General features: G+C 70.9%; 54 protein-coding genes (1 of these 54 cut by a window edge). 29 read left to right on the top strand and 25 right to left on the bottom strand.

Annotated elements, in window-relative coordinates:
- On the top strand, positions 1-207 hold the end of the coding sequence (locus tag ABZS61_RS30570; protein WP_356428307.1) for a hypothetical protein. 471 nt of this gene lie to the left of the window's left edge; only the last 207 of its 678 coding nucleotides appear in the window; its start codon lies off the left edge, out of view; its stop codon occupies positions 205-207.
- A 64-nt stretch (positions 208-271) separates the two neighbouring features.
- Here the strand turns inward: ABZS61_RS30570 and ABZS61_RS30565 are convergent, their stop codons facing one another.
- Positions 272-1750, bottom strand: coding sequence for a helix-turn-helix transcriptional regulator (locus ABZS61_RS30565; protein ID WP_356428304.1), 1479 nt, complete (start codon positions 1748-1750; stop codon positions 272-274).
- Positions 1751-2096: 346 nt separating this feature from the next.
- Here ABZS61_RS30565 and ABZS61_RS30560 point away from each other — a divergent pair, with 346 nt between their 5' ends.
- Entirely contained in the window at positions 2097-2759 is a 663-nt protein-coding gene (locus ABZS61_RS30560) for a hypothetical protein (protein ID WP_356428301.1), read from the top strand.
- An 821-nt stretch (positions 2760-3580) separates the two neighbouring features.
- Positions 3581-4570 (top strand): MarR family transcriptional regulator, encoded by a 990-nt coding sequence (locus tag ABZS61_RS30555; RefSeq protein WP_356428299.1) that lies wholly within the window; start codon positions 3581-3583, stop codon positions 4568-4570.
- A gap of 39 nt (positions 4571-4609) precedes the next feature.
- On the opposite strand, the gene ABZS61_RS30550 is transcribed toward ABZS61_RS30555, so the two are convergent.
- On the bottom strand, positions 4610-6121 hold the full coding sequence (locus tag ABZS61_RS30550; protein ID WP_356428296.1) for a N,N-dimethylformamidase beta subunit family domain-containing protein: 1512 nt from the start codon (positions 6119-6121) through the stop codon (positions 4610-4612).
- Between the two features lie 628 nt (positions 6122-6749).
- On the opposite strand from ABZS61_RS30550, the gene ABZS61_RS30545 reads away from it, so the two are divergent.
- From ABZS61_RS30545 to ABZS61_RS30505, 9 genes are all read left to right on the top strand, one after another.
- Positions 6750-7997 carry an amidohydrolase gene (locus tag ABZS61_RS30545; protein ID WP_356428450.1) on the top strand — a complete coding sequence of 416 codons (1248 nt, stop codon included), beginning with the start codon at positions 6750-6752 and terminating at the stop codon, positions 7995-7997.
- A gap of 138 nt (positions 7998-8135) precedes the next feature.
- Positions 8136-9194: a BMP family ABC transporter substrate-binding protein gene (locus tag ABZS61_RS30540; protein ID WP_356428293.1), complete on the top strand. Its 1059-nt coding sequence runs from the start codon at positions 8136-8138 to the stop codon at positions 9192-9194.
- 186 nt (positions 9195-9380) lie between these two features.
- Positions 9381-10967, top strand: a complete 1587-nt coding sequence (locus tag ABZS61_RS30535; RefSeq protein ID WP_356428447.1) for an ABC transporter ATP-binding protein — start codon at positions 9381-9383, stop codon at positions 10965-10967.
- A complete protein-coding gene (locus tag ABZS61_RS30530) occupies positions 10964-12082 on the top strand; it encodes an ABC transporter permease (protein ID WP_356428290.1) in 1119 nt (372 codons plus the stop codon). Before ABZS61_RS30535 ends, ABZS61_RS30530 begins: the two co-directional genes overlap by 4 nt.
- Positions 12079-13341: an ABC transporter permease gene (locus tag ABZS61_RS30525; RefSeq protein ID WP_356428287.1), complete on the top strand. Its 1263-nt coding sequence runs from the start codon at positions 12079-12081 to the stop codon at positions 13339-13341. Before ABZS61_RS30530 ends, ABZS61_RS30525 begins: the two co-directional genes overlap by 4 nt.
- Positions 13338-13754 carry a cytidine deaminase gene (locus ABZS61_RS30520; RefSeq protein WP_356428284.1) on the top strand — a complete coding sequence of 139 codons (417 nt, stop codon included), beginning with the start codon at positions 13338-13340 and terminating at the stop codon, positions 13752-13754. The genes ABZS61_RS30525 and ABZS61_RS30520 overlap by 4 nt, the downstream gene beginning before the upstream one ends.
- 141 nt (positions 13755-13895) lie before the next feature.
- Positions 13896-15173, top strand: a complete 1278-nt coding sequence (locus ABZS61_RS30515) for a thymidine phosphorylase (protein WP_356428280.1) — start codon at positions 13896-13898, stop codon at positions 15171-15173.
- Positions 15174-15271: 98 nt separating this feature from the next.
- The gene (locus ABZS61_RS30510) at positions 15272-15862 is read left to right on the top strand and encodes a Uma2 family endonuclease (protein WP_356428277.1); all 591 of its coding nucleotides are present in this window, start codon (positions 15272-15274) and stop codon (positions 15860-15862) included.
- 22 nt (positions 15863-15884) lie between these two features.
- Positions 15885-16262, top strand: a complete 378-nt coding sequence (locus ABZS61_RS30505; RefSeq protein ID WP_356428274.1) for an STAS domain-containing protein — start codon at positions 15885-15887, stop codon at positions 16260-16262.
- Positions 16263-16286: 24 nt separating this feature from the next.
- Here the strand turns inward: ABZS61_RS30505 and ABZS61_RS30500 are convergent, their stop codons facing one another.
- The 4 genes from ABZS61_RS30500 to ABZS61_RS30485 all read right to left on the bottom strand — a co-directional run bounded on the left by ABZS61_RS30500 (position 16287) and on the right by ABZS61_RS30485 (position 19782).
- Positions 16287-16577, bottom strand: a complete 291-nt coding sequence (locus tag ABZS61_RS30500) for a hypothetical protein (protein ID WP_356428271.1) — start codon at positions 16575-16577, stop codon at positions 16287-16289.
- On the bottom strand, positions 16574-17569 hold the full coding sequence (locus ABZS61_RS30495) for a sigma-70 family RNA polymerase sigma factor (RefSeq protein ID WP_356428268.1): 996 nt from the start codon (positions 17567-17569) through the stop codon (positions 16574-16576). Before ABZS61_RS30495 ends, ABZS61_RS30500 begins: the two co-directional genes overlap by 4 nt.
- A gap of 96 nt (positions 17570-17665) precedes the next feature.
- Positions 17666-18385 (bottom strand): L,D-transpeptidase, encoded by a 720-nt coding sequence (locus tag ABZS61_RS30490; protein ID WP_356428266.1) that lies wholly within the window; start codon positions 18383-18385, stop codon positions 17666-17668.
- An 86-nt stretch (positions 18386-18471) separates the two neighbouring features.
- Entirely contained in the window at positions 18472-19782 is a 1311-nt protein-coding gene (locus ABZS61_RS30485) for an MFS transporter (protein ID WP_356428263.1), read from the bottom strand.
- A gap of 62 nt (positions 19783-19844) precedes the next feature.
- On the opposite strand from ABZS61_RS30485, the gene ABZS61_RS30480 reads away from it, so the two are divergent.
- Positions 19845-20798: a LysR family transcriptional regulator gene (locus ABZS61_RS30480; protein ID WP_356428260.1), complete on the top strand. Its 954-nt coding sequence runs from the start codon at positions 19845-19847 to the stop codon at positions 20796-20798.
- 27 nt (positions 20799-20825) lie between these two features.
- On the opposite strand, the gene ABZS61_RS30475 is transcribed toward ABZS61_RS30480, so the two are convergent.
- Positions 20826-21584 carry an alpha/beta hydrolase gene (locus ABZS61_RS30475; protein WP_356428257.1) on the bottom strand — a complete coding sequence of 253 codons (759 nt, stop codon included), beginning with the start codon at positions 21582-21584 and terminating at the stop codon, positions 20826-20828.
- A gap of 114 nt (positions 21585-21698) precedes the next feature.
- Here ABZS61_RS30475 and ABZS61_RS30470 point away from each other — a divergent pair, with 114 nt between their 5' ends.
- A complete protein-coding gene (locus tag ABZS61_RS30470; RefSeq protein ID WP_356428254.1) occupies positions 21699-22853 on the top strand; it encodes an adenosine deaminase in 1155 nt (384 codons plus the stop codon).
- 134 nt (positions 22854-22987) lie between these two features.
- Positions 22988-23296, top strand: coding sequence for a hypothetical protein (locus ABZS61_RS30465; protein WP_356428251.1), 309 nt, complete (start codon positions 22988-22990; stop codon positions 23294-23296).
- A gap of 90 nt (positions 23297-23386) precedes the next feature.
- Here ABZS61_RS30465 and ABZS61_RS30460 read toward each other — a convergent pair whose 3' ends face one another.
- The 5 genes from ABZS61_RS30460 to afsQ1 form a co-directional block, all read right to left on the bottom strand.
- Entirely contained in the window at positions 23387-23590 is a 204-nt protein-coding gene (locus ABZS61_RS30460) for a PspC domain-containing protein (RefSeq protein WP_356428248.1), read from the bottom strand.
- Between the two features lie 91 nt (positions 23591-23681).
- Positions 23682-24254, bottom strand: coding sequence for a VanZ family protein (locus ABZS61_RS30455; RefSeq protein WP_356428444.1), 573 nt, complete (start codon positions 24252-24254; stop codon positions 23682-23684).
- 95 nt (positions 24255-24349) lie between these two features.
- Positions 24350-25003 (bottom strand): hypothetical protein, encoded by a 654-nt coding sequence (locus ABZS61_RS30450; protein WP_356428245.1) that lies wholly within the window; start codon positions 25001-25003, stop codon positions 24350-24352.
- Complete coding sequence (locus ABZS61_RS30445; protein WP_356428242.1) at positions 25000-26532, bottom strand: HAMP domain-containing sensor histidine kinase; 1533 nt, start codon at positions 26530-26532, stop codon at positions 25000-25002. Before ABZS61_RS30445 ends, ABZS61_RS30450 begins: the two co-directional genes overlap by 4 nt.
- Positions 26529-27206, bottom strand: coding sequence for a two-component system response regulator AfsQ1 (gene afsQ1, locus ABZS61_RS30440; protein ID WP_198959609.1), 678 nt, complete (start codon positions 27204-27206; stop codon positions 26529-26531). Before afsQ1 ends, ABZS61_RS30445 begins: the two co-directional genes overlap by 4 nt.
- 203 nt (positions 27207-27409) lie before the next feature.
- Between afsQ1 and ABZS61_RS30435 the strand changes: the two genes are divergently transcribed.
- The 4 genes from ABZS61_RS30435 (at position 27410) to ABZS61_RS30420 (ending at position 32406) form a co-directional block, all read left to right on the top strand.
- On the top strand, positions 27410-28186 hold the full coding sequence (locus ABZS61_RS30435) for a SigE family RNA polymerase sigma factor (RefSeq protein WP_356428239.1): 777 nt from the start codon (positions 27410-27412) through the stop codon (positions 28184-28186).
- 415 nt (positions 28187-28601) lie between these two features.
- On the top strand, positions 28602-29003 hold the full coding sequence (locus ABZS61_RS30430) for a hypothetical protein (protein WP_356428441.1): 402 nt from the start codon (positions 28602-28604) through the stop codon (positions 29001-29003).
- A 69-nt stretch (positions 29004-29072) separates the two neighbouring features.
- On the top strand, positions 29073-31337 hold the full coding sequence (locus ABZS61_RS30425; RefSeq protein WP_356428236.1) for a hypothetical protein: 2265 nt from the start codon (positions 29073-29075) through the stop codon (positions 31335-31337).
- 4 nt (positions 31338-31341) lie between these two features.
- Entirely contained in the window at positions 31342-32406 is a 1065-nt protein-coding gene (locus ABZS61_RS30420; RefSeq protein WP_356428234.1) for a hypothetical protein, read from the top strand.
- A 21-nt stretch (positions 32407-32427) separates the two neighbouring features.
- On the opposite strand, the gene ABZS61_RS30415 is transcribed toward ABZS61_RS30420, so the two are convergent.
- Positions 32428-33138 carry a uridine kinase gene (locus ABZS61_RS30415; protein ID WP_356428231.1) on the bottom strand — a complete coding sequence of 237 codons (711 nt, stop codon included), beginning with the start codon at positions 33136-33138 and terminating at the stop codon, positions 32428-32430.
- A gap of 63 nt (positions 33139-33201) precedes the next feature.
- On the opposite strand from ABZS61_RS30415, the gene ABZS61_RS30410 reads away from it, so the two are divergent.
- Positions 33202-33618 carry a hypothetical protein gene (locus ABZS61_RS30410; protein WP_356428228.1) on the top strand — a complete coding sequence of 139 codons (417 nt, stop codon included), beginning with the start codon at positions 33202-33204 and terminating at the stop codon, positions 33616-33618.
- 102 nt (positions 33619-33720) lie between these two features.
- Here ABZS61_RS30410 and ABZS61_RS30405 read toward each other — a convergent pair whose 3' ends face one another.
- Genes ABZS61_RS30405 through deoC form a run of 3 tightly spaced genes read right to left on the bottom strand, consistent with a single transcriptional unit; the run spans position 33721 to position 37005 of the window.
- Positions 33721-34623: an aldehyde dehydrogenase family protein gene (locus ABZS61_RS30405; protein WP_351179781.1), complete on the bottom strand. Its 903-nt coding sequence runs from the start codon at positions 34621-34623 to the stop codon at positions 33721-33723.
- Positions 34616-36052, bottom strand: coding sequence for an aldehyde dehydrogenase family protein (locus ABZS61_RS30400; protein ID WP_356428225.1), 1437 nt, complete (start codon positions 36050-36052; stop codon positions 34616-34618). The genes ABZS61_RS30405 and ABZS61_RS30400 overlap by 8 nt, the downstream gene beginning before the upstream one ends.
- A gap of 5 nt (positions 36053-36057) precedes the next feature.
- Positions 36058-37005, bottom strand: a complete 948-nt coding sequence (gene deoC / locus ABZS61_RS30395) for a deoxyribose-phosphate aldolase (protein WP_351179787.1) — start codon at positions 37003-37005, stop codon at positions 36058-36060.
- A gap of 136 nt (positions 37006-37141) precedes the next feature.
- Between deoC and ABZS61_RS30390 the strand changes: the two genes are divergently transcribed.
- A complete protein-coding gene (locus ABZS61_RS30390; RefSeq protein ID WP_356428221.1) occupies positions 37142-37780 on the top strand; it encodes a PH domain-containing protein in 639 nt (212 codons plus the stop codon).
- A gap of 252 nt (positions 37781-38032) precedes the next feature.
- On the opposite strand, the gene ABZS61_RS30385 is transcribed toward ABZS61_RS30390, so the two are convergent.
- The 3 genes from ABZS61_RS30385 to ABZS61_RS30375 all read right to left on the bottom strand — a co-directional run bounded on the left by ABZS61_RS30385 (position 38033) and on the right by ABZS61_RS30375 (position 41194).
- Entirely contained in the window at positions 38033-39673 is a 1641-nt protein-coding gene (locus ABZS61_RS30385) for a phospho-sugar mutase (RefSeq protein WP_356428218.1), read from the bottom strand.
- A gap of 109 nt (positions 39674-39782) precedes the next feature.
- Positions 39783-40607, bottom strand: coding sequence for a purine-nucleoside phosphorylase (locus ABZS61_RS30380; protein ID WP_356428215.1), 825 nt, complete (start codon positions 40605-40607; stop codon positions 39783-39785).
- Positions 40608-40756: 149 nt separating this feature from the next.
- Positions 40757-41194, bottom strand: coding sequence for a gamma-glutamylcyclotransferase (locus ABZS61_RS30375; RefSeq protein ID WP_307125293.1), 438 nt, complete (start codon positions 41192-41194; stop codon positions 40757-40759).
- A gap of 262 nt (positions 41195-41456) precedes the next feature.
- Between ABZS61_RS30375 and ABZS61_RS30370 the strand changes: the two genes are divergently transcribed.
- Together ABZS61_RS30370 and ABZS61_RS30365 are read left to right on the top strand one after the other, a co-directional pair.
- Positions 41457-42896: an NAD(P)H-quinone dehydrogenase gene (locus tag ABZS61_RS30370; protein ID WP_356428211.1), complete on the top strand. Its 1440-nt coding sequence runs from the start codon at positions 41457-41459 to the stop codon at positions 42894-42896.
- A 209-nt stretch (positions 42897-43105) separates the two neighbouring features.
- Complete coding sequence (locus tag ABZS61_RS30365; protein WP_356428209.1) at positions 43106-44077, top strand: DeoR/GlpR family DNA-binding transcription regulator; 972 nt, start codon at positions 43106-43108, stop codon at positions 44075-44077.
- Between the two features lie 45 nt (positions 44078-44122).
- On the opposite strand, the gene ABZS61_RS30360 is transcribed toward ABZS61_RS30365, so the two are convergent.
- Positions 44123-44734 carry a TetR/AcrR family transcriptional regulator gene (locus tag ABZS61_RS30360; RefSeq protein WP_356428438.1) on the bottom strand — a complete coding sequence of 204 codons (612 nt, stop codon included), beginning with the start codon at positions 44732-44734 and terminating at the stop codon, positions 44123-44125.
- A 108-nt stretch (positions 44735-44842) separates the two neighbouring features.
- Entirely contained in the window at positions 44843-46597 is a 1755-nt protein-coding gene (locus ABZS61_RS30355) for a biotin carboxylase N-terminal domain-containing protein (protein WP_356428206.1), read from the bottom strand.
- 367 nt (positions 46598-46964) lie between these two features.
- Here ABZS61_RS30355 and ABZS61_RS30350 point away from each other — a divergent pair, with 367 nt between their 5' ends.
- A complete protein-coding gene (locus tag ABZS61_RS30350) occupies positions 46965-47429 on the top strand; it encodes a hypothetical protein (protein ID WP_356428203.1) in 465 nt (154 codons plus the stop codon).
- Between the two features lie 12 nt (positions 47430-47441).
- Here ABZS61_RS30350 and ABZS61_RS30345 read toward each other — a convergent pair whose 3' ends face one another.
- The 4 genes from ABZS61_RS30345 to ABZS61_RS30330 form a co-directional block, all read right to left on the bottom strand.
- Positions 47442-48053 (bottom strand): nucleoside triphosphate pyrophosphatase, encoded by a 612-nt coding sequence (locus ABZS61_RS30345; protein ID WP_356428200.1) that lies wholly within the window; start codon positions 48051-48053, stop codon positions 47442-47444.
- A gap of 95 nt (positions 48054-48148) precedes the next feature.
- Positions 48149-48277 (bottom strand): hypothetical protein, encoded by a 129-nt coding sequence (locus tag ABZS61_RS30340; protein WP_099174806.1) that lies wholly within the window; start codon positions 48275-48277, stop codon positions 48149-48151.
- Between the two features lie 83 nt (positions 48278-48360).
- Complete coding sequence (locus ABZS61_RS30335; RefSeq protein WP_356428197.1) at positions 48361-48567, bottom strand: acyl-CoA carboxylase epsilon subunit; 207 nt, start codon at positions 48565-48567, stop codon at positions 48361-48363.
- Positions 48568-48582: 15 nt separating this feature from the next.
- Positions 48583-50163: an acyl-CoA carboxylase subunit beta gene (locus ABZS61_RS30330; protein ID WP_356428195.1), complete on the bottom strand. Its 1581-nt coding sequence runs from the start codon at positions 50161-50163 to the stop codon at positions 48583-48585.
- Between the two features lie 175 nt (positions 50164-50338).
- On the opposite strand from ABZS61_RS30330, the gene ABZS61_RS30325 reads away from it, so the two are divergent.
- The 5 genes from ABZS61_RS30325 (at position 50339) to hutH (ending at position 56800) form a co-directional block, all read left to right on the top strand.
- Positions 50339-51247, top strand: a complete 909-nt coding sequence (locus ABZS61_RS30325; protein ID WP_356428192.1) for a biotin--[acetyl-CoA-carboxylase] ligase — start codon at positions 50339-50341, stop codon at positions 51245-51247.
- A 181-nt stretch (positions 51248-51428) separates the two neighbouring features.
- Positions 51429-52628 (top strand): adenylate/guanylate cyclase domain-containing protein, encoded by a 1200-nt coding sequence (locus ABZS61_RS30320; protein ID WP_356428189.1) that lies wholly within the window; start codon positions 51429-51431, stop codon positions 52626-52628.
- A 489-nt stretch (positions 52629-53117) separates the two neighbouring features.
- Positions 53118-53930 (top strand): enoyl-CoA hydratase-related protein, encoded by an 813-nt coding sequence (locus tag ABZS61_RS30315; RefSeq protein ID WP_356428186.1) that lies wholly within the window; start codon positions 53118-53120, stop codon positions 53928-53930.
- 82 nt (positions 53931-54012) lie between these two features.
- Positions 54013-55191: a GGDEF domain-containing protein gene (locus ABZS61_RS30310; RefSeq protein ID WP_356428183.1), complete on the top strand. Its 1179-nt coding sequence runs from the start codon at positions 54013-54015 to the stop codon at positions 55189-55191.
- 64 nt (positions 55192-55255) lie between these two features.
- Entirely contained in the window at positions 55256-56800 is a 1545-nt protein-coding gene (hutH, locus tag ABZS61_RS30305; RefSeq protein WP_356428435.1) for a histidine ammonia-lyase, read from the top strand.
- The last annotated feature ends 72 nt before the right edge of the window (positions 56801-56872 follow it).

The following is a 56872-nucleotide window of genomic DNA, read 5'->3' as shown; positions in this document are numbered from 1 at the left end:
GGCGGTGGCGGCGGCGAGTTCCCCCGCAGCCCCCGCCGCATCAAGTGGCGCTCGTCAGGACAGGTCCCGCTGGAGTTCAGGTCGTCCGGCAACACGGTGAAGCTGTACGCACCGGACCTGGACTGGCGGCTCGGAGCCGCCCTCAACGCCCTGATCCCCTCCTTCGACGGCTGGATCGGCAATGCCTGGGACGCGCGGAAGGACTGACGGACCGGGTGGCGCGCCCGACGCGGCGGCTCGTGCGCGCGCCCGGGAAGCACGCTGCGGGAGTTCAGTCCACGCGGGGCGCCCAGGCGCGTGCAGAGGTGTCGTACGCGTAGGACGTCAGCCCTCCGATGGCGCTGGTGCGGAACGGACGGCCGCGGTCGTCGATCCGGGCGGTGCCCGTGCGGCCCTGGGACGACCAGTCCAACTCCAGGTACCAACTGCAGTCGCAGGTACCGGTCCTGGCGGTGACCAGCAGCACCTCGGGGTCCTCGGCTGACACCCGGTAGGGCATGCTCACCGCCGGGATCGGCGTGCCGGCGTCGTTGCCGGCGGTCGCGCGGGCTACGGGCCGGTTCCTGTCCAGATCCACGGCGAAGGACCGCGGGGTGAGGGAGCCGCCGCAGCCCTGGGCCATGGAGTACGCGTTGCCCGGAGCGGGATCGGCGCGGCCGGTCACACGTACCCGCAGCGCTTCGAGGACCACGGCGGTGTCGGACGTCCCCTGCACGGACAGTTTCACGATCGTCTCCCCGCCGTGCACCGCCCGCTGGGTCGCCGCCCAGGTGCCGGCGTCCTGCTGGACCGGAGGCGGCGGCACCCGCTCCGGCGGCGCGGCGATGACGTAGTCGTGACCGCAGCCGAACGCCCATGCCTGGGAGTCGACGGACCAGGCGAGGGGAGGACCCGCGGGTCCGGAGCCTGCCGGGGCACTCGCGGAGCCGGCCGGGCCCGAGGGCTCGCGCCGGGGTCCCGGAGAGCTCGTGGTGCCGTCCTTCGGGCCACCGGACGGCGACACGGAGCGGGTGTCGGAGGGCCTGGGGGCGCCGGCGGACGCGCTCGCGTCCGCCGGGGCGACCGATGCGGACCGTGCACCGTCGTCGGTGTCCCGGCCGTCCGGCAGCAGGGACAGGCTCCCCACTCCGGCGAGCACGGCACACACGACGGCCGCGGCGCGCCTGCGCCGGTACCAGGGCCGGGGGCGGCGAGGCGCGGGCGACGGACCGCTCACCAGTCCCTCCGCGTGGGCCGGACCGTTCACCAGGCCCTCTGCGTGGGACGGACCGTTCACCAGGCCCTCTGCGTGGGCCGGACCGTTCACCAGTCCCTCCGCGTGGGCCGGACCGCTCACCAGTCCCTCCGCGTGGGCCGGACCGCTCACCAGTCCCTCCGCGTCGGCCGGACCACCGGCAGCCCCGCTCGTGAGGGTGCCGCCGTCATCGCTGCCGATGTCGCCGGGCTGCGTGCCGGCCTGGGCATCCGAGCCCTCCGCCCCCTCCGCCCCCTCCACGGGCCGGGCCGGGTGGGGGCGTTGCCGGGCAGCCACGGCCAGGAGCCAGCGGCGGTGCAGTTCCAGACGCTCCGCACCCGACGCGCCGCACAGAGCCGCGAAGCGCTCCACGGGCGCGAAGTCGAGAGGGACCGCCTCACCGGTGCAGTAGCGGTGCAGCGTGGACGTGTTCATGTGGAGACGGCGGCCGAGCGAACCGTAGCTGCGGTCCGTGTGTTCCTTCAGTTCCCGTAGCAGCGCCGCGAACTGTGCCACGGGGTCCTGTGTCGGCACCGTCACCTCCGCACTCGTCAGGCTCGATCCGGTCCGGGTCGGGTGTCCCGGGGTGGGGCCGTGTCCCAGGCGCCCATATACCTGCACGTCAGGGGGGCTGGGATGGTTCCACCCCGGCCGATCCGGCGGTGGGTCTTGCGCCGGCCCACCGGGACCGCCGATGCTCGTCGTGCCGCCCCGGTTCCCACCGGACGCACCGTCACCGTCACGGCGACCGGCGCGGCGACCCGGTCGTACGAAGGCCGGCGTGATGACGTCGGGTCGTCACACGCCGCATCCCATGTAGGCCACCAGGCACTCCATCACGTATTCCACACGGGGGACACCCATGCCCATGCACACCCGCGCCGCTGTGCTCGCCGCCGCGCTCTCCGTCGTCGCTCTCGCCGCCTGCGCGGCACCGACCCAGGCCCAGGAGGGCGCCGCGCAGGGGAAGGTCGTCGCAGCGAAGAATGTCGGCGTGTCGGCGAAGGCCGCCCCGCCCGCGTTCCTCAAGGCGTCCCAACTGCCGCCGCACCCCTCGTCCGAGTGGGTCGCGGGACCTGTCACCGACGGCTTCCCGGTCGAGCTCGCCTACTGCCTGGGTGAGGGCGTACCGGCCTACGACTACCGGCACCGGGTCTTCCAGACCGATCTGGACACCGGCGCCGCACAGGTCACCGTCGTCACGGGATCCGACGCCAAGGGCAAGGCGCTCGCCGCACTGCTGAACAAGGAGATCCGCTCCTGCGCCGACCGGATCGAGCAGAACGACCCGGAGACCGAGGCCGAGGGCCGGGACTACGGCTCGCTGCCGGTCGAGGAGGGCGCGCGGGTGCACGGTCTGCACACCACGACGTCCTACGGCGCCACGGACATCCATCTGCTGTCCGTGGGACGGGACGGCCGGACGGTGACCGTCGTGAGCTGGGGGCAGATGGGGTCCTTCGCCGACGCTCCGGTGGCCGCCTTCAAGAACACGACGACCACGGCGGTCAAGAAGCTGTACTGACGCCCCGACAGACGGCAACGGCAACCGACGGACCGCACGGCCACCACGAAAGCCGGGGCGTCCTCCCGCCCAGGGGGAACCGGGAGGACGCCCCGCCGGCCGAAGGCCCGGCGCTACTAGCGGCGCCTGCGCCCTCCACGGATCAGGTGCACGCCGACAGCAGCCAGTACAGCCGCAATCAGAGCTGTCCCGATCGATCCGTCGGCCCGCGCCGTGCCGAACCCGTGGACCACCGTGAGGAAGGCAGCAAACAGAAGGCCCCCTGCGAGGAGCCCTTCCCTTGCGCGGACCGTCATCGTTACCCACCCCTTGCTGTGCGAACTCCATGGATCTGCCGGTTGAGTTTATGTCTGAGGCCGCCGACGCCGGAGAGCTCCGCTATCTCGCCGCCCGTCCGGCAGAGGCGTTGAGGGACACCGTGCGGGTTGCGGCCGGCTGTGGTGGGCGGTTGCGGGGAGACCAGTGAAGGTTCCGGGCTCGAAGCTCAGGTCTCGAGGCTCGGGGTCCGAGTGCCGGGACCGGGCGGTTCACTCTTTCGGGGGTACGTGGACGAGTGCGGGCCCGAGTCTTGAGCTTCGGGATCCGGGTGTCGGGATGCGAGCTTCGGGGGCCGAGCGCTGTCTGTAATCCGGTAGGTAAAAGAAGGGTTGGGACAACCTCCCCACCCTCCCTGACCCGTCACGGCCAGCAAGTATGACTAATCGTGACCAGCTTGCGGCGGAGTGTCGCGACTGCTTACGGTGCCCACAACTGAACGACCCCGACCCGGTGTTGATAGCACCGTGCCGGGGTCTCACCCCAAGATCGAAAAGAGCGATCTCGTGGCTACCGAGCACCCTAGCTCCGCCCTGCGCGCGCCCGCATCCTCCCGCCCGTACGCGAGGGCCAATCCCGGCTACGGCAAGCGTTCCGCACCGGATCAACATCCCTCCCGTGCCGATGACTTCGGGCTGCTGCCCGAGCGGGAGCGCCACATCGCCGGGTACGTGGACAGGCTCCCCGACGGCGCCGCCATGGACATCAAGTCGCTGGCCAAGAACCTGCCCCCGTACGGGCAGATGGCCGTCGGCAGCGCGCTGAGGGCCTTGGGTGTCGCCGGTCACCTGCGCCATGTCCGGTGCCTGGCCGCCGTCGGCGACGGGCAGGTCCGCTGGGTCACCCGCACGTACTGGTCCCGGACCGCCCGCGACAACGAGTGGTGGATCGCCCACCTCCAGGCCGAGGGCAACCCGGAAGCACCGACGCCCCTCGCGGACCCGGCCCCCGTGCACAGCCCGGCCCCAGCTCCTGCGCACAGCGCGGCCGTACCGCAGCAACGGACCCCGGCACAGGTGTCGGAGCCGGTGCAGGGAGTGGCGTCGACGCCGCAGAGCCACTCGCCCGCCTACCTCGCCCTGGCCCGGCTCGGCCGCATCGACCCCCGGCTCGCCCTCTCCACCGCCGACTGCACGGTCCTTGAGGAGCAGGCTGCCGCGTGGCTCGCGCGGGGGGTGGACGCCGACTACCTCGTGCGGACCCTCGCGGCCGGTCTCCCCGCCGCCGTCGACTCACCGGTCGGATTCGTCAGGCGCCGACTGCGCGACAAGATCCCGCCCCAGCTGCCCACGGCACCCGTGCCGGACACGCCCGTACGCAGACTGATGGTCGAGTGCACCCGGTGCGGAGCCCCCGGCCGCCCTGAGGCGCTTCCCGACGGCCTCTGCCGCCCGTGCCGCACCACCCCGGACGCGGACCCGGCCACCGAGCCGACCGCCGAACGTGATGTCACCGCCTACGTCGGAACCCTCCGCGAACTCCTCCGGCTGCCCTGACCGCCGGACGCGTGATGGAGTGCGTCGGCAGTGCGGTGGCTAACGCTTGCCGCGGGGTTCCAGCATGCGGTTGATGAGGTTGCCGGTGGCGCGCTGGACCTGCGGGTTGCGGTGCTCGGAGTCGGCGAGTGCGAGCGGCCAGTGGAAGGTGCCGGCGACGAAGACGAGGGTGCCCTGGTGGTTCTCGCAGAGGCTGGTGTTCTGGACGGCGCGGCCACCGTCGCGGCGGTCGATGTACGGAGACGCGGAGAGCAGGGTCTGCTCGGTGTCCTTGGGCCGGGGCATGGACGGGCTGAAACCGTCCGCCTCCACGGCGACGAGGTCGGGAATCCGGTCACCGTCGCGGAGTCCTGTGCCCGACCAGAACCAGTGCTCGCTCTCGCGGACGACCAGGGGTGCGGGCTCCGCGAGGATTCCGTTGTACTGCACACCTAGCAGGCCCTGCTCGGCTCTGCGGTGCTTCTTGCCCAGTGCCCGCCACCGCACAGTCGGACCCGCTGCGCCGGGCTCGGGATCCGGGGCCTCCTTGTAGCACGTCACCACACGGTTGGGCCGTCCCTCGCCACCGGACTCGAGACGTATGTGGAAGTAGATGTTGTTGGAAGCGAGGAACGCGAGGTGGGTGCCGGCGTCCACCGCGGTCTCGGCGCGGTCGCGCATCTCCTCGGACCAGTACTCGTCGTGCCCCGAGAAGACGATCGCGGTGTACCGGGACGGGTCGATGCGCCCCTCGTGGAGGTCGACGCTGGTCGCGTACGTGATGTCGTAACCGGAGCTCTCCGCCCACCGGGCGGCGCTGGTGTCCATGTCGAACCAGCGTGGCAGGCCGCTCTGCATGTAGGGCCGGTCGAAGGAGACCTTGTAGGCCCGCTCCGGGTTCCCTCCGGACTGCCCGTCGGCGGTGTAGCCCTTGTACAGGTTCTTGCCGTTGCGTCCGTCGAGCGGCCACATGTTGTAGGCCTGGTAGGTGGTGAAAGGGACGACCATCAGGACGTCGGAGCGGCGTGCGGTGTCGCGCACGACGAACGGCGTGTAGCCGCGGTACCCGTCCTGAGAGGTGAAGACGGCCAGAAATACTCCGGAGAGCCAGGCCGGGGGTATCTCCAGGGTCCAGGACACCGGCCATTCGCAGGATATGAGGCCGGTATCCGAATCCGGACCCGGCGTGATCCCCGGCTGCACGCGCACGGGCTCGCTGGTCAGCAGGTGCCGGGCGCCCACGGCTCCGTAGTGCCCGATGCGGTAGACCGTTACCGTGCATTCCTGCGCGATGTGGGATGAGATGTGGAAGTCGATGGACTCGCCATGGCTCACAGAGGTCGCCGACGCGTAGCCCTGTATCTGGGCGAGATCGTCGGACACGCCTTTCGTGCCGTCGCGGCCCACAAGCCACTGGTCCGAGCCCTGCGCGACGTTCTCCCGCACGATCGGGTTGTTGCCGGTGCGTGCCGCGGGGCGCGTGGGGAGCGCCTCGGCTTCTCCGCGCAGTTGATAGCCGGCGAAGCCGACTGCGCCGAGACTGATTGCGCCCAGCGCGGTACGACGAGACACCTTCGACACAGGAATGCTCCGAGGCCCGGACGCCAGGCCTTATGCCTATCGCGTCGATTCGAGGTGTGACCGGTGGGCTCAGAGTTTCCTGTGTGCTTCCTGTCAGCAGTCGGTCATCTTATGGACGCCCTGGTCGGAATGAGGAGATCCTGTGCTGTGCTCTCGTTCACACATTCGAGTCTCGTTCGTATGTCGCCGGTCAGCGGCGAGCCGCTCGGGCCGCGGGCCATCACGCGAGGTCGGCGGCCTCGGGCGCGTGCCCAGCCGCGGGTCACGGCGCGCCGCTGGGCAGGGAAGCGTCCAGACTGTCGTTACGTCGTCGAGGTGAGACCGCCGACGCGGCTCGCGCGCGGCACGGCCGCCCATCAGGCCCGCTCTCTATTCCACCGCCGCGGGCGGTCGGGGGCCGGGCCGCAGGCGGGCATGGCCGGGCGGGCCGGTGCCTCCATCCCGCGTGTGCTCGCGCTCGGGCGCTACTCGCACCGCGGTGGAGAACGGCGGAGTGTACCCACCGTCAATACCCGTCACACGCCGCAACGCCAACTTTTGTTCCTCTAAGCGGCTGAACTTTTCTTGATCTGTGGCCAGTTGAGGGGTCCGGGGGCCTACCCTTCACTGGGTGAACCAGTTGAAGTCCCGCGCGTCCCACGACGAAGCCGAGCTGCCCGGAGGAGCCGCCCTGCCCGGCGCGCTGCCCGGCGCCCTGTCCGATGAGCTGCGTGCCGAGCTGATCGCCTTCCGGCGTGACCTTCACATGCACCCCGAGCTCGGCAACCAGGAGTTCCGTACCACCGCGGCCATCAAGGCCCGGCTGGAAAGAGCGGGACTGAAGCCCAGGGTGCTCTCGACCGGGACCGGGCTCATCTGCGACGTGGGGCGGCGGGACGGCGACACGCGGAGCATGCTCGCGTTGCGGGCGGACATCGACGCGCTGCCGATCCCGGACACCAAGGCGGGCGTCTCCTACCGGTCCACCGTGCCCGACCGGGCGCATGCCTGCGGGCACGACGTCCACACCACCACTGTCCTCGGCGCCGGACTCGTGCTCGCCGAGCTCGACAGGCAGGGCCTGCTGCCGAACCCCGTGCGGCTGATCTTCCAGCCGGCCGAGGAGGTCCTGCCCGGCGGTGCGGCCGACGCGATCGAGGACGGGGCGCTGGAAGGCGTCCGGCGGATCATCGGCGTGCACTGCGACCCCAAGGTGGACGTGGGGAAGATCGGGCTCCGGATCGGCGCGATCACCTCCGCCTGCGACCGGCTGGAGGTCATCCTCGACGGGCCCGGCGGGCACACCGCCCGACCGCATCTGACCACCGACCTGGTCACCGCCGCGGCCAGGATCGCCATCGACGTGCCCGCGCTGCTCGCCCGACGGGTCGACGCGCGCTCGGGGCTCGCCCTCACGTGGGGGCGGCTGGAGACCGGGCACGCGCCCAATGTCATTCCGCAACACGCCGAACTGTCCGGAACGGTTCGCTGCCTCGATCTGGAGGCCTGGCGCGAGGCGCCGGATCTGGTGCACGCGGCGGTCGACGAGGTGGCCGGAATGCACCGGGCCAAGACCGTGATCAACTACATCCGCGGTGTGCCGCCCGTCGTGAACGACGCGGAATCCATCGGTCTGCTGGACGCCGCGATGACCGCCCGCCGCGGATCGTATGCGATCGAGGACACCGAACAGAGCCTGGGCGGGGAGGACTTCTCCTGGTACCTGGAGCACGTCTCGGGCGCCATGGCCAGGCTCGGAGTGCGTACGCCCGGCGACACCCTCGGTCTGGACCTGCACCGGGGGAACTTCGACGTGGACGAGGAGGCGATCACGGTTGGAGTGGAGCTGTTCACCGCCTCGGCGCTGCTCGACGGCAACCACTCGTAACCGGACAGGACACCTTCTGTTCGCGACGATCCGATAACGGCTTCCGTACAGGTCCTTATCTGACATCTACGCGCGTTACGATCGCCGCGAAACCAGCGCCGGAAGAGGCGCTTCGGTCAGGTTTGAAGGAGCCTTCCCTTGCGCCGGATCACCAGGATTGCCACCGTGGGCGTTATGTCCGCGGCGCTCGCACTCAGCGTCACCGCGTGTGGCGACTCGTCGTCGTCGTCCTCCTCGGACACCGCGTCGTCGTCCACGGACAACAAGACCGCCATCGCGTACGACATCGGTGGCCGCGGCGACCAGTCGTTCAACGACGCCGCTTACGCGGGTCTGGCCAAGGCCGAGAAGGAACTCGGCGTCAAGGGCACCGAGGCCGAGCCCTCCGAGGGCGAGTCGGACGCGGACAAGGTTCAGCGCCTCACCTCGCTGGCCCGCGCCGGCAACAACCCCGTCATCGGTGTCGGCTTCGCCTACGCGCCCGCCATCAAGAAGGTCGCGCCGAAGTTCCCGAAGATCACCTTCGGCATCATCGACGACGCGTCGGTCACCGGCGACAACATCGCCAACATCGTCTTCAACGAGGAGCAGGGCTCCTACCTCGCGGGTGTCGCCGCCGCCAAGGTCACCAAGACCAAGAAGGTCGGCTTCATCGGTGGTGTCGAGACCCCGCTGATCAAGAAGTTCGAGGCGGGCTACGCCCAGGGTGTCGCGGACACCGACCCCTCGGTGAAGGTCATCCCGCAGTACCTGACGCAGCCGCCGAACTTCGACGGCTTCTCCAAGCCCGACCTCGGCAAGGCCGCTGCCCAGGGCCAGCTCGACCAGGGTGCCGACGTGATCTACTCGGCGGCCGGCCTGGCCGGTTCCGGTGCGATCGAGGCCGTCTCCAAGGCGGGCAAGTGGAACATCGGCGTCGACTCCGACCAGTACAGCCAGGAAGGCCTCGCCGCCTACAAGAAGTCCATCCTGACCTCGGTCACCAAGGACGTCGAACTTGCCGTCTTCAACCTGATCAAGTCGGTCCAGGACGGCAAGCCGCAGACCGGTGAGATCCGCTACGGCCTGGACAAGGACGGCGTCGGCCTGGCCATGTCCAACCCTGCCTTCACCGAGATGACCGAGGTCATCGCCGCGGTGGACAAGGCGAAGCAGGAGATCATCGACGGCAAGATCACCGTCAAGACCACTCCGTAACGACCCCGGTCGTTCGTCTGGTTTCCCGAGGGCCCGGAGCGTGCGCATCACTGCCGCTCCGGGCCTCCGGAGTAACTCCCCGAAGAAGATCCGCCCGTCTGATTTACGATTCGGCAGCGCTACGCGTGTAGACAGCCCTCAGGCGCGATAACTTCACCCCGCCCCTTTGCCCCTCCGCCCCCGCTCCTGTCCGGCCAAGGAGAGTGCGTCATCAACGCGTCCAGCAGCCCCCCTGCCGTAGAACTGCACGGCATCACCAAGCGTTTCCCCGGCGTCGTCGCCAACCACGACATCGGCATCACCGTCCGCAAGGGCACCGTCCACGCCCTGGTCGGCGAGAACGGCGCCGGCAAGTCGACGCTGATGAAGATCCTCTACGGCATGCAGAAGCCGGACGAGGGCACCATCGCCGTGGACGGCGAGCAGGTCTCGTTCGGCAACCCCGGCGACGCCATCGCGCGCGGCATCGGCATGGTGCACCAGCACTTCATGCTCGCCGACAACTTCACCGTCCTGGAGAACGTCGTCCTCGGCGGCGAGAGCCTGTACGGCATCGGCTCCGCCGCACGGAAGAAGATCAAGGAGATCTCCGACGCGTACGGCCTGGGGGTCAGGCCCGACGCCCTCGTCGAGGACCTCGGGGTCGCCGACCGCCAGCGCGTGGAGATCCTCAAGGTCCTCTACCGCGGCGCCCGCATCCTCATCCTCGACGAGCCGACCGCGGTGCTCGTGCCGCAGGAGGTCGACGCGCTCTTCGCGAACCTCCGCGAGCTCAAGGCCGAGGGACTCACCGTCATCTTCATCTCGCACAAGCTCGGCGAGGTCCTCTCGGTCGCCGACGAGATCACGGTGATCCGGCGCGGTACGACGGTGGGCACCGCGGATCCCGCACACACGACCACCAAGCAGCTCGCCGAGCTGATGGTCGGCAGCGAGCTCCCCTCGCCCGAGACCCGTGAGTCCACGGTGACGGATGTGCCGATGCTTCGCGTCGAGGGGCTCTCCCTCAGCGTGACGGATCCGGACGGGGTCGTCCGTGACGTCCTGTCCGATGTCGGCTTCACCATCCACAAGGGTGAGGTCCTCGGCATCGCGGGCGTCGAGGGCAACGGGCAGACCGAACTGATCGACGCACTCATCGGCATGCGGGCGGCCGACAGCGGTGTGATCACCCTGGGCGACGACGACATCTCCCGCGTGCCCACGCGCAAGCGGCGCGAGGCGGGCATCGGCTACATCCCCGAGGACCGGCACCGGCACGGGGTCCTGCTGGACGCACCGCTCTGGGAGAACCGCATCCTCGGCCACGTCACCGAGAAGCCCAACAGCCGCGGGTTCCTGCTGGACCCCAAGGCGGCCCGCCAGGACACCGAGCGGATCGTGCGCGAGTACGACGTCCGCACCCCGGGCATCGAGGTCACGGCCGGCTCCCTCTCCGGCGGCAACCAGCAGAAGCTGATCGTCGGCCGCGAGATGAGCCACGAACCGAAGCTCCTCATCGCCGCCCACCCCACCCGTGGCGTGGACGTCGGCGCGCAGGCCCAGATCTGGGACCAGATCCGCGAGGCCCGCCGCGAAGGACTCGCCGTACTGCTCATCTCGGCGGACCTGGACGAGCTCATCGGGCTCTCCGACACCCTGCGTGTCATGTACCGCGGACGGCTCGTCGCGGACGCGGACCCCGCCACCATCACCCCTGAGGAACTGGGCTCGGCCATGACCGGCGCCGCCGCCGGTCACCTCGACGCAGCACCGGAGGACGAGGCCCGATGAAGAAATTCGACAAGGACCGGCTGATCCTGGGCTTCGCAGGGCCGGTACTCGCCCTGGTCGTGGCCTTCGCGCTCGCCACCGTGGTCCTGCTCATCTCGAACCGTGATCCGTTCGAGCTGTACCGGCTGCTGTTCGAGCAGGCGTCGTACTCCGACGTACAGGTACTGATCATCAACCAGGCCGGTACGTACTACCTCGCCGCTCTCGCGGTCGCGGTCGGCTTCCGGATGAACCTCTTCAACATCGGCGTCGACGGCCAGTACCGTCTCGCGGCGATGATGGCGGCCCTGGTCGGCGCGAGCGTCAGCCTTCCCGGACCGCTCCACATCGCCCTGATCGTCGTCGTCGCGATGCTGGTGGGCGCGTTCTGGGCGGGCATCGCGGGCATCCTCAAGACCACGCGGGGGGTGAGCGAGGTCGTTTCCACGATCATGCTCAACTCCATCGCGACCTCGCTGATCGCCTGGCTGATCCTGCCGAAGAACTTCGGTGACCAGGCAGCCGGTTCCAACAACCTGACCACCGGAGAGATCCCGGAGTCCGGCTGGTTCCCGGGGCTGTCCCTGGGCGCCGAGGCCGGAGAGATCTACGGATTCACCTTCGTCGCCGCCGGCTGCGGTCTCGTCTACTGGTTCGTCCTGAACCGCACCCGGTTCGGCTTCGACCTGCGGGCCACGGGCGCCAGCGAGAGTGCCGCCCAGGCGTCCGGCGTGGACGCCAAGAGGATGATCCTGACCTCGATGCTGATCTCCGGCGCGGTCGCCGGTCTGGCCGGAATGGCGACGCTGCTGGGTGACACCCACACGTACAGCCTCGACTTCCCGGTCGGCATCGGCTTCACCGGCATCACCATCGCGCTGCTCGGCCGCAACCACCCGGTGGGCATCGCCCTCAGCGCCCTGCTGATCGCGTTCCTGGACAAGGCGTCCTCGTCGCTCGACCAGTTCGGGTTCGAGAAGGAGATCGCCACGATCATGCAGGGCCTGATCGTGATCTCCGTCGTCATCAGCTACGAACTGGTCCGGCGTTACGGGACCCGCCGTCAGCAGCAGAAGGTCGGCGAGGAACTCGCCGCCGGCAACGCCCTCACGACCGAGAAGGAGGCGGCCCTGTGAGCACCCAGGTACCTGCCGCACGCGTCGCCCCCAAGAAGGGTGGCGGACGCCGCAAGCTCTCCCTGCCCGTCGTCCTCCTGATCATCGCCGGTGCTCTCGCCCTCGTCTCGCTGGTCCGACTGATCAGCGGCGCGGAGGACGTGACCTCCGTCGGTCAGGTCGCGGGCGCCCTCGAACTGGCCGTACCCATCGGCCTCGCCGGTCTCGGCGGTCTGTGGGCCGAGCGGGCCGGCGTCGTCAACATCGGGCTCGAGGGCATGATGATCCTCGGCACCTGGTTCGGTGCCTGGGCGGGATTCCAGTGGGGCCCGTGGGTGGGCGTGCTGTTCGGCATCATCGGCGGCGCGCTCGGCGGTCTGCTGCACGCGGTCATGACCGTCACCTTCGGTGTGAACCACATCGTCTCCGGTGTGGCGATCAACATCCTCGCCGTCGGAGTCACCCGCTACCTCTCGAACTTCACCTTCGCCCAGGAGCCGGGCGGCTCCTCCAAGCAGTCCCCCCGGCTCGAGGAGATCGACAAGATCACCGTTCCGGGGCTGTCGGACTGGATGCAGGACCTGCAGCAACAGCACTGGTTCTTCGTCTCCGACCTCGCCGGCATCATCGGCGGGCTCGTCACCGGACTGTCCCTGCTGACCGTCGTCGCCCTGCTGCTGATCCCCGCCACGTGGTGGATCCTGTGGCGCACCGCGTTCGGTCTGCGGCTCCGCTCCTGCGGCGAGAGCCCGGTGGCCGCCGAGACCCTCGGCGTGAACGTCTACAAGTACAAGTACATCGCCGTCGTCATCTCCGGCGGACTGGCCGGACTGGGTGGTGCCTTCCTGGCCATTGTCGCCACGAGCATCTACCAGGAGGGCCAGACCGGCGGCCGCGGTTACATCGGTCTCGCCGCGATGATCTTCGGTAACTGGATGCCGGGCGGAATGGCCCTCGGTGCCGGGCTCTTCGGCTTCACCGACAGCCTCAAGCTGCGCGGTGGCGCCGAGAACGTGCACGCGATGCTGCTGCTCCTGGCGATCCTGCTGGTGATCGCCGCGGTCTGGCAGCTGTACCGGAAGAAGTACGTGGGCGCGGTGATCGCGGCGGCCTGCTCCGCGCTGCTGTTCACCTGGTACGCGCTGACGGACCAGGTTCCGAGCCAGTTCGTGGACGCCGCTCCGTACGTCACCACGCTGCTCGTGCTCGCGCTGTCGGCGCAGCGGCTGCGGCCGCCGAAGGCGGACGGTGTGCCGTACCGCAAGGGCGAGGGCAAGTGACACCGCCGTCCGCGGACGGCGGTGCGGCGCCGGTCGACTGGGAGGCTCTGCGTACGGCCGCCCGGGACGCGATGTCCCGGGCGTACGCCCCGTACTCGGGCTTCCCGGTCGGCGTCGCGGCCCTGGTCGACGACGGCCGCACGATCGTCGGCTGCAACGTCGAGAACGCGTCGTACGGCATCGGCCTGTGCGCCGAGTGCGGCCTGGTCTCCCAGCTGGCGGCCACGGGCGGCGGCAGGCTGACCCACTTCACCTGCGTGGACGGCAGGGGCGCGGTGCTCGTGCCGTGCGGGCGGTGCCGTCAGTTGCTGTACGAGTTCGGAGGGCCGGAGCTCGTCCTGGAGACCCCGGACGGCTTGCGGACGCTCGACGAGATGCTGCCGCAGGCGTTCGGGCCGCAGCACCTGAGGTAGTGCGGGGGCGGGGCCACCGGGGTCGTCCGGCGGCCCCGCCCCCGATCGCCGGGCTGGCTCGGCGTGGTGAACGAGAATCTCTATGCGCGTAGAGTCATTCGGGACTCTTGCGTACGTACCGGCCGGAAGGACTCCAAGGACATGGACGCCATCTCCGTCATCCGCACGAAGCGGGACCGCGGCGAGCTGAGCCCCGAGCAGATCGACTGGGTCATCGACGCGTACACCCGCGGTGAGGTCGCCGACGAGCAGATGTCCGCGTTGGCCATGGCGATCCTGCTGAACGGTATGAACCGCACCGAGATCGCCCGCTGGACCGCCGCGATGATCGCCTCCGGCGAGCGGATGAACTTCGACGCGCTCTCCCGCCCCACCACCGACAAGCACTCCACCGGCGGCGTCGGCGACAAGATCACGCTGCCGCTCGCCCCGCTGGTCGCCGCCTGCGGCGCCGCGGTGCCGCAGCTCAGCGGCCGGGGCCTCGGCCACACCGGCGGGACCCTCGACAAGCTGGAGTCCATCCCCGGCTGGCGGGCACACCTCACCAACGCCGAGATGCTGAACGTCCTGGACACCACCGGCGCGGTGATCTGCGCCGCGGGCGACCAACTCGCCCCCGCCGACAAGAAGCTGTACGCGCTCCGCGATGTCACCGGCACCGTCGAGGCCATCCCGCTCATCGCCAGCTCGATCATGTCCAAGAAGATCGCCGAGGGCACGGGTGCGCTCGTCCTGGACGTCAAGGTCGGTTCCGGCGCCTTCATGAAGACGATCGAGGACGCCCGCGAACTGGCCTCCACCATGGTCGCGCTGGGCACCGACAGCGGCGTACGGACGGTCGCGTTGCTCACCGACATGTCCACCCCGCTCGGCCTGACCGCGGGCAACGCCCTGGAGGTACGCGAGTCCGTCGAGGTCCTCGCAGGCGGCGGCCCCAAGGACGTCATCGACCTGACCCTCGCACTGGCCCGCGAGATGCTCGACGCGGCCGGACTCAAGGACGCCGACCCGGAGAAGGCACTCGCCGACGGCTCCGCGATGGACGTGTGGCGCCGCATGATCTCCGCCCAGGGCGGCGACCCGGACGCCGAGCTTCCCGTCGCCCGCGAGCAGCACGTGGTGACGGCCCCGTCCTCGGGCGTACTGACCCGCCTGGACGCCTACGACATCGGGGTCGCCGCCTGGCGCCTCGGCGCGGGCCGCGCCCGCAAGGAGGACCCGGTGCAGGAGGGTGCGGGCATCGAGCTGCACGCCAAGCCCGGTGACACGGTGACCGAGGGCCAGCCGCTGCTGACGCTGCACACGGAGACTCCCGAGAGGTTCGAGTACGCGCTGAAGGCCCTGCCCGACGCGTACGACATCGCTCCGGCCGGCACCCCGTTCGCCGCCACGCCGGTCGTGCGGGAACGTATCGCCTGACCTGCGCTTTCCTCTTACGGGTGAACGGGACCGGTGGACCACCGCCGGTCCCGTTCGGCATGCTGGACCCGGTGACGCACCGATAAGAGGAGACCGCCATGAGCGCACTCACCGTCGATCCCGGGCCGGGCCACGGCCAGGACTGGGACGACCTCGTCCGGATCTGGGAGGAGACGGACGCACCCGAGGGCTGCAAGGTGGAGATCATCGAGGGGATCGTCACCGTGTCGCCACCGCCGTCCAAGGACCACAACACCACTGCGGAGCTGCTGCAGCGCAGGCTGTACACCGTCATCCCGGAGGACTGGGGGATCTACCAGACCCTCGGGGTCTCCGTGCCCGGGCGGGCCGGGCTGTACATTCCCGATCTCGTCGTCCTGCCGAGGGCGGTGGCATCCGGGCCCGGCAACCGCGTGCCGGCGGAAGAGGTCCGGCTCGTCGTCGAGATCACCTTACCGGCCAACGCCAACCACGACCGCATCGGCAAGGCGCACGGGTACGCCAAGGCCGGCATCGAGCTGTTCCTGCTCCTCGACCCGTGGCACACGGGCCGCCCGACCGCCACCTTGTACGGGGAGCCGAGCGACGGCACCTACCGGGTCCTGGAAGCGGTCGAGTACGGCGAGACGCTGTCGCTGCCCAAGCCGTTCGGACTGGACCTGGACACGGGAACGTTCCCGGTGAGCTGATACACACGGCCCGGCCGGAGCGATGAGTTTCGGGCGTCACGCCGGTCTCTGTGGTGTGGATGCCATGACCCCGAACGTTCTCGTCCTCACCGGCCGCATCACCAGGGCCGATGTGCCGGGACTCTGCGCCGAGCTGGAGGCGCTGTTGCGCGGCCGCGAGGACGCGGGTCCGCCCGCCGCGGTGGACTGCGATGTGGGCGGGGTCCTGCGCCCGGACCTCGCCCTGGTCGAGGCGCTGGCCCGGCTGGGGCTCGTCGCGCGCCGGGCCGGAGGCGTCGAGCTGCGGCTGCGCAACGTCCCGCGCGAACTCCGGGCGCTGCTCGACCTCGTGGGGCTCACCGATGTGGTGGGGCTGGGTGACGCGGGCCCGTCGCGGGGCCAGGAGCGGGACCCGGTCTGAACCGGCCCGCTCTGTGTCCCTCGGTCAGCGGACGGCCACGGCGTAGTCGCAGAGCTGCTGGACCACCCGCCCGTCCTCCTGCTCGACGCTCCGCAGCCACTCGGTGGGGTCCGGCGACGGTGTGGCGCCGGGCCTCGCTCCTGACGTCGAGCACGGGCCTTCGGGCTGCGGTCCCGGCTCGGCGCCGGCCGAGCTCGGGGCGGGGGAGGGGCCCGGCCCGGCGGTGGCCGTGGGCTCGCCCAGCCACATCGTCGCCGCCCAGCCGCCCGCCGCGAGGAGGGCCCAGCCGATCACCAGCGGTCCGCGCAACCTCACGAGGCGTCTGCCTCCAGGTGGTCGGGGAGACCGAACAGCGGGAACCAGCGCGGTGTGTCCAGGAAGCAGTGCATCCCGGTGATGGCACCCTCCGAGATGTCGATGACCTGCACCGCCCACGGTACGAAGCCCGGGCCGTCGGGATTCGGCTTGTAGTGCGCGAAGGCCGGGGACCCGTTGGCCTCGGTCGCCACCAGCCGGGAGCCCGCGCAGCTCGCGCCGATGCTGAGCATGAAGCCCGTGATGTCGTCGTGCCCCTGCAGCCAGAGGTCGAACGGCGGCATGGTCATCACGGCGTCCTCGTGGAGCAGCGCGGTCAGCGCCGCCATGTCGTACCCCTCGAAGGCCGCCACGTACCGGTCGAGGAGTTTGCGCTGCTCGTCGTCCAGCGGGTTCGCGGTGTCCGGGGCCGAGCGGTCCGTGTCCGCCAGCGTCGCCCGTGCCCTCTGCAGGGCGCTGTTGACCGAGGCGACCGAGGTGTCGAGGAGCTCGGCGACCTCGCTCGCCTTCCACGCGAGGACCTCGCGCAGGATCAGCACGGCGCGCTGCTTGGGCGGCAGGTGCTGCAGCGCGGCGACGAAGGCGAGGCGCACCGATTCACGGGCCACGGCGGCCTCGGCCGGGTCGGCCACCGACGGCAGGATGCGGCCGTCCGGCATCGGCTCGAGCCAGGTGTTCTCCGGGAGCGGATTGAGCGCCGCCTGTGCCAGCGGCGTCGGGCCGGTCAGATCGACCGGCCGCGCCCGCTTGTTGCCCGCGTTCAGCATGTCCAGGCAGACGTTCGTCGCGATCCGGTACAGCCACGAGCGCAGCGAGGAACGTCCTTCGAACTTGTCGAAGTTGCGCCAGGCACGCACGAGCGTGTCCTGGACCGCGTCCTCCGCCTCGAAGGCCGAACCGAGCATCCGGTAGCAGTAGCCCGTCAGCTCGGTCCGGTGTTCCTCCAGACGGCTGTCGACACTCGCTCCGGCCGTGGCTGTCAGATCACTCATTGCTTCACCCCAGTTGCGCTGTGACACCGCTCACTCAGCACTGTGGAAGCTACCGCAGGCCACTGACAATCGGGCGGGAAGCGCAGAAACCGCTGCTCAGGTGCCGGGCTTGCGTCCGTACACGAAGACGTCGTCGCCGTTCTTCAGCAGGTTCCAGTATGACTTCGCGTCCGCCGGGCGCATGTTGACGCAGCCCGCCGAGCCGGGGTTGTTGTACATGGACTTGGTGACCGAGTGGAACGCCTGGCCGCCGTCGAAGAACTGCGCGTACGGCATCCGGACGTCGTAGAGCGTCGACCAGTGGTTGATGCTGCGCCAGTAGATCTTCCGTGCGCCGGTCCGCGTCTCCGCGCCGTTGCGGCCCGTCCGCACCGGTACCGGACCGAACTTCAGCTTGCTGCCGTCCTGGATCCAGGTCAGCTGCCGGGTCAGGTCCACGCACGCGATGCGCCCCTTGTTGGTGGGGCAGTTCTTCGCGGCGTTGGGGTTCTTCCCGGCCGCCTTCTGGGCGGCGATCGTCTTCATCGTGCGCCAGGTGACCGGCCCGGCGTATCCGATGGCCGGGGTGATGCCCTTCGCCACCTGGTACGCACGGATCGCGTTGCAGTCGGCCGTCGACTGCCGGCCGTCGGCGGGCAGCCGGAGGTTCCTCTCCACCTGTATCTGGTACGGCCCCTTGGCCGCCGTGCAGGAGGCCGCCTGGGCGGAGGTCCCGGTGCCCAGGACGATGGCCGGTGCGGCCACCAGACCGGCGACGGACAGCGCGACCCCGCGCCGTGTCACCGCGCCGGTGCGTATCTTCCCCGAGATTGTCATGTACGCCTGCTCCCCTTCGCGCGACCGCGCTGTGTCTGTCCCTGTTGGACGCGCGTGGGGGAACGGTGGTTGTGCGTGCGCAGGTCTCAGTTCTGCATTGCTGCCGACGGCACGGCCGGGCGGCGCTCCGCCCGTGCGGCCCGTGTCCCGTAGAGCGTGATCGAGACCACGCCGAGGACCGCGAGGAGACCCAGGACGACCGTGCCCGCCCAGCCCCCGGTGTGGAAGGCGATGGCGCCGAGCGTGCCGCCCGCGCTGGAGCCCAGGTAGTAGGCGGACTGGTACAGCGCCGAGGCCTGGGCGCGGCCCGTCGTCGCCGTACGGCTCACCGAGGACGAGGCGACCGCGTGCCCGGCGAAGAAGCCGGCCGTGATCAGGATCAGGCCCAGCAGGACGGCGGCGAGCACGTCGGCCAGGGAGAGCAGCAGGCCCGCGGCCGTCGTGGAGACGGCGAGGTAGAGGGCCCCGCGGCGGCCCAGCCGGGCGACCAGGCGGCCGGCCGCGGCGGACGAGAGCGTGCCGACGAGGTAGATCAGGAAGATCGAACCGATGATGCCCTGCGGGAGGTTGAACGGTGCCCCGACGAGCCGGTAGCCGATCACGGTGTAGACCGCGCCGAACACCGTCATGAACAGGGCGCCGATCGCGTACAGCCGGCGCAGGAGCGGGTCGGAGAGGTGTCCGCCGACCGTCTTGGCCAGGGCCCTCGGGTTCAGCGAACCGGGGGTGAAGTGACGGGCCTTCGGGATCATGAAGTGGAAGACGACCGCGCAGGTGAGGGCGAGCAGCCCGATCGCGCCGAGCGCGGCGCGCCAGCCCCACAGCTGGGCGACCCATCCGGCGAGGATCCGGCCGCTCATGCCGCCGATGCTGTTGCCCGCCACGAACAGGCCGATCGCGGCCACCAGTGCCTTGGGCCGCACCTCCTCGGCCAGGTACGCCATCGCGGAGGCGGGCAGTCCGGCCAGCGCCGCACCCTGGATCGCGCGCAGCGCGATCAGCCAGCCGAGCGACGGGGCGAACGGGACGAGCAGCCCGACCAGTACCGCGACCGTCAGCGACGCCGTCATCATCTGGCGCCGCCCGAAGCGCTCCGAGAGGGCGCTCAGCGGCAGGACGCACAGGGCCAGCGCGCCGGTCGCCGCGGAGACCGTCCAGCTCGCCTGGCCGGCCGTGGCGCCGAAGGAGGCGGAGACGGCGGGCAGCAGCGCCTGGGTGGAGTAGAGGAGTGCGAAGGTGGCGATCCCGGCGGCGAACAGCGCGAAGCTCATCCGGCGGTAGCCGGGACGGCCCGGCTCGAGGCGGTCCGGGTCCGGGGTGGGGACGGCGGCGACGGGCAAGGACGGAGCAGAGGCGCCCAGCGCGATGGTGGACGCCCCGGTACTGGCAGGAGGCATACCCCGAACATAGGGCTCGGCGTTTCATGCGTCCAATGCATGAACTCGCCATAATCGTTCCCATGGTGCATCAACGCAGATCACAGGCTCGGCTGTCACCGAGCGGTTACGAAGAAGACATTCGCTCCGTGCTCGCGCCTCGCCTTGCGTACTTCGAGGCGGTGGCCCGCCACGAGCACGTCACCCGTGCCGCGCACGAGCTCGGCGTCCCGCAGTCGACGCTGTCGCGGGCCATGGTGAGGCTCGAACAGGACCTGGGCGTCGCCCTGTTCGCCCGACGCGGCCGCACCGTCTCGCTCACCCCGGCGGGCCGTACCTTCCTCGGCTCGGCCGAACGCGCGCTGGCCGAAGTGGAGAAGGCCGCCGACTCGGTACGGGCGGACGCCGACCCGACGGCGGGCAAGGTCGCCTTCGGCTTCCTGCACACGATGGGCTCCGAGACCGTGCCCGCCCTGATCCGCGCCTTCCGGGCCGACCACCCCCGGGTCCGCTTCCAGCTCGTCCAGAACTACGGCGAGGCGATGATCGAGCGCCTGCGTGCGGGCGACCTCGACCTCTGCCTCACCTCACCCGTACCCGACGCCCCGGATCTCGTGACCCGCCGCCTGGACGAGCAGCGGCTGCGGCTGGTCGTACCCGACGACCACCGGCTGGCGGGCCGCCGCCGCATCCGGCTGGCCGAGGCCGCCGACGAAACGTTCGTCACCCTCGAACCCGGTTACGGCCTGCGGCGGATCACCGACGACCTCTGTGCTGAAGCCGGCTTCACGCCACGCGTCGCGTTCGAGGGGGAGGAGGCCGAGACGCTGCGCGGCCTGGTCGCGGCCGGGCTGGGGGTGGCCCTGCTCCCCCCGCCCGCGGTGGCCAGGCCGGGCGTCGTCGAACTGACGGTCACGGCCCCGCGCGCGGCCCGTGAGATCGGAGTCGCATGGCTGGACGGCCACCCGGACACGCCACCGGTGGCCGCCTTCAAACACTTCCTGCTGTCGCGCAGGGGGAACCTGCTCCCGGACTGATGCGCGGCACCTGCCGCCGCACGCCGCTCAGTAGCGCAGCGACTGCCCGAACCCCGCCGCCAACGGCATCCGCAGCCCCAGCGGAGGCGGCGCGGCGAACGCGTCGGCGACCGGCCGCGCGTACGACCCGGCGAACAGTGAACCGTGGATGAAGTCCGCGGCCAGCGCCACCACTTCGGAACGGTGCTGCCGCAGGGCGTGACCGTCCGAGTGGACCTCGAAACGGCAGGTGTCCCGGTTGGCCTTCTTGGTCCGCTCCGCCAGCCGGTAGGAGAGCTCAGGATCCGTCCGCAGGTCGTTCGTGCCGTGCACGATCAGCACCCGCCGCCCCGCCAGGTGCTTCACCGGCTCGGGCTCCGGTGCCTCGGGGCCGGGCAGCCGGGGAGCCATCGCCAGTACGGAGGTGACGGCAGGGTGCCCGCCCGCCCGCAGGGCCGCCCGGCCTCCCATGCCGTGCCCGACCAGGCAGACCGGGATGTCGCCGTAGCGGCGAACGGCCTCGTCGGCGGCCCATTCCGCGTCCGGTACCGGGTCGCCGTCGGCGTTCCACCCGCGCCGGCGGTAGTGCACCACGTGCACGGCGAGACCGTCGCCCTTGCCGGCCCGCGCCAGCATCCGGGCGAACGGCAGCTGTATCGCGTACGAAAAGGTGGAGGGGCGGCGTTGTGAGTGTGTCTCGCCGTCCGGGAGCAGCAGGACCACGCCGCTGACCTCGGTCGGTGCTCCGGCCGAGTGGACGGCCCGTCCCAGCCTCGCAGCAGGCAGGGGAAGTGCGCGCTGTGCCATGACAGAACAGTGTCAGAAGGGCAGGTGTATTCCACCCGGCATCCCGGTCACTGTTACGCATCGGCAGTCGGCGCCCTACACGCGCTCTACGCGCGTAGGCGCTAGAGTGCCCGAATGACGAGCCAGACCCTGAACGTCCCCGGACCCGACCAGATCCGCCGCGCGCCCAAGGTGCTTCTGCACGACCACCTCGACGGTGGCCTGCGCCCCGGCACCATCGTCGAACTGGCGCTCGAGCAAGGCTACGACGCGCTGCCCGAGACGGAACCCGACAAACTCGGCATCTGGTTCCGCGAGGCGGCGGACTCCGGTTCGCTGGAGCGCTACCTGGAGACGTTCGCCCACACCTGCGCCGTCATGCAGACCCGCGACGCCCTGTTCCGGGTGGCTGCCGAGTGCGCCGAGGACCTCGCCGAGGACGGCGTCGTCTACGCCGAGGTGCGGTACGCGCCCGAGCAGCACCTCACCGCGGGCCTGACCCTCGAAGAGGTCGTCGAGGCGGTCAACGAGGGCTTCCGGGAGGGCGAGCGCCGGGCCCGTGCGAACGGCCACCGCATCCGTATCGGCGCTCTGCTGACCGCCATGCGGCACGCCGCCCGCGCCCTGGAGATCGCCGAACTCGCCAACCGTTACCGCGACCTGGGTGTCGTCGGCTTCGACATCGCGGGTGCCGAGGCGGGCTTCCCGCCCACCCGCCACCTCGACGCGTTCGAGTACCTCAAGCGCGAGAACAACCACTTCACCATCCACGCGGGCGAGGCCTTCGGGCTGCCGTCGATCTGGCAGGCCCTCCAGTGGTGCGGCGCCGACCGGCTCGGCCACGGTGTCCGCATCATCGACGACATCGAGATCGCCGAGGACGGCAGCGTGACGCTGGGCCGCCTCGCCTCCTACGTGCGGGACAAGCGGATCCCGCTGGAGCTCTGCCCGACCTCCAACCTCCAGACCGGCGCCGCGCCCTCGTACGCGGAGCACCCCATCGGGCTGCTGCGGAAGCTGCATTTCCGCGCCACGGTGAATACGGACAACCGGCTGATGAGCGGGACCAGCATGAGCCAGGAATTCGAGCGGCTGACCGAGACATTCGGATACACGCTCGACGACATGCAGTGGTTCACAGTCAATGCGATGAAATCAGCTTTCATTCCTTTCGATGAACGTCTGGCGATGATCAACGACGTCGTCAAGCCCGGATACGCGGAGCTGAAGTCCGAGTGGCTTTTCCGTCAGACGGCTACGACCAGCAGTTCTTCGTCGGTGGCAGGCTGAGGAAGTCGAAAGGAAAACGGCCGGGATCCTCGGATCCCGGCCGTTTTCCGTGTCCTGGCATGTTTGCGGGAAGGGTGGAGGGATGACTACGTTGCAGAGCCGCTCACATCCCCTTCCCCAAGGATGAATTTCACATGAAGCAGTCTGCTGTCAGGACCCTCGGTGTCGCCGCTCTCGGTGCCGCTTTCGCCGCCGCCGGTGCGGGAAGCGCCTCCGCGGTCGCCCTGCCCGTCGACGCCGCGGCCGGCGCGCTTCCGGCCGGTGTCGCGCTCGACTCCGTGACTGACGCGCTGCCTGCCGTGCAGGAGGCGGCAAGCGGCCTCCTCAACCAGCAGGGCGGCGGCAGCGAGGTCTCGGCGCCGGGCACCAACCTGCTCGGCGGGCTCCCCGCGGGCGGAGTGACGGGTGCCCTGCCGCTCGGTGCCCTGCCGATCGGCGGCTGATCACCCCGCACGCACGAATGGGGCGCGCACCCGGTCCGGGTGTGCGCCCCATCGGCGTTTCCGTGTTCCCTGCCCCCGTGGTCCCTCCGGTCACCAGGCCGTCGCGGACGAGGTCTTCTCCGACGGCAGCAGCAGCCACAGCGCCAGGTAGATCAGGAACTGGGGGCCGGGAAGCAGGCACGAGACCAGGAAGATGATCCGCATCGTCCGTGCGGAGGTGCCGAAGCGCCGTGCCAGCGCCGCGCACACTCCACCGATCATGCGTCCTTCAACGGGGCGGACAAGTGCGGCCATGGTGAGCTCCTTCGCGAACCGTTGCGGGGGCGGCTCCGTCGCGCTCCCGGTACCTCCATAGTGGCTCCGCGAAGGGGTGCAAAGCGTCGCTCTACGGGGCGATACCGACCCTGGAAATCGTCGGGGTCGACCCCTGAGGCGCCTCGCTCATGAAGCGGGCCTCGCCCCTGAGACGGGCCAGATCCCCGGCGCCGGCCCTGTTCCCGCGGCGCAGCCACGCCCGGGACACCGGAACGACGAGCAGATGGGCGATCGCGACACCTGCGGTGTTCAGCAGCATCGAGTCGACATCGACGACCTGCCCCGGAACCCCGGTCTGGCCCAGTTCGATGGCCATGGAGATCAGTGCCCCGGCCGCGACGGTCCGGGCCAGCGAGGCCCACGGGGAGACCAGCAGCCGTCCCCCCGCCATCGGCAGCAGCACGCCCAGCGGAGCGAGCAGCAGCAGCCCCTCACCGATCCGGCGCGCCGCCTCGACGGGGCCGAACGCCAGGTCCGCCCTGATTCCGGCGAACGGCTGCAGATTCGCGGCCATCACCCAGGGCACGTCCAGCGGGCGCAGCGTCAGCCAGCCGACGAACAGCAGATGCACGACGAGGAGGAGGACCCCCGCCGCGCGGAAGCGGATGACGGCGCTGCCGTCCGAACTGTGACGCACGTGCACCAAGACGCCACGACCGGCAGGATCGGTTCCGCCCGGTCGCAGGAAGGATCTGTGACGAGTGGCACGGGGAGCGGAACCGTGCCCGGATACGGCCCTCAGGGCAGCTCGACCGCACCCAGCGTCGGTACGTTCCCCGGGCGGCTCTTGGTCTCCGTCGTGCACAGGTAGCCCCGTGGGGTGTAGTTCCCCGGCCCGCCGAGGAGCACCGACCCCCCGGAGCTGAGCGACTCGCTCTCCGCGTACGAGCACACCACCTGCGCGAGCGCCTGCGCGGGCAGGTCGTCGGGCTGCTCGCTGAGGCGCAGCGTGCCCTCCGGGTCGCCCTTGCGCGCCTCGGTGACCCGCAGATCCGTCGGCACGTCCGTGGAGAAGCCGGCGCGCCGCTCCTCGGCGGTCGGTACCTGCTGGAGCTCCCCGAGCAGCGACTGGGCCATGCGGACCCGGGCGGCGCCGGACTCGTCGACCTCCACCGTGCGCTCCACCGTCACCAGCTGCGAGGCACAGACCAGGTAGACGTGGACCGGGATGCTCTCCAGCGGCTGCTCGGTCGCCGCCGACGCCGACGTACGGCACGGCATCCGGGACGGCGCGGCCCCCGCGTCGACCGGCACCGTGGTGCTCCTGATGCCGCACCCGGCAGCCAGCGCCGCACACACCATGACGGCCGCGAGCGCGGCGGCGGCCCTGCCGTGGCCCCTCCTGGAGGATGCCGTGCGGGGCGCGTCGTACGCGCGGTCGCTGCGTATCACTTCGCGCTGCCCTTCTCGTTCCGGTCCGGGTCGTCGCCCCCGGGGGCACCGGCCAGCCGCTCCGCGTCGCGCGGCAGCCGGAGCACGAACACCGCGCCGTCGCCGTCCGGCGAATTCGAGGCTGTGATGTCACCGCCGTGGATGTGCGCGTTCTCCATCGCGATCGACAGACCCAGACCGCTGCCCTCGGAACGCGGCCGGGAGGCGCTCGCCTTGTAGAAGCGGTCGAACACATGGGGCAGGACGTCCTCGGGAATACCCGGACCGTGGTCCCGTACCTCGATGACCAGCTCGTCCTCGTCGGCCCGCACGGCCACGCGTACCGGCGAACCGCCGTGCTTGAGCGCGTTGCCGATCAGGTTCGCCAGGATCACGTCGAGCCGGCGCGGATCGAGCAGCACCATCATGCCCCGCTCCGCGTCGAGGTCGACCGCGTCCAGCCAGGCGCGGGCGTCGATGCAGGCGGTGACCATGTCGGCCACGTCGACCGTGTCCAGGACGAGCCGGGCGGTACCCGCGTCGAAGCGGGTGACCTCCATGAGGTTCTCCACCAGGTCGTTCAGCCGCCGGGTCTCGCTCACCACCAGGTGCACGGCGGGCGCGATCATCGGATCGAGGCTGTCGGCCTCGTCCTCCAGCACCTCGGCGACCGCGGTGATCGCGGTCAGCGGGGTCCGCAGCTCGTGCGACATGTCGGCGACGAACCGGCGGCTCGACTCCTCCCGCGCGGTCATGTCTGCGACCTTCTTCTCCAGGGAGCTCGCCGTCCTGTTGAACGTGCGGGAGAGATCGGCCAGTTCATCGGTTCCGGAGACCACGAGACGGGTGTCGAGCTTCCCCTCGCCGAGCTTGCGGGCCGCGTCCCCGAGTCGTTGGACGGGGCGCAGCACGGTCGTTGCCGCGCCCTGGGCGAGGAGCGCCGAGCCGACGAGGGCCAGCGCGGTGGCGATGCCCAGGGACCATGCCAGCGAGTTGAGGTCCTGGCGCTCCTGGTCCAGCGACTTCAGCATGTAGCCGGCGGGGCCACCGCCGATGATCTTCGTGCCGGCCACCAGGTACGGCGTGCCGCCGATGCTCGTACGCTGCCAGAACAGGTGGTACTCGTGGGTGTTGCTCGACGTCATCGGCTGCTTCTTGTTCACCTGGCGCTGCAGCGACGCGGGTACGTCGAGCTTGGTGAAGGCGTCGATGTCGGAGGACCCGACGATCGGCTTGCCGTCGTGGGAATCGACCAGCAGCACGTGGTAGCCGGGGCCGCTGTTCGCCATCTGGCCGGCGGCGTCCTGCAGATCGCTGCCCGTCGGCTGCAGCGGCAGGGAGGCCGCCCGGTTCTGCATCTGCCGCCGGAAGTCGCCGAGCGCCGTGTCCTGCGTACGCGTCAGGACGGCCTCGCGGTTGAGCCAGTACGCGATGCCCGACGCGGACACCGCGGCCGTCAGTGCCACCAGCGCGAACACGACAACGAGCCGCAGCCGCAGGCTGGTCCAGCGAAGGCCCGCGAGTATGGAGCGCTTCGCGGAATCGCTCACTGAGGCGAGTCCAGCCGGTAGCCCACGCCGCGCACGGTCCGGATCAGGGTCGGCGAGGACGGCACGTCCTCCACCTTCGCGCGCAGCCGCTGCACACAGGCGTCCACGAGCCGCGAGTCACCGAGGTAGTCGTGCTCCCACACCAGCCGCAGCAACTGCTGCCGGGACAGGGCCTGACCCGGCCTGCGGCTCAGTTCCAGCAGGAGCCGCAGCTCGGTCGGCGTGAGCTGCAGGTCCTCCCCGTTCTTGGTGACGGTCATCGCCGAGCGGTCGATGACGACGCTCCCGAAGGTCGCCGAGTCGGTGGACTCCCGTTCGCCACGCCGCAGCACCGCACGGATACGGGCGTCGAGCACCCGGCCCTGTACGGGTTTCACCACGTAGTCGTCCGCGCCGGACTCCAGTCCCACCACGACGTCGATGTCGTCGCTGCGCGCGGTCAGCAGAATGATCGGCAGCTGGTCGGTCCGCCGGATGCGCCGGCAGACCTCGAAACCGTCGATCCCGGGCAGCATCACGTCCAGCACGACCAGGTCCGGTCGCTGCTCCCTGAGCAGGTCCAGGCCGTCCTCTCCCGTCGCCGCGGTGGCCACACGGTGGCCCTGGCGTGACAACGAGAGTTCGAGGGCCGTGCGGATGGCGTCGTCGTCCTCGATCAGCAACAGGAAAGGCACGGAGGTCATTCTGGCCCATGGTGGTGCCACAGTTCGACAAACCCCCCTACTGGATCTGTCTCCCCATGCACTCCCGCGCCCCCGGGACGCGGTCAACATGCCCTGTGACAGGCCTGTGACAGTCGGGGGACAGCGCCATGAAACTGCCCCGGCAAGCTCATTGGCACACGGAACGAACGGACTCCACCGACGGGGGGCGCGAGATGAACGCACTGCACAGCACCACCTCAAGCGCAGTTGTCACGCGCCTCCACGACGTCGGCCGGAGCCCGGAGAAGTCCGGCGCCGGGGGAGGGCGGGGGTGCTTCCGCGGCGCCGGGCGTCAGCACTCGTCGTACCTGACGATGGTTGACGCGCCCACGGGGGGAAACGGGGGCCACGGGGGAAACGGGGCCGACGGGGGAACCGCGTACGGGGAGGCCACGGGGGAGCGGAAGCCCCTGGAGCGGACCGAGGATGCCGAAGCGGCGTTCACGGCCTACGTCCAGGAGCGCCGCGCCTCCCTGTACGCGACCGCCTATCACCTGACCGGCGACCGGTTCGAGGCGGAGGATCTGCTGCAGAGCGCCCTCTTCTCGACGTACCGGGCGTGGGACAGGATCAGTGACAAGGCGGCGGTCGGCGGATACCTCCGCCGCACCATGACCAATCTGCACATCAGCGCCTGGCGCAGGCGCAAGCTCAACGAGTACCCGACCGAGGAGCTGCCGGAGACGGTGGGCGACATGGACGCGATGCGCGGCACGGAGCTGCGGGCGGTGCTCTGGCAGGCCCTCGCACGGCTGCCGGAACTCCAGCGCACGATGCTGGTCCTCCGCTACTACGAGGGCCGCACGGACCCGGAGATCGCGTCCATCCTCGACATCAGTGTCGGCACGGTGAAGTCGAGCATCTGGCGGTCGCTCCGCCGGCTGCGCGAGGACGAGGTCCTCAGCTTCGGCCGTGACGAGGAGGAGTCCTTCGGCGAGCTGGTGGCCTGAGGCGCAAGGGGGAACGGGGGAACGGGCCGCGGCTTCGGGGGAAGCGGCGGTACTCCGCAGCCTCGGGGGAGGCAGCGGTACGGGGGAAGTGGCCGCAGCTTCGGGGGAGGCGGGGGCCACGGGGGAGCAGTGAACGGGGACCAAGAGGACCCCGGGGGGACAACGGGGGAGCAACAGAGGGAAAGGGTCCACCGCTTCGGGGGAGGCGCGGGCCACGGGGGATACACAGCGGGGTCGTACGGGCCGGGGGGTCCTGCACGGCCCCGCTGCCCCTGTGCCCGGGGGCCGGATCAGGCCTTGTTAGTCTGTGCCGCCCCGCCGGGGAGGGTGGGCCGAGCAATCCATGGGGGAGCAAGTGAGCAGTCAGGCAGGCGACTCGACAGCGATGGCCGGTGACGGTGCCGCACCCGTGTCGATGCGACTCAACGAGGCCCCGGCAGATCCTTCCCCGCCCCCCGTCTACGGACCGTTCGCGCCCGGGCAGGGCCCGGGGCTGGTCTCCACCCCTGCGCAGAAGCGCGCGGCGGCCGACGCCATCGAGCAGCACATCGAACCCGACACCAAGAAGTCGGGCGACTGGGCGAGCGAGGAGAACGGCGCCGCGGTCAGAGCCCTCGGAGCCAAGGACGGTGAGGGCTGGATCACCTCGCGCGCGATGAAGGACGCCCACACCGCGTGGGACAAGCAGGTGCGGAACCTGATGAACCGACTAGCCCGCGAGAAGAGCGCCCTGCGCGACACCAACACCATCTTCCGCGGCACCGACCTCACCACTCAGCAGCTGATCGGGCCCCCCTCGCCGTTCGTGGGCTACTGATCCCTGCCGGGCGGGAAGAGACCGGACCGACACGTTTCACCAGGCATCGCGGACGACGGGGACTAAGGCATGCCCAGCTACCACGAGATCATGACCACGGACCTGTCCTGCCTGACCAAGGCCGCGGACAAGTGGACGGACATGGCGGGTGAGTTCAACAAGCGGGAGAAGCAGTACGAGAAGGACGTCCACGGCATCACGCTGGGCCAGAGCTGGATCGGACTTAGTTCGAACGCCGCCAACGCGTCGTTCGGCATCACCCTCAACGAGTACAAGGCCGCCGAGGCCGAGGCCAAGGCGGTCGCCTCGCTGCTGCGGGACGCGCACACCCAGTTCACCGAGTTCAAGGGCAAGCTCCAGACGGCGAGGAGCGGCGCCGTGAAGGCCGGGATGAACGTCTCGGATTCCGGCCGGGTCACCTTCGACACGGCGGCGCTGAACGAGGGGACCCGGTCCGCGTACCACCACGACCCGGACTACCAGAAGTCGGTGCGGGAGGCGGTCACCTCCTGGCAGCAGGAGATAGACCGCTTGGTCGCCGCGACGACGGACGCGGACACGGGTGTGGAGATCGCCCTGAAGGCGGTCGTGCAGGACTCGGACATCACCGACGGCACGACGAACGGCTTCAACGCGAAGCCCGTCGGCGACATCGAGGAGTACGAGGCGCGGAACACCGAGGAGATCGCGGAGCGCCTGATCGACGGCAAGAAGGTCTCCGCCGCCGACCTCGCCGAGTTCGAGCGTTCGATGCGGGACAACGCCGGTGACAAGGTGTTCAGCCAGTCCCTGCTGACGAAGCTGGGTCCTGAGGACACCGTCAGGCTGAGCGATGTCCTGTCGGACCGGGAGCAGGAGGGCGGAGCCTCCGGTGCCCAGTCCACGAGGCTGATGGGCGGGCTGGCCAACACCGTGGCGACGGCCACCCAGGTGCCGGGTTCGATGGCGGACGCCGCGCCCGGCTCGGCGAAGTACCAGGCCTGGCTGAACAGCGGCGACGGCGCGTTCTACCGTCGGTTCACGGACGGCCTCAAGGAGGCCGGCGCCAAGAACTTCGACTCGAACACCAACCCGCTCTACGGCTACCGCCCGTTCGTCGAGATGATGACGCACGCCGACGTGCCGTTCGACGACCAGTTCCTCAACCGGCTCGGCGACGACATGATCGCCGCCGAGAAGGACAACCGCGCCATATTCGAGCAGTGGGGCGGCAACCACCGCGAGGGCCGGGCCGACGCGCTCGACAGTCTGCTCGGTGTGATGAGCAAGAACCCGGATGCGTCGACCGCCTTCTTCAACCCGGACCTGGGCGGCGGGCAGGCGCATCTCGACTACCTGATAGGCAGCGGGGACGGAGCGCGGGAGTGGCCCCAGGAGACCATCGTGGCCGGCCCCCGGGTGATCACCACCGACGACCCTCTCAGCCGTCACGGCCTGGGGGCGGCCCTGGAGGCCGGGACGACCGGGCAGGAGCCCGGAACGCCCCTGGGCAAGCCCGGGCCGCACAGCGAGAGCCAGGCCCGGGTCATGCAGGCGGTCATCGCGACGCTGGACAAGGACACCCAGGGCGACACCGTTCCCGAGAACCTCAAGGCCCCGCTCGGCCGCGCACTGAACGACTACACGGCGGACACGCACGCCATCCTGGGCGGCTATGCGCCGGACAGCCCGGTCGGCCAGGACCGTCCCACCGGATCGGGCGACAGCGCCTCCATCACGAACAGCAAGGAGAGTCTGCTGCGGGTGATGCGTGGGGTGTCCGACGGAGTGATCGGAGAGAACGCGGACGGCGAGCCCGTACGCGTATTCGACTCCTTGTACGAGGGTCAGCGCCGCTACGCCGCGGAGTATCTGGAGACCGGCCGACAGGTGCCGCAGAGCAGCCTGACGGAGAACGTGACCAACTGGGACATCAAGGCGCGGCATGTGGGCGAGGCATTCGGCGGCATGAACGCCATCGGCACGGACATGGTGCTCGACGTCAGGGACGCCGAGGTCGGGAAGATCAACGACCAGGCACGCTACGCCTACCACGGCTTCGGGGCCTTGGCCAACACGATTCCGCAGGTCGGCGACATCGCGCAACGTGCCGTGGACGCCGCCACGTACGAGTGGTCCAAGGACGTCATCACGGAGCAGGAGAACATCGCACGCGAGGGCGTCAGCAAGGAGACGGCGGGCGGCATAGCCGGAACGAACAACCTCATCGACTCCTGGGCCGAGACCCGGGAGGCCGAAGGCACCGATGCGGCGGAGAACGCCAAGGGCGAGGCGAAGCAGAGCTACATCACCGGCCGTGAAGAAGCGTACTCGGCCCTGCGAACCAGGAAGTGAGCAAGTGAGCACAGCTGCGGGCCGTACGAGGCCGGCGTGGAAGGTCTGGGCTGTTGTGGCCGTGTCGGTCGTGGTGGTCGCCGGCCTGCTGCACGCCTGGCGCAACACCAATGTGCTGACGGAGGACCGGCTCTGTGGCGGCTTGGTCTCCACGACGCGGGCGGATGTGGTCCTCCCCGGGGCCGGTCGTCTCGACGCCGAGGGGGACGGGCTGGACAAGGACCTCACGGACACGGTGTGCAGGGTCGAGAAGTCGTCCGTCCTGCTCGGGTCCGGCGGGGGCGAACTGACCGTCCGGGTCGAGGCGGAACAGGGGGCCGACCTTCTGGGGACCGACAGGTCACCGGAACTGTCGGACACGTCGTTCTTCGCCGGCAGGGCAACCGGAGGGGTGGATACCTACACGGGTTGGGCTCTGCTGCCGGAGAAGTGCTGGGCGGACCAGCCGGTGATGGTCAGGGTCAGCTCCACCGAGCCGGTCTCCGACAGGCCCGCGTTCGCCGCGCTGACCACCGATACCGCGCGAGCCGTCGCGGCCGGGACGAAGTGCGGAGACCTCCCCGAGAAGCCCGGAACGCTCCTGTCGCCGGTCTCCGGCGCAGCCCGTCCGGTCTCCGAGGGGCAGGTGTGCGGCCTGGACGGCTTCTCCGTACGCGACCAGGTGCCGACAGGTACGAAGGTGCTCGAAGCGGGCCAGAAAGCCCCCGCCGACCTGTGGTCCTGCAAGCTGACCCTGGACACCGACTCGCGTGACTCCGCACGTGAGGACGGCTTCATGACGTACACGGCGTCGCGGGACCCGCTGCTCATCGCCGCCGTGCGGAAGGCGCCGGGCACGACCAAGGGCAAGGGGCCGGACGGCCGGGAGGCCGATGCCGTCGGCAAGTCGCCGGCGATGCTCCTGCACTGCGCCGAGGGAGCCCCCCTCTACGTGGCGTACGCGTCGGGGCTGCAGTACCTGGAGGCGAGCAAGAGCCACGCTGACCTGCCGTCCAGGGGCACCTACTTCGAGCCCTTCGTGAAGGCCGCAGCCAAGACCTTCGGCTGCGCCGCCCCCGTCACCGGCTGAGGCGACGTCGGGCGCCGGTCCCTACTCCGGGACCGGCGCCCCCACGCTCGCCCGGCGGCAGCGGCCCGCCGCGGCCGCGGCCAGGCGACCCAGGGCCTCGGCCTTGCCGCACGGGTACGCGCCCAGCGCGGCCTGGCGGGCCACGATGCGCCGCTCGGCCCGCATCAGGCGCCAGCCGCGGCGCAGCAGGAACGGGACCGACTTCCGGCCCTCGCGCAGATCCCGCGCCAGCCGCCGCCGGAACGTCGTCGACGGGCGCCCGCGCAGGCACAGCGCGTCGGCCAGCAGACCCAGTTCCTGGCAGCGCTGCACGATGTCCGCGGCGAAGATGCCCTCGGCGACGAACAGGGGTGTGCGCTCTATGTCGAGCGCCTCGCGGCCGACCCGGGAGCTCGTGGCGATGTCGTACACCGGGACGCCCGTACGCCCGGTGCGGCACAGTTCGGCGATGGCGGCGACCGCCCCGTCCGCGTCCCAGGACCGGGCCGAGTCCCAGTCGATGTCCGTGCTGCCGGTGACCAGAGGCAGCGTCGGGTCGTTGCCCTCCTTGTAGAAGTCGTCCAGCCGCAGCACCGGAAGACCGGAACGGGCGGCGAGGGAGGACTTGCCGGAGCCGGAGGGACCGGCGAGCAGCACGACTCGAGTGGGGATCGGTTGGGAACTCACAGAACAGAAGTGTGAGGCATTGACCCGCGCAGGGGATCCCCGGGAGGTCCTGTTGGTATCCAGCATCACACCTCAACTACTCTGCGCGCACGAACGATTACTCAAACGGCCTCGATCAGGTGGGAAAACATGGCACGTCATGCACTCTCCAAGCCCCGGCGCCGCGCCCTGCTGCGCGCCGGTCTGACCCTCACCGCGCTGGGCGCGGCGCTCGGTGCGGGAGGTGCGGCGGCCCAGGCGGCACCGCTGCCCGCCGCTCCGGCCACCGGCGCGGACAGCACCCTCGGGGCGGTCAGCGACGCGGCTGCGCCCGCGCTGACCAGCGCGCTCGGTTACGGGCTCGCCGGTGCCGTCGCCCCCGTCACCGATCTGCAGCTCGACCCGCTGGCCGGGACGGGCGTCGACCCTCTGGACAACGCCGTGGGTACCCAGGTCGCCGACTTCAAGCCGGTGACCACGGCCATCGTGACCGACCCGCTGACCAGTGGCGCGGCGCTCGGTGACCTTCCCGTGGTGGGACAGGTCACCGGCCTGATCACCGGCTGACGCACGCACGGTGCGCACAGCAGGCACGGTGCGCACGGGCACAGCACGCAGGGCCGCCCCGGGGAGCGGCCCTGCGTGCTGTGCCCAAGGGGCCGTAGGCGGTCAGTACGAGGAGCCGGAGGCTCCCAGGGCGCCCGTGGGGTGCCAGACCGTCTTGGTCTCCAGGAAGGCCGTCAGGCGGCGCGTGCCCGGATCGGCGGTCCAGTCCGCGCCGTCCACAGCCTGTGGACGAAGAACCCGCTTCACGTTGTCCGCCGCCGCGATCTCCAGGTCCTTCGCGAGCTCGCTGCCCGCGACCGCACCCGTGAGATCGATCGCGTTGACGTCCTGGTGGGACGCCAGCGGCGCGGCGAGCTCCGCCGTCCTGCCCGACAGGATGTTCACCACACCGCCCGGCAGGTCCGAGGTGGCCAGCACCTCGCCCAGCGAGAGGGCGGGCAGCGGGGCGTCCGCCGAGGCGATGACGACCGCCGTGTTACCGGTGGCGATCACCGGTGCGATCACCGAGATCAGGCCCAGGAACGACGACTCCTGCGGGGCCAGGACCGTGACGACACCGGTCGGCTCCGGGGTGGACAGGTTGAAGTACGGCCCCGCGACCGGGTTCGCCCCGCCCACGATCTGGCCGATCTTGTCGGTCCAGCCCGCGTACCAGACCCAGCGGTCGATCGCCGCGTCGACGACCGCAGCCGCCTTGGACTTCGACAGCCCCTCGGCGTCCGCCACCTCCCGTACGAACTGCTCCCGGCGGCCCTCCAGCATCTCCGCGACGCGGTAGAGGACCTGGCCGCGGTTGTACGCGGTCGCCCCCGACCAGCCGCCGAACGCCTTGCGCGCGGCCACGACGGCGTCACGCGCGTCCTTGCGGGAGGACTGCGGGGCGTTCGCCAGCCACCTGCCCTTGGAGTCCGTCACCTCGTACACCCGGCCGCTCTCGGAGCGGGGGAACTTGCCCCCGACGTACAGCTTGTAGGTCTTGAAGACGCTCAGTCGTCCGTCAGACATCGAGGTAGGCCTCCAGACCGTGGCGGCCGCCTTCGCGGCCGAAGCCCGACTCCTTGTATCCGCCGAACGGCGAGGTCGGGTCGAACTTGTTGAACGTGTTGGCCCAGACGACGCCCGCACGGAGCTTGCTCGCCACCGCGAGGATGCGGGAGCCCTTCTCCGTCCAGATGCCCGCCGAGAGGCCGTACTGGCTGTTGTTGGCCTTGGCGACGGCCTCGTCCGGCGTGCGGAAGGAGAGCACCGAAAGCACCGGGCCGAAGATCTCGTCGCGGGCCACCCGGTGCGCCTGCGTGACGCTCGTGAACAGGGTCGGTGCGAACCAGTAGCCGGAGGAAGGCAGTTCGCACGGGGCGGACCAGCGCTCGGCGCCCTCCGCCTCGCCCGTCTCGACGAGCGCGGTGATCCGGGAGAGCTGCTCCTCGGAGTTGATCGCGCCGATGTCGGTGTTCTTGTCCAGCGGGTCGCCGAGGCGGAGCGTGGACAGGCGGCGCTTGAGGGAGTGCAGCACCTCGTCCTGGACGGACTCCTGTACGAGGAGCCGCGAGCCCGCGCAGCAGACCTGGCCCTGGTTGAAGAAGATCCCGTTGACGATGCCCTCGACGGCCTGGTCGACGGGTGCGTCGTCGAAGACGATGTTGGCACCCTTGCCGCCCAGTTCCAGGGTGGCCTTCTTGCCCGTACCGGCGATCTGGCGGGCGATGGCCTTGCCGACCGCGGTCGATCCCGTGAAGGCGACCTTGTTGACGTCGGGGTGCTCGACGAGGGCCGAGCCCGCGTCCCCGTACCCCGTCAGGATGTTGACGACACCCTTGGGCAGGCCCGCCTGACGGCAGATGTCGGCGAAGAAGAGCGCGGAGAGCGGGGTCGTCTCCGCGGGCTTCAGCACGACCGTGTTGCCGGTGGCGAGCGCCGGGGCGATCTTCCACGCGAGCATCAGGAGCGGGAAGTTCCACGGGATGATCTGTCCGGCCACACCGAGCGGGCGCGGGTTCGCTCCGTACCCGGCGTGGTCGAGCTTGTCGGCCCAGCCCGCGTAGTAGAAGAAGTGCGCGGCGACCAGCGGGAGGTCCGCGTCGCGGGTCTCCTTGATCGGCTTGCCGTTGTCCAGGGTCTCCAGGACGGCCAGTTCGCGGGAGCGCTCCTGGATGATCCTGGCGATCCGGAACAGGTACTTGGCGCGTTCGGAGCCGGGCAGCGCCGACCACTTCTCGAACGCCCTGCGGGCGGCCTTCACGGCCCGGTCCACGTCCTCGGCGCCGGCCCGGGCGACTTCGGAGAGGACCTCCTCGGACGACGGGCTGACCGTCTTGAAGACCTTGCCGTCGGCGGCTTCGGTGAACTCGCCGTCGATGAACAGGCCGTACGAGGGGGCGATGTCGACGACGGAGCGGGACTCCGGAGCCGGTGCGTAATCGAATACAGATGCCATGGGGATCAGTCCACCGTCACGTAATCGGGGCCGGAGTAACGGCCGGTGCTGAGCTTCTGGCGCTGCATCAGCAGGTCGTTCAGCAGGCTGGAGGCGCCGAAGCGGAACCAGTGGTTGTCCAGCCAGTCCTCGCCCGCGGTCTCGTTCACCAGGACCAGGAACTTGATCGCGTCCTTGGACGTGCGGATGCCGCCTGCGGGCTTCACACCGATCTGCACTCCGGTCTGCTCCCGGAAGTCGCGCACGGCCTCCAGCATCAGCAGCGTGTTCGCCGGGGTGGCGTTGGTCCCCACCTTGCCGGTCGACGTCTTGATGAAGTCCGCGCCCGCCAGCATCCCGAGCCAGGAGGCCCGCCGGATGTTGTCGTACGTGGACAGCTCGCCGGTCTCGAAGATCACCTTCAGTCGGGCCGAACCGCACTCGGCCTTCACGGCGATGATCTCCTCGTACACCTTCAGGTAACGGCCGGAGAGGAAGGCGCCGCGGTCGATCACCATGTCGATCTCGTCGGCCCCGGCCGCCACGGCGTCGCGGACGTCCGCGAGCTTGACGTCCAGCGCGGCCCGTCCGGCGGGGAAGGCCGTCGCGACGGACGCCACCTTCACTCCGGAGCCGGCCAGCGCGGCGGCGGCGGTGGCCGCCATGTCGGGGTAGACGCAGACCGCGGCGGTGCGCGGGGTCGTGCGGTCGGTGGGGTCGGGGTTGACGGCCTTGGCGGCGAGAGCCCGGACCTTGCCCGGGGTGTCCGCGCCTTCCAGCGTCGTCAGGTCGATCATCGAGATGGCGAGATCGATGGCGTACGCCTTGGCAGTCGTCTTGATCGATCGGGTACCGAGGGAGGCGGCGCGCGCTTCGAGGCCGACGGTGTCTACGCCGGGCAGCCCGTGCAGGAAGCGGCGCAGCGCACTGTCGGACGCGGTCGCGTCGGCGAATGCGGGTGCAGTGGTGGGCATGGTCACCACATGAGCATATCTACGCGCGTAGCGACCTGTACAGGGCCCTCCCCGTTTCCGCGTCTCCCGCAGGCCGTACGCGGGCGGCGGACGGGCGCCCCGCCACCGCGCGCGCCCGTCAGGCAGAATCGGGACCATGACGAGCCCCACACCTCCCGCCGAGCCCGCCTACGCCGACCGGACCTTCCGGTCGGTCGCCGGGCTGGTCAGCGGCGCGCTGCTGATCCTGCTGGTCGGCTGGATCGGCGGCGACGCGGTGATCCGGGGCAACGGGTGGGTGCCGTGGCAGGCGCTGGCCGCGCTGCTGACCCTGATTCCGCTGATCGTGGCGTTCACCCTGCGGCCGGCCGTGTTCGCCGGTGAGGAGCGGATCCGCATCCGCAACCCGTTCCGGACGATCGTGCTGCCCTGGACCGACGTCTCCGACGTCCGGGCCTCGTACTCCAGCGAACTGTTCACCCAGGACGGCAAGAAGTACCAGCTGTGGGCGGTGCCCGTATCGCTGCGCGAGCGCAAGCGTGCGGCGCGGAAGGCGACCCGGGAGGCGCACGACGACCCGTACGGCCGGACGTCCGTGCACGCCGACGTCCGCGACATGCAGGCCCGCGCCGCCGCCGCCGACCAGTCGGTGCGGGACCTGCGGGAGCTGGCCGAGCGGGCGGGCAGGCGCAAGGAGGAGGCCGTGACCACGGCGTCGGTGCGCTGGGCGTACGAGGTGATCGCCCCGGCCGTCGTCGGTGCGGTGCTGCTCGTGGTGCTGCTCGCGATCGCCTGAGGCGGCGTTCCGCTGATCCTCGGCGGCGGCCGTCCGGCCTTCGTGCCGCGCCTTCACCGGCATCGAGCCCGCCGCATGCTGACGATCGGGATCAGGGCCGTCGCCCTGCTGCTCACCGGGGCCCCATCGGTGCGCCGCGCGACGCGGCCCGCGTGGTCCGCCCCACCGGCCCGGTGGCCGTCGCCCGCCCGACCCTGCCGGACCTGACCCCGTCCGCCCGTCACGGCCGGCAGGCGGGGTCCGGCCGTCCCCTCAGATGCCGGCGGCGGCAGCCAGGTCGCGCTTGATGCCGTTGAGCAGCTCCGTGGCCCGTTCCCGGGCCGCGGGGAGCTCGTCCGCCGAGGCGACCGGCACCACGACCTCCAGGTAGCACTTGAGTTTCGGCTCGGTTCCGCTGGGGCGGACGATGACCCGGGCTCCCGTGAGGTGGTAGCGCAGACCGTCCGTGGGGGGCAGCTGCTCCGTGCCCCGGGACAGATCCTCGGCCGAGGTGACGGGGAGGCCGGCCAGTGCGGCCGGGGGGTTCTCCCGCAGGCGGCGCATGGCGTCCGCGATGACCGTCAGGTCCTCGACCCGGACCGACAACTGGTCCGTGGCGTGCAGGCCGTGCGCGAGCGCGAGGTCGTCGAGCAGGTCGAGGAGGGTGCGGCCCTTCTCCTTCAGTACGGAGGCAAGTTCGGCGATCAGCAGCGCGGCCGTGATGCCGTCCTTGTCGCGGACCCCGTCCGGGTCCACGCAGTAGCCCAGCGCCTCCTCGTACCCGTAGCGCAGACCGTCGACGCGGGCGATCCACTTGAAGCCCGTCAGCGTCTCCTCGTACCCGAGGCCGGCCTTCTCCGCGATCCGGCCGAGCAGCGACGAGGACACGATCGACTCGGCGAACACGCCCGTGACGCCCCGGTCCACCAGGTGTGCCGCCAGCAGGGCGCCCACCTCGTCGCCGCGCAGCATCCGCCAGCCGCCGTCCGCGGACGCGTCCGGTACGGCGACGGCGCAGCGGTCGGCGTCCGGGTCGTTGGCGATGATGATGTCCGGATCCGAGCGGCGCGCGGTGGCGAAGGCGAGATCCATGGCGCCGGGTTCTTCCGGGTTCGGGAAGGCGACGGTGGGGAACGCCGGGTCGGGCTCCGCCTGCTCGGTGACGAGCACGGGCGCGGGGAAACCCGCCCGTGCGAAGGCGGCCGTGAGGACGGAGGTGCCGACGCCGTGCAGGGCCGTGTAGACGGTGCGCGCGGTGCGGGGGGAGCCGGAACCGAGGACGGTGTCCGTACGGGCGAGGTAGGCGTCGAGGACCTCGTCGCCGAGGGTCTCCCAGCCGGCCCCGGGACGCGGCACGGTCTCCAGCGGGCCGACCGCCGCGATCGCGGCGGCGATCTCCGCGTCGGCCGGCGGCACGATCTGCGAGCCGTCGCCGAGGTAGACCTTGTAGCCGTTGTCGCGCGGCGGATTGTGGCTGGCGGTGACCTCCACGCCCGCCACGGCGCCCAGATGCCTTATGGCGTACGCGAGGACGGGGGTGGGCAGCGGGCGGGGGAGCACGGCGGCGCGCAGGCCCGCTCCGGTCATCACGGCCGCGGTGTCGCGGGCGAAGTCGGCCGACTTGTAGCGGGCGTCGTAGCCGATGACGACGAGTCCGCCGGCCTGCCCCTGCGCCGTCAGGTACGCGGCGAGGCCGGCGGCGGCGCGGATGACCACGGACCGGTTCATCCGCATCGGGCCCGCGCCGAGCTCACCGCGCAGGCCGGCCGTGCCGAACTGCAGGGTGCCCGCGAAGCGGTCGGCGAGAGCGGCCAGGTCCCCGGCGTCGACGAGTCCGGCGAGCTCCGCGCGGGTCTCGGGGTCCGGGTCCTCGGCGAGCCAGGTCCTGGCCTGCGTGATGAGGTCCTGCTGCACGGTGTCCGCCTTTCTGCGGTGCGGTTGTGTGGGCCCGGGCGGGCCGCTGCGCTGCGGGGGCTCCGCCCCCCGGCCGACGAGCCCCGGACGCCGGCGAAGCCGATCCTGCTCAGATCCGGTCGAGGACCCGGGCCAGCAGCGAACCCATCCGGGCGGCCGAGTCCCGGCCTGCCTGGAGGACCTCTTCGTGGTTGAGGGGTTCCCCGCTCAGGCCGGCGGCCAGGTTCGTGACCAGGGAGATCCCCAGCACCTCCGCGCCCGCCTCACGTGCCGCGATGGCCTCCAGCACGGTGGACATGCCGACGAGGTCACCGCCCATCACGCGCACCATGTTGATCTCGGCCGGAGTCTCGTAGTGCGGGCCGGGGAACTGCACGTACACGCCCTCTTCGAGCGTCTCGTCGATCTCCTTGCACAGCGCGCGCAGCCGCGGCGAGTACAGGTCGGTCAGGTCGACGAAGTTGGCGCCGATGATCGGCGACGCCGCCGTGAAGTTGATGTGGTCGCTGATGAGCACGGGCTGTCCGGGGCGCATGCCCTCGCGGAGACCGCCGCAGCCGTTCGTCAGGACGATGGTCTTGCAGCCCGCGGCAACGGCCGTGCGGACACCGTGGGCGACGGCGGCGACGCCGCGGCCCTCGTAGTAGTGCGTGCGGCCGAGGAACACCAGGGCGCGCTTCTCACCGATCCGGTAGGAGCGGATCGTGCCGCCGTGCCCCTCCACCGCGGGCGCCGGGAACCCGGGCAGTGCGGTCACCGGGAACTCGGCCTCCGGCGCGCCGAGCGCATCGCCGGCGGGGGCCCACCCGGAGCCCATCACGAGGGCGACGTCGTGGGTCTCGGCACCGGTGAGCTCGCGCAGGCGGGCGGCGGCGTCGGCTGCGGCGACGTGGGGGTCGCCCTGGATGTGGTCCGGAATAACAGATGCGTTCACGCGGATGAGGGTAACCGGTGAATCCCTACGCGCGTAGATGCGCAGGTTCAGAGTCTGGCCTGTCGTACTCGTACTTTCGTACGAAAGCGGTGCGGGAGTGCCCCCTGGGGCGCCGCCCGGCAGAGGAACGGCACAGGTTCCGCGACGGCTCAGCAGGGGTGCTTTCGCAGACCCATCACATAGTCGTGCGGTGCGCCCGCGGACTCGGCGGCATCGGCCACCTCGCCCAGATAGCGGGCCGACGGCAGCCCGCCCTCGTAGCCGTTCAGCACGTACATCCAGGCCGGCTCCTCGCCGTCCAGGGTGTGCACGCGCACCCGCATCCGCCGGTAGATGTCGAGGCCGACACCCTCCCAGCGGTCCATGGAGTCCTCGTCCATCGGAGCCAGGTCGTACAGCGCGACGAAAACCTGGGAGCGGGGCGCCTCCACGACCGTGGCGAGCGCGCCCTCCCAACCCATCTGCTCCCCGCCGAACGTCAGCCGCCAGCCGTTGAGCCAGCCGGTGCCGCGCAGCGGGGAATGCGGAGCGCGGCGCGTCATCAGCCGCGCGTCGAGGTTGCCGGCGTACGCGGCGTAGAGCGACATGGGGTCGAGGGTACGGGAGGTGACGGGGCGCGTGCCGAATCCTGTGAGGAAGCCCCCGGCCGGGGCGTCGTGGCGGGTGGTGCCATCGGGCCCGGAGGCCGTGGCGCGATCGGCCTCGTTCCCGTATGGAGGGCCCCGGGGCGAAGCACCTTGGCGCGTGCGGGACAATGAATTACGTACTGCATTCCCCGGGGCGATCCCCCGGACCCCCGGCCGGGGCGGCAGACGGCCGCGGGAAGACACCACGCGAGGCGGACTTTTCGTGACCCGGATCGTGATCATCGGCGGTGGCCCCGGCGGCTACGAGGCGGCACTGGTGGGCGCCCAGCTCGGCGCCGAGGTGACCGTCGTCGACTGCGACGGCCTCGGCGGCGCGTCGGTACTCACCGACTGCGTTCCTTCGAAGACCCTGATCGCGACGGCCGAGGTGATGACCACCTTCGACTCCTCGTACGAGGAACTGGGCATCATCGTCGCCGACGACACGCCGCACATAGAGCAGGCGGCGCGCGTGGTCGGTGTCGACCTCGGCAAGGTCAACCGACGGGTCAAGCGCCTGGCGCTCGCCCAGTCCCACGACATCACCGCCTCCGTCACCCGCGCCGGCGCCCGGGTCATGCGCGGGCGCGGCCGCCTCGAGGGCCTCCAGGCCGCCGACGGCTCCCGCCAGGTCGTGGTGACCGCGGCCGACGGCACCGAGGAGCACCTCACCGCCGACGCCGTCCTGATAGCGACGGGCGCCCACCCCCGGGAGATCCCGGACGCCCTGCCCGACGGCGAGCGCATCCTGAACTGGACCCAGGTCTACGACCTGGACGAGCTCCCCGAGGAACTCATCGTGGTCGGCTCCGGTGTGACCGGCGCCGAGTTCGCCGGCGCCTACCAGGCGCTCGGCTCCCGCGTCACCCTCGTCTCCTCCCGCGACCGGGTCCTCCCGGGCGAGGACCCGGACGCCGCAGCCGTCCTGGAGGACGTCTTCCGGCGCCGTGGAATGAACGTCATGGCCCGCTCCCGGGCCCAGTCCGCGAAGCGCGTCGGAGACCGCGTCGAGGTCACGCTGGCCGACGGCCGCGTCATCTCCGGTACGCACTGCCTGATGGCCGTCGGCGCGATCCCCAACACCGCGGGGATGGGCCTGGAGGAGTCCGGGGTCCTGCTCAAGGAGTCCGGTCACATCCGTACCGACCGCGTCTCCCGCACGAGCGCCCCCGGCGTCTACGCGGCCGGCGACGTCACCGGCATCTTCGCGCTGGCCTCCGTCGCCGCGATGCAGGGCCGGATCGCGATGTACCACTTCCTCGGGGACGCGGTGGCTCCGCTGGACCTGAAGACGGTCTCCTCCAACGTCTTCACCGACCCCGAGATCGCCACGGTCGGGTACAGCCAGGCCGACGTCGACTCCGGGAAGATCGACGCCCGCGTCGTGAAGCTGCCGCTGCTGCGCAACCCGCGCGCCAAGATGCAGGGCATCCGGGACGGCTTCGTCAAGATCTTCTGCCGCCCCGGCACCGGCATCGTGGTCGGCGGCTGTGTCGTCGCGCCGAGGGCCAGCGAGCTGATCCATCCGATCTCGATCGCGGTCGACAACAATCTGACGGTGGAACAGATCGCGAACGCGTTCACCGTGTACCCGTCCCTGTCCGGATCGATCGCGGAAGTGGCCCGGCAGTTGCACACCCGTAAGCGGGCGGGCGAGGCGTAGCAGGAGCCGAGGGACTGCCGGCGAAGCGGCGATCCCCGGCAACCCCGGCGTCCTGACAGGGCGTTCGTGCATCTCCCCGGCATCTCCCGGACAACTCGAGAACAACACCAGGGCCTCCTATACCACTAGGGGGCCCTGCGCATGTACAACTTCTCTTATTCGGCGCAAACTGCTGAAAAGCAACCTACGGCCAGGTTACTGTCAGTTCCGTGTTCGCTGCAGAACGTCGTCAGTTGATCCTCGAAATGGTGCGCGCCAACGGGGCGGTATCGCTCCGTGAGCTCGCCCGCGTCGTCCAGACCTCCGAAGTGACCGTACGGCGGGACGTGCGGGCACTGGAGGCAGAAGGACTCCTCGACCGCCGGCATGGCGGTGCGGTTTTGCCGGGCGGTTTTACGCGGGAGTCCGGCTTTCCGCAGAAATCCCATCTCTCCACCGCGGAGAAAACGGCTATCGCCGACCTGGCCGCCGGCCTCGTCGGTGAAGGCGAGGCCATCGTGGTCGGCGCCGGAACGACCACGCAGGAGCTGGCCCGCCGGCTCGCGCGTGTTCCCGGTCTGACGGTGGTCACCAACTCGCTGCTCGTCGCCCAGGCGTTGGCCCATGCCAACCGGGTGGAAGTGGTGATGACCGGCGGCACGCTGCGCGGGAGCAACTACGCGCTCGTGGGCAGCGGGGCCGAGCAGTCCCTCCAGGGGCTGCGGGTGTCCCGCGCGTTCCTCTCCGGGAGCGGGCTGACCGCCGAGCGCGGACTGTCCACGTCCAACATGCTCTCGGCGAGCGTCGACCGGGCGCTGGTGCAGGCGGCGGCGGAGGTGGTGGTGCTCGCGGACCACACCAAGCTCGGCTCCGACACCATGTTCCAGACGGTCCCCACGGAGCTGATCACCCGACTGGTGACCGACGAACCGCCGGTCCACGACGAGCGTGCCGCCACCGAGCTGCAGGCTCTGGCGGACCAGGGCGTGGAGATCACGGTCGCGGGACCCGACGCGGAGTCGTCCGGCGGTGACAGCGGTCAGGGCCACCGGCCTCGACGGGACATGCCGCTGCCGGGCCAACGTCGCACCCAGCCGGGGGGCCACTCGGGACTGGGGCCACCGCAGTTGCGGAGCGCGGCGGCGCTGGCCGAGCAGGGGCCGGGGGAGCGTGCCCGGGTGGCGGACCTGCGGCGGCGGTAGCGGGGGCACGAGCGGCTTCCCTCCGTCCGTGACCCGGGGAGGGCCTCAGCCGCCCCGTGGGCCGGGCGTGGCCTCCCCGCCCTTCAGGCCCTGGAGCGTCAGCATCAGAAGGCGGTCGGCCAGGCCGGGATCCGACGGAGTCTGCTCGGCCGCCAGCGCGATCGCGTTCGTCAGCTGCAGCAGATCGTCGATCGAGACATCCGCCCGCACCGAACCGCTCGCCTGGGCCCGCGCCAGCAGCCGCGCCCCCGCCTGACGCAGGGGCACATTGCACGGCGCCAGGGCCGAAGTCGCGTCGCCCGAAGCCGACATGAGCGCCTGCGCCAGGCCGCGGTACTCACCGGCATGGGTGACGATCGCGCCCAGCCACTCCACCAGCGCCCTGCACGGCTGCTCCGCCTCCGCCAGTTCGCGGGAGCGGGCGAGCAGTGAGGCCAGGGCTTCCTGGAACACCGCGTTCATCAGCGCGTGCCGGTTCGGGAAGTGCCGGTACAGCGTGCCGATGCCGACCTCCGCCCGCCGGGCGATGTCCTCGAGCGAGGCATCCGTACCGTGCTCGGCGAAGGACGTGCGCGCCTCGCCGACCAGTCGCTCGTAGTTGCGGCGCGCGTCGGCGCGCATCGGCCGGTCCGGTGTCCGTGCCGTGCTCATCGCCATCGCGCTGTCCTCCTGGTCTCCGCCCTGCGTCCAGGATGCCACCGAGGGCCCGGTCGCTGTCGGGTACGTCATCGACAGCGACCGGGCCCTCGGGGAGGAGAAGAGCCCTCAGTCCTTGATCTCGCAGATGGGGGCGCCGGAGGAGATGGAGCTGCCGACCTCCGCCGACAGGCCCTTGACGGTGCCGGAGCGGTGGGCGTTGAGGGGCTGTTCCATCTTCATCGCTTCGAGGACGACGATGAGGTCGCCTTCCTTGACTTCCTGGCCCTCTTCGACGGCGATCTTCACGATGGTGCCCTGCATGGGTGAGGCGAGGGTGTCACCGGAGGCGGCGGAGCCGGCCTTCTTCGCGGCGCGACGCTTGGGCTTGGCGCCGGCGGCGAGGCCGGTGCGGGCCAGGCTCATGCCGAGCGAGGAGGGCAGGGAGACCTCGAGGCGCTTGCCGCCGACCTCGACGACGACGGTCTCGCGGCCCGACTCCTCGTCCGCTTCGATGTCGGCGGGGACGGCGAAGGCGGGGATGTCGTTGACGAACTCCGTCTCGATCCACCGGGTGTGGACGCGGAACGGGTCGGCGGTGAACGCCGGGTCGACGACGACGGCCCGGTGGAAGGGGATGGCCGTCGCCATGCCCTCGACGGTGAACTCGGCCAGTGCGCGGGCTGCGCGCTGGAGCGCCTGCTCACGCGTCGCACCGGTCACGACGAGCTTGGCGAGCAGGGAGTCCCAGGCGGGGCCGATGACACTGCCGGACTCGACGCCCGCGTCGAGACGGACACCCGGACCCGAGGGCGGGTTGAAGACGGTGACGGTGCCGGGGGCGGGCAGGAAGCCGCGGCCCGGGTCCTCGCCGTTGATCCGGAACTCGAACGAGTGACCGCGAACCGCCGGGTCGCCGTAGCCGAGCTCCTCGCCGTCGGCGATGCGGAACATCTCCCGGACGAGGTCGAGGCCGGTGACCTCCTCGGTGACCGGGTGTTCGACCTGGAGGCGGGTGTTGACCTCGAGGAAGGAGATGGTGCCGTCGACACCGACGAGGAACTCCACGGTGCCCGCGCCGACGTAGCCGGCCTCCTTCAGGATCGCCTTGGACGCGGCGTACAGCTCCGCGTTCTGCGCCTCGGAGAGGAACGGTGCGGGGGCTTCCTCGACGAGCTTCTGGTGGCGGCGCTGCAGCGAGCAGTCACGGGTGGAGACGACGACCACGTTGCCGTGGGAGTCGGCCAGGCACTGGGTCTCCACGTGCCGCGGCTTGTCGAGGTAGCGCTCCACGAAGCACTCACCGCGCCCGAACGCGGCGACGGCCTCACGGACCGCGGAGTCGTACAGCTCCGGGATCTCCTCGAGGGTGCGGGCGACCTTCAGGCCGCGCCCGCCACCGCCGAAGGCGGCCTTGATCGCGACGGGCAGCCCGTTCTGCTCGGCGAACGCGACGACCTCCGCGGACCCGGAGACCGGGTCGGGGGTGCCGGCGACGAGCGGGGCGCCGGCGCGCTGGGCGATGTGCCGGGCGGCGACCTTGTCGCCGAGGTCGCGGATGGCCTGCGGGGGCGGGCCGATCCAGGTCAGGCCGGCGTCCAGGACGGCCTGGGCGAACTCGGCGTTCTCCGAGAGGAAGCCGTAGCCGGGGTGGATCGCGTCGGCCCCGGAGTCCTTGGCCGCCTGGAGGACCTTGCCCATGTCCAGGTAGCTGGCTGCCGGGGTGTCACCGCCCAGAGCGAACGCCTCGTCGGCCGCGCGGACATGCAGAGCATCCCGGTCCGGATCGGCGTAGACGGCTACGCTCGCGATTCCGGCATCCTGGCAAGCCCGAGCAACGCGGACAGCGATTTCGCCACGGTTGGCGATGAGCACCTTGCGCACGATGACTCCCTCCTTGAGAACAAGCTGAGTTTAGGGACTACCGACACGGCCGTACGACCCGTCCCCAAAGGTGAACTTGCCCACACGGAGTGTGATTCGAGGCTTGCTCGAGTCGCGAAATCCCTTGTCGCACCACGGTACGCCGCGATCCTTAACCGCACAGTAGCCACGAGGTGTGGTCCAAGTCTCTGTTCGTACGGTCAGCCACATGCAGTGTTTCTTTGTGGACACCCTACGAACGGCCGAGGGAATCTTTGCCGAACGTACGAGGTGGCGCGAGGACTGCGCGACCCCTTGTCCGAAGGATTACCGGTTAGTAGGGTCCGCGCTGTATCGCAGGTACTACAGGTAACAGGGGGTGGGCGCCGTGGTGCGCAGATCAGTGGCCGTCATAACCGCGATCGTTCTTTTCGGGGAAGCCGCGGGCATCGTGCTCATCAACGGCATCCTCGCAACGGTCGTCGACAATCAGAAGATGTCCCTGGCGGGCATGGACCCGGACGTGATGTCCACCGGCACGTGGGTGATGGGTGGCTTCTCCGGGCTCCTGCTGGTGGCGTGCGGTCTGATCCCGCTGCTGGCCGGTATCCGTGACCGCGCGCCGGGCCGGATCGCCAGGATCGCCCTCATCGGGTGCGCGGTCGTGCACGGGGTGCTGGGCGCCGTGGTGGTCGGCCTGGTCGGCTGGACCGCGTTCGCCTTCATGATGGTCGTCCTGGGGCTGATCGTGCTGACCCTGGTGGCGTACGGGCGCCGTGAGACGGGCAGCGACGAGAAGGAGGCCGGCACCAGCGGGAGCGGCGCCGGAGCCGGGGCGCCCGCGCCGGCGTGAAACCGGGTCCGCTCAGACCCACAACTCGGTGACGGAGATGCCGAGTTCGCCGAGCAGTCGGCGCAGCAGGGGCAGCGAGAGCCCGATGACATTGCCGTGGTCGCCCTCGATCGACTCGACGAAGGGCGCCGAGCGGCCGTCCAGGGTGAACGCGCCCGCGACATGGAGCGGCTCGCCGGAGGCGACGTAGGCGGCCACCTCGGCGTCGGTCGGCTCGCCGAACCTGACGACGGTGGACGCGGTCGCCGACGCCGTACGGCCGGTCGCCGCGTCGATCACGCTGTGCCCGGTCTGCAGGACGCCGGCCCGGCCGCGCATGGACTTCCAGCGTGCCGTGGCCTCCTCGCTGTCGGCGGGCTTGCCGAGCGCCTCACCGTCCAGCTCGAGGACGGAGTCGCAGCCGATGACCAGCGCGCCGGAGGCCTCGGGACGGGCCGCGACGGCGGCGGCCTTGGCCTCGGCCAGCACGAGCGCCAGCTCCGCCGGTGTCGGGGCCGAGAGCGCGTCCTCGTCCACGCCGCTGACGATCACCTCGGGGGCGAAGCCCGCCTGACGTAGGAGGCCGAGACGGGCGGGGGAGGCGGAGGCGAGCACGAGGCGGCGCTGATCAGTCATAGCGGCCATCGTAGAAGGGACCCGGTGCCCTCGTGACCCGGACTCGGCCCCTGAGACACGGGCTCGGCACCGCGACCCGGACCGGGGTCCCTCGTGACGGGGGCTCAGCGGGTGCCCAGGACGAACATCGCGACGACCATGGCCAGGGCGAGCAGCAGGCCCGCGCGGCGCATCATGTCCTGGGCGTCGCGCAGTTCCTTCGGCGGCTTGTTCTCGGGGTCGGACCACAGCATGGTTCCGATGGTGGCCCGGGGACGGCTGCGGCGCCTGAGTACCCGTACTCAGGCGCCGCAACCGTGCGACTCAGCGCTCCCCGTCAGACGGGCCAGTACGTCCGGGCCCAGGACCGCGGGCCCGGACGCAGCGCCCCGCGGCGCGCGACACGGCCCGGGTCGGACCACTGCTCGGGAGGCATCGGATCGCCGGACGGCAGCGCGGCACCCGCCGCGGCACGCGCCCGGACGACCGCCAGGGCGGCAGCCAGTTCCTCCGGGGTGGGATTGCCCCGTACGACCTTGATCATGGTGGCTCCCGGTGCCTAGAGGGGAATGTTGCCGTGCTTCTTCGGGGGCAGCGACTCGCGCTTGGTGCGGAGCTGGCGCAGGCCCTTGACGAGGTGGGCCCGGGTGTCGGAAGGCATGATGACCGCGTCGACGTAGCCTCGTTCGGCGGCGACGTAGGGGTTGAGGAGGGCGTCCTCGTAGTCGGCCATCAGTTCGGCGCGGGTCGTCTCGGGGTCGTCGGCGGCGGCGATGGTGCGGCGGTGCAGGATGTTGACCGCGCCCTGGGCGCCCATGACCGCGATCTGTGCGGTCGGCCAGGCCAGGTTGAGGTCGGCGCCCAGGTGCTTGGAGCCCATGACGTCGTAGGCGCCGCCGAAGGCCTTGCGGGTGATGACCGTGATCAGCGGGACGGTCGCCTCGGCGTAGGCGTAGATCAGCTTGGCGCCGCGGCGGATGATGCCGCCGTACTCCTGGTCGACGCCCGGCAGGAAGCCGGGGACGTCCACGAAGGTCAGGACCGGCACGTTGAAGGCGTCGCAGGTGCGGACGAAGCGCGCGGCCTTCTCGCTGGCGTTGATGTCCAGACAGCCGGCGAACTGCATCGGCTGGTTGGCGACGATGCCGACGGGGTAGCCTTCGATGCGGCCGAAGCCCGTGATGATGTTCGGCGCGAACAGGGCCTGGGTCTCCAGGAACTCGCCCTCGTCGAGCACGTGCTCGATGGCGGTGTGCATGTCGTACGGCTGGTTCGCGGAGTCCGGGATGAGGGTGTCGAGCTCGCGGTCCTCGTCCGTGGTCTCCAGGTCGGCTTCCTCGGGGAAGGCCGGAGCTTCCGAGAGGTTGTTCGACGGGAGGTAGGACAGCAGGGACTTGACGTACTCGATGGCGTCCTTCTCGTCGCCCGCCATGTGGTGCGCGACACCGGAGGTGGTGTTGTGCGTGCGGGCGCCGCCCAGTTCCTCGAAGCCGACGTCCTCACCGGTGACGGTCTTGATGACGTCGGGTCCGGTGATGAACATGTGCGAGGTCTGGTCGACCATGACCGTGAAGTCGGTGATCGCGGGGGAGTAGACCGCCCCGCCCGCGCACGGCCCCACGATCAGGGAGATCTGCGGGACGACACCCGAGGCGTGCACGTTGCGGCGGAAGATCTCGGCGAACAGGCCGAGGGCGGCCACACCCTCCTGGATGCGGGCGCCGCCGCCGTCGTTGATGCCGATGACCGGGCAGCCGGTCTTCATCGCGAAGTCCATGACCTTCACGATCTTCTCGCCGTAGACCTCGCCGAGCGAGCCGCCGAAGATCGTGAAGTCCTGCGAGTACACGCAGACGGGGCGACCGTCCACGGTGCCGTAGCCGGTGACGACACCGTCGCCGTAAGGGCGGTTCTTCTCGATGCCGAAATTCGTCGACCGGTGCCGTGCGAACTCGTCGAGCTCCACGAAGGAACCTTCGTCGAGCAGGAGCTCGACGCGCTCACGGGCGGTCAACTTGCCCTTGGCGTGCTGCTTTTCGACGGCGCGTGCGGAACCTGCGTGCGTGGCCTCGTCGATACGGCGCTGCAGATCCTCGATCTTGCCCGCGGTCGTGTGGATGTCGCTCTGCGGCTCGGACATCGGGTGGCGGCTCCCTGCCTGGTCACGGGGACGGCTGGTACATCCAGTAAAGGTGCTGGACCTAAAAGTGCTCGACGGCTACCGGCTCGTCGGCTGGTGTTAGCTACTGATCCGTAGCGTATCGGCGCGCATACGGTTCGGCAGTGCGTCGTTGCCCACACCTAATGTGGGTTGCATGACACCTCCGGATGCGCCACACAACCGCTGGTCGGACCTCGACAGACCGCCTCTGAACGCCGCCGCGCTGCGCCGCGGACTGCTGAGACCGGGCGGCCTGTGGACCTCGCTGGACATCGTCGGGACGACCGGCTCCACCAACTCCGACCTCGCGGCACGGGCCGCCTCCGGACTGGCCGAGGGCACCGTGCTGGTCGCCGAGGAGCAGACCGCGGGCCGCGGGCGACTGGACCGCAGCTGGACGGCACCGCCCCGGTCGGGGCTGTTCTTCTCGGTCTACCTGACCCCCGGTGACGTGCCCCCCGAGCGCTGGGGCTGGCTGCCGCTGCTGGCCGGTGTGGCGACCGCGACGGCTCTCGCGCAGTCCGCCGGCGTCGACATGGCACTGAAATGGCCCAACGACCTCCTGGTGACCATTCCGACGGGCTCCGGCACCCGCCCCGGGGAGACCGGGACCCCGCCCGGCGCGGAGCGCAAGACCGGCGGCATCCTCGCCGAACGGGCCGGTGACGGCGTCGTCATCGGTATCGGACTCAACGTCTCCCTGCGCGCGGCCGAGCTCCCCGCCCCCCAGGCAGGTTCGCTGGCGCTCGCCGGGGCCGTGTCGACCGACCGGGAGACGTTGCTGCGGGCCGTCCTGCGCTCTCTGGAGGAGTGGTACGGCCGGTGGCGCGAAGCGAAGGGCGACGCCGCCGAGAGCGGCCTCCAGGCCGCGTACGCGGCAGGCTGCGCCACCCTGGACCGCACGGTGCGGGCCGAGCTGCCCGGCGACCGGTCCGTCGTCGGCGAGGCCGTCGCGATCGACGGCGACGGGCGGCTGGTCCTGGCCACCGGGGACGGGCTCCAGGAACCCGTTTCCGCCGGTGACATCGTCCATCTGCGCGGAGCGGAGGGCGGGCTGACCTGAACCGGGCCGGCGCCGGCGTACGCACGGCGCGGACGGCACGGGCGATTGCGGACGATGTCTCTCACGACGCACCCGAACCGGGCAACCGGGGACGTGAGCTGGGGCACACCTGCCGTATCGTGGAGGCGATCCAGCGACAGATCGGCAGGGCAGTGCGCAGGGAACGGGCAGGAGGCGGCCGGTGACCGTCGACGACACGAACTCAGGCGCGGGCGCGGAGCCCCCGCCGGGAGCCTCGGTCCACGCGACACCGCATCACGAAGTCGACCACACGGCCGAACCGACCGACGACCCTCTCGCGATCCGGCTGGAACAGCTGATCCTGGGGGCGGACCGGCGCTACACGCCGTTCCAGGCGGCCAGGACCGCCGGGGTCTCCATGGACCTGGCGTCCCGGTTCTGGCGAGCCATGGGCTTCGCCGACATCGGGCAGGCCAAGGCGCTCACCGAAGCGGACGTGCTGGCGCTGCGGCGCCTGGCGGGCCTCGTGGAGGCCGGGCTGCTCAGCGAGCCGATGGCGATCCAGGTGGCCCGGTCGACCGGGCAGACGACCGCGCGGCTCGCGGAGTGGCAGATCGACTCCTTCCTGGAAGGGCTGACCGAGCCCCCCGAGCCCGGTATGACGCGTACCGAGGTCACCTATCCGCTGGTCGAGCTGCTCCTGCCCGAGCTGCAGGAATTCCTCGTGTACGTGTGGCGGCGCCAGCTGGCCGCCGCCACCGGCCGGGTCGTGCAGGCCGCCGACGACGAGGAGATGGTCGACCGCCGGCTCGCCGTGGGCTTCGCCGACCTCGTCGGCTTCACACGGCTGACCCGGCGGCTGGAGGAGGAGGAGCTCGGTGAGCTCGTCGAGGCCTTCGAGACGACCTCCGCCGACCTGGTCGCCGCCCACGGCGGACGGCTGATCAAGACACTGGGCGACGAGGTCCTCTTCGCCGCGGACGACGCGGGCACGGCGGGTGAGATAGCGCTCCGGCTGGTCGAGGCGATGGCGCAGGACACCACGATGCCCGCCCTGCGGGTGGGCATCGCGTTCGGCACGGTCACCACCCGGATGGGCGATGTGTTCGGGACGACGGTGAATCTGGCCAGCCGGCTGACCTCGATAGCGCCGAAGGACGCCGTGCTGGTCGACAGCGCGTTCGCCCAGGAGCTGACGCGGACCGGTGACGCCCCCGCCTCCGAGGCCCAGGCGGCCGAGGTGGTCGCGGCGGCGGCCGAGCGGGCGCGGCTGGCCGAGAAGGAGGGCCGGCCGGTGGAGGAGGAGCCGCCGCTGCCGACGTACCGATTTGGGTTGCAGCCGATGTGGCAGCGGCCTGTGCGGGGGCTGGGCGTGGTGGAGCCGTGGTTGCTGGCGCGGCGGGGTAAGCCGGCGTCCTGACGCGGTGGGGGGTGCGGGTGGCGCCTGCGGCGGGCCTGTCCCCTACCCGCCCCTTCGCGAAACCGTGGGCTCCGCCCCCGGGGTCCCGGGTCCTCAATCGCCGGACGGGCTCAAAAGATGCCCTCAAGCGCCGGGTGGGCTGGGGTGGCCGGGGTGGGCTCAGGGTGCCCTCAAACGCCGGGCGGGCTTGGGGTGGTCGGGCTCCTGGGTGGCCTCATGCGCCGGCGGGCCGGGGTTGGTCGGGCTCAGGGTGCCCTCAAGCGCCGGGCGGGCTGGGGGTGGCCGGGGTGGGCTCAAGAGATGCCCTCATGCGTCAGCGGGCTGGGGGTGGTCGGGCTCCTGGGTGGCCTCATGCGCCGGCGGGCTGGAGATGGTCGGGGTGGGCTCGGGGGGTGCCCTCATACGCCGGGGTGGCCGGGTGGGCTGGGGTCGGGAGGGCCGGACGCCTAGGATCCCCCGGTAACGCTCGTTAACCGGAGGGGTGCAGTCATGACCGTCACGTCGGAGCAGCGGTTCGGGGAGTTCGTTGTCGTGCGGCGGCACGAGGGCCAGGAGCATGTGGCCGAGCTCGTGCTCGACCGGCCCAAGGCGATGAACGCGGTGTCCACCGACATGGCTCGTTCGATCGGGGCCGCCTGTGCCGCGCTCGGCGCCGATCAGGGGGTGCGCGTCACCGTGCTCACCTCCAGTCATGAGCGGGCCTTCTGCGTGGGCGCGGACCTCAAGGAGCGGAACTCCTTCACGGACGCCGAGCTGGTGCGGCAGCGGCCCACCGCGAGGGCCGCGTACACGGGTGTGCTCGAACTGCCGATGCCGACGGTCGCCGCCGTGCACGGCTTCGCCCTCGGTGGTGGCTTCGAGCTCGCGCTGGCCTGCGATGTGATCGTGGCCGACCGCACGGCCGTGGTCGGACTGCCCGAGGTGTCCGTCGGTGTCATTCCCGGCGGCGGCGGTACGCAGTTGCTGCCCCGCCGGGTCGGCGCTGCGCGCGCGGCGGAGCTGGTCTTCTCCGCGCGGCGGGTGGAGGCGGCCGAGGCGCGTGAGCTGGGGCTGGTGGACGAGCTGGTCGACGCGGGCCTGGACCGGGACGAGGCGCTGGCGCTCGGCGGCCGGATCGCCGTCAACTCCCCGGTGGGTCTCCGCGCCGCGAAGCGGGCCCTGCGGCTCGGCCAGGGTTTGGATCTGCGGGCGGGGCTCGAGGTCGAGGACGCGGCCTGGCGGTCGGTTGCCTTCTCCGGGGACCGGGCCGAGGGCGTGGCCGCGTTCAACGAGAAGCGGAAGCCGAACTGGCCGGGTGAGTGACGGCCGCGCCCGGCGGAGCGCTCTGAAGATCATCCGCGCTGTCAACTGATCAAATCATCACAAACCTCCCTAAGCTGTGGTGATGGGCGGTGATGATGAGCGGCTGCGCGCCGTGGTTTCGCTGGCGCAGACCATGGCGGCGGCCTACACCTCGCGCGAGTCCTGGCGGGCCGCGGCGCTGGGCGCGTGCGAGGCGCTGGGCGGCAGCTTCGCGGCCCTGTCCGTGTGGGAGCGGGACCGGGGCAGGCTGCGGGTGCTGGTGAACGCGGGGGAGCGGGCCGAGGGGGAGGAGGAGTACCCCGACGAGGAGGCCTACCCCGTCCATCAGTTCCCGGAGATCACCGAGTTCCTGCACGAGCGCTGGGCGGGCGGCGGCGAGCCGGACGCCTGGGTGGAGACCGCCGACGGCAGCCCGGCCGCCGGAGCCCCGGCCCGGGGCGCCCGCCCGTACTGCCACCAGCGGGTCGCGGCCCTGCGGCGGCGGGGGCGGGGCTGCTGCGTGGTGGCGCCGATCGTGCTGCACGGGAGGGCATGGGGCGAGCTGTATGTGGCGCGTCCGGCCGGTGCGCGGGTGTTCGACCGGGACGACGCGGACTTCGCCACCGTGCTGGCCGCCGTCGTCGCGGCGGGCATCGCCCAGACCGAGCGTCTGGAGGAGGTCCGCAAGCTGGCCTTCACCGACCCGCTGACCGGGCTCGCCAACCGTCGCGCCGTCGACCTCCGGCTCGACGAGGCGGTGGAGCGGCACCGTACGGAGGATGCCGTGGTGAGCCTGGTCGTCTGCGACCTGAACGGCCTCAAGGCGGTCAACGACACCCATGGCCATGCGGTCGGCGACCGCCTGCTGGAACGTTTCGGCTCTGTGCTCTCGCTCTGCGGGGCGATGCTTCCCGGGGCGTTGGCGGCACGGCTGGGCGGCGACGAGTTCTGCCTGCTGACCGTAGGGCCCACGGCGGACGACGTGGTCCGGGTCTCCGAGGAGCTCTGCGCGCGGGCCGTCGCCCTGGAGCTCGGCAACGGGGTCGCCTGCGGGGTCGCCTCGACCGGCGACGAGATCGGCCCCGTACGCTCCGCGCGCCGGCTCTTCCGGCTCGCCGACGCGGCCCAGTACCAGGCCAAGGCGGCGCATTCCCGGAGGCCGGTGGTGGCGGGGCGCGACGGTGAGGTGATCCGCCTCGCCGACTCGCCGCCGAAGTCGCCGCACGACCGCCGGAGGCTGCGCGGCAGTCCGCCTCCCGAGAGCGGGTTGCCGGATCGGTAAGGGGTCAACCGTACGACCACTAGTGACATGTCGAGATTCAGTCCGTACGCTTCTGAATATGGATATGCATACAGTCGTGGTGGGGACGTCCGGTACCACCGCCGAGGACGTCATCGCCGTGGCCCGCGAGGGCGCCCGTGTCGAGCTCTCGCAGGACGCCGTCGACGCCCTCGCCGCCGCCCGGGAGATCGTCGACGCGCTCGCCGCCAAGCCCGAGCCGGTCTACGGCGTCTCCACCGGCTTCGGCGCCCTCGCCAGCCGGCACATCAGCCCGGACCTCCGGGCGCAGCTGCAGCGCAACATCGTGCGCTCGCACGCGGCGGGCATGGGCCCCCACGTGGAGCGCGAGGTCGTGCGGGCGCTGATGTTCCTGAGGCTGAAGACGCTCGCCTCCGGGCACACCGGCGTACGCCCCCAGGTCGCGCAGACCATGGCGGACGTGCTCAACGCGGGCATCACCCCCGTCGTGCACGAATACGGCTCGCTCGGCTGCTCCGGCGACCTGGCCCCGCTCTCGCACTGCGCCCTGACCCTCATGGGCGAGGGCGACGCGGAGGGCCCCGACGGCGTCGTACGCCCTGCCGGTGAGCTCCTCGCCGAGCACGGCATCACGCCCGTCGAGCTGCGCGAGAAGGAGGGCCTCGCCCTGCTCAACGGCACCGACGGCATGCTCGGGATGCTCGTCATGGCCCTCGCCGACCTGAAGAACCTCTACACCGCCGCGGACATCACCGCCGCGCTCTCCCTGGAAGGCCTCCTCGGCACGGAGAAGGTCCTCGCCCCCGAGCTCCACGCCATCCGCCCCCACCCGGGCCAGGGCGCCTCCGCCGACAACATGCTGCGGGTGCTGGCCGGATCCGGCCTCACCGGCCACCACCAGGACGACGCGCCCCGCGTCCAGGACGCCTACTCCGTACGCTGCGCACCCCAGGTCAACGGAGCGGGACGCGACACCCTCACGCACGGGCGGCTCGTCGCGGACCGTGAGCTGGCCTCCTCCGTCGACAACCCCGTCGTGCTCCCGGACGGCCGCGTGGAGTCCAACGGCAACTTCCACGGTGCGCCCGTCGCGTACGTGCTCGACTTCCTGGCGATCGTCGCCGCCGACCTCGGCTCGATCACCGAGCGCCGCACCGACCGGCTCCTGGACAAGAACCGCTCGCACGGTCTGCCGCCGTTCCTCGCCGACGACGCCGGAGTCGACTCCGGGCTGATGATCGCCCAGTACACGCAGGCCGCCCTGGTCAGCGAGATGAAGCGGCTCGCGGTTCCCGCGTCCGTCGACTCGATCCCCTCCTCCGCGATGCAGGAGGACCACGTCTCCATGGGCTGGTCGGCCGCGCGCAAGCTCCGTACCGCCGTCACCAACCTCGCGCGGATCGTCGCCGTCGAGCTGTACGCGGCCACGCGCGCCGTCGAACTGCGCGCCGCCCAGGGGCTGGCCCCCGCGCCCGCCTCGCTGGCCGTCATCGAGGCGCTGCGTGCCGCCGGTGTCCAAGGGCCGGGCCCCGACCGCTTCCTCTCGCCCGACCTGGCAGCCGCCGACGCCTTCGTTCGGGAAGGGAAGCTGGTCGCCACCGCGGAGGCGGTGACCGGACCGCTCGCCTGACCCCGTACGCACCGAAGGGCCGTTGCACCCGCGGGTGCGGAGTACCGATCGTCGCCCAGCGCAAGGTCAATT

The organism is Streptomyces sp. NPDC005566, from assembly GCF_040605575.1.
Lineage (GTDB): Bacteria > Actinomycetota > Actinomycetes > Streptomycetales > Streptomycetaceae > Streptomyces.
The sequence above is the reverse complement of the archived record's forward strand: the minus strand, read 5'-3'. Positions and strand labels throughout refer to the sequence as shown.

Excerpts from the sequence above, each read along its gene's own strand:
- ABZS61_RS30335 (WP_356428197.1), bottom strand. The coding sequence starts at position 48,567 with ATGATCAAGGTCGTACGGGGCAATCCCACCCCGGAGGAACTGGCTGCC.
- ABZS61_RS30530 (WP_356428290.1), top strand. The coding sequence starts at position 10,964 with ATGAAGAAATTCGACAAGGACCGGCTGATCCTGGGCTTCGCAGGGCCG.
- ABZS61_RS30415 (WP_356428231.1), bottom strand. The coding sequence starts at position 33,138 with ATGCTGGATACCAACAGGACCTCCCGGGGATCCCCTGCGCGGGTCAAT.
- ABZS61_RS30405 (WP_351179781.1), bottom strand. The coding sequence starts at position 34,623 with ATGTCTGACGGACGACTGAGCGTCTTCAAGACCTACAAGCTGTACGTC.
- ABZS61_RS30560 (WP_356428301.1), top strand. The coding sequence starts at position 2,097 with ATGCCCATGCACACCCGCGCCGCTGTGCTCGCCGCCGCGCTCTCCGTC.
- ABZS61_RS30465 (WP_356428251.1), top strand. The coding sequence starts at position 22,988 with ATGAAGCAGTCTGCTGTCAGGACCCTCGGTGTCGCCGCTCTCGGTGCC.
- ABZS61_RS30310 (WP_356428183.1), top strand. The coding sequence starts at position 54,013 with ATGGGCGGTGATGATGAGCGGCTGCGCGCCGTGGTTTCGCTGGCGCAG.
- ABZS61_RS30515 (WP_356428280.1), top strand. The coding sequence starts at position 13,896 with ATGGACGCCATCTCCGTCATCCGCACGAAGCGGGACCGCGGCGAGCTG.
- ABZS61_RS30340 (WP_099174806.1), bottom strand. The coding sequence starts at position 48,277 with ATGCTGTGGTCCGACCCCGAGAACAAGCCGCCGAAGGAACTGCGCGAC.
- ABZS61_RS30410 (WP_356428228.1), top strand. The coding sequence starts at position 33,202 with ATGGCACGTCATGCACTCTCCAAGCCCCGGCGCCGCGCCCTGCTGCGC.
- ABZS61_RS30470 (WP_356428254.1), top strand. The coding sequence starts at position 21,699 with ATGACGAGCCAGACCCTGAACGTCCCCGGACCCGACCAGATCCGCCGC.
- ABZS61_RS30345 (WP_356428200.1), bottom strand. The coding sequence starts at position 48,053 with ATGGCCGCTATGACTGATCAGCGCCGCCTCGTGCTCGCCTCCGCCTCC.
- ABZS61_RS30495 (WP_356428268.1), bottom strand. The coding sequence starts at position 17,569 with ATGAGTGATCTGACAGCCACGGCCGGAGCGAGTGTCGACAGCCGTCTG.
- ABZS61_RS30390 (WP_356428221.1), top strand. The coding sequence starts at position 37,142 with ATGACGAGCCCCACACCTCCCGCCGAGCCCGCCTACGCCGACCGGACC.
- hutH (WP_356428435.1), top strand. The coding sequence starts at position 55,256 with ATGCATACAGTCGTGGTGGGGACGTCCGGTACCACCGCCGAGGACGTC.
- ABZS61_RS30325 (WP_356428192.1), top strand. The coding sequence starts at position 50,339 with ATGACACCTCCGGATGCGCCACACAACCGCTGGTCGGACCTCGACAGA.
- ABZS61_RS30360 (WP_356428438.1), bottom strand. The coding sequence starts at position 44,734 with ATGGCGATGAGCACGGCACGGACACCGGACCGGCCGATGCGCGCCGAC.
- ABZS61_RS30375 (WP_307125293.1), bottom strand. The coding sequence starts at position 41,194 with ATGTCGCTCTACGCCGCGTACGCCGGCAACCTCGACGCGCGGCTGATG.
- ABZS61_RS30315 (WP_356428186.1), top strand. The coding sequence starts at position 53,118 with ATGACCGTCACGTCGGAGCAGCGGTTCGGGGAGTTCGTTGTCGTGCGG.
- ABZS61_RS30505 (WP_356428274.1), top strand. The coding sequence starts at position 15,885 with ATGAGTTTCGGGCGTCACGCCGGTCTCTGTGGTGTGGATGCCATGACC.
- ABZS61_RS30330 (WP_356428195.1), bottom strand. The coding sequence starts at position 50,163 with ATGTCCGAGCCGCAGAGCGACATCCACACGACCGCGGGCAAGATCGAG.
- ABZS61_RS30510 (WP_356428277.1), top strand. The coding sequence starts at position 15,272 with ATGAGCGCACTCACCGTCGATCCCGGGCCGGGCCACGGCCAGGACTGG.
- deoC (WP_351179787.1), bottom strand. The coding sequence starts at position 37,005 with ATGCCCACCACTGCACCCGCATTCGCCGACGCGACCGCGTCCGACAGT.
- ABZS61_RS30490 (WP_356428266.1), bottom strand. The coding sequence starts at position 18,385 with ATGACAATCTCGGGGAAGATACGCACCGGCGCGGTGACACGGCGCGGG.
- ABZS61_RS30425 (WP_356428236.1), top strand. The coding sequence starts at position 29,073 with ATGCCCAGCTACCACGAGATCATGACCACGGACCTGTCCTGCCTGACC.
- ABZS61_RS30480 (WP_356428260.1), top strand. The coding sequence starts at position 19,845 with ATGGTGCATCAACGCAGATCACAGGCTCGGCTGTCACCGAGCGGTTAC.
- ABZS61_RS30400 (WP_356428225.1), bottom strand. The coding sequence starts at position 36,052 with ATGGCATCTGTATTCGATTACGCACCGGCTCCGGAGTCCCGCTCCGTC.
- ABZS61_RS30430 (WP_356428441.1), top strand. The coding sequence starts at position 28,602 with ATGCGACTCAACGAGGCCCCGGCAGATCCTTCCCCGCCCCCCGTCTAC.
- ABZS61_RS30485 (WP_356428263.1), bottom strand. The coding sequence starts at position 19,782 with ATGCCTCCTGCCAGTACCGGGGCGTCCACCATCGCGCTGGGCGCCTCT.
- ABZS61_RS30460 (WP_356428248.1), bottom strand. The coding sequence starts at position 23,590 with ATGGCCGCACTTGTCCGCCCCGTTGAAGGACGCATGATCGGTGGAGTG.
- ABZS61_RS30475 (WP_356428257.1), bottom strand. The coding sequence starts at position 21,584 with ATGGCACAGCGCGCACTTCCCCTGCCTGCTGCGAGGCTGGGACGGGCC.
- ABZS61_RS30435 (WP_356428239.1), top strand. The coding sequence starts at position 27,410 with ATGAACGCACTGCACAGCACCACCTCAAGCGCAGTTGTCACGCGCCTC.